Raw genomic sequence first — 55,485 nt, 5'->3', positions numbered from 1 at the left:
GGCCACCTCTGCGTGGTCGTCCTCTTCACGACGCTGCTCGCGGGCCTCCTCCTCTTCCTCCTCCTCTTCACGACGCTGCTCGCGGGCCTCCTCCTCTTCCTCCTCTTCGCGACGCTGCTCGCGGGCCTCCTCCTCTTCCTCCTCTTCGCGACGCTGGTCGCGGGCCTCCTCCTCGTCGTCCTCATCGCGACGCTTGTCGCGAGCCTCCTCCTCGTCCTCCTCATCGCGACGCTGGTCGCGAGCCTCCTCCTCGTCGTCCTCATCGCGACGCTTGTCGCGAGCGTCCTCGTCGTCGTCGTAGCTGCTGGATGCGACGTGCGTCCGGTGCTCAGCCGCGGATATCGCATTCGGGGCGGCTATCGCATTCGCGACGGGTGCAGTAAGGGCGAGGAGCCCCGCGACGGTGGCGGAGGCGAACAGGGTGCGAGCAGCACGCATGAGACGTCTTCCTTTCGACGCAACTGCGCTGGCTGACACGTCGTCGGCTCTTCGGATCGCAGTGGCGTCGTGATCACCGTCCGTCGGATCGCGGCTCCGCACCACTGCGGAGCCTGGCACCCGAGCGACATCCTGGGCTCTTCGAGTGACGGCGAAGGCCGGCCGGAGACACGCTGGGGACGGGCAACCGCAGGAGGTGGGGGCACTGCTCTCGTCCACGAGTCGGGGGTCCGCCGGTCGCCATCGCGACGGCCACAGAGCGGCCGTCACAGCCTCCTGAGCTGCGGGCTCTTGCCCCACGGGTCGTGTTCCGCGGGACTCCGGCGGCCCCCTCGTACCGTGGATGTCGCCACCGCCTGTAGGGCTGCGCCCGGGGTGGGCGGCGCCCGGCGTGCATACGCAAAATGGGTGTCATTGAGCCGGGGAGAGGGGCGACTGCCCGGTCGGGTGAGGCCACGTCCGCTTGGCCGTATGCCAGGCGGCTGCCGAGAGGTGGGCTGGTTGCTCTTTGGCGGCGTGAGCGCCGTTTCGCAAAACCCGGTAGACGACATCGCGCCGGAAAGAGCTGGTGTCTGCCTTCGCTTCTGCCTCGTGGCCACTGAAGCGACACCCTGCTCCTGAAGCAAGGCGTCGACCCTTCGTGATCAAGGAACTCATCGGCCACGCCCGGCCGGGCGGCACATCGCTCGTGTCGGACACCTCGACGCGGAGGGCTTCGTCCCGCAGCTCGCATCGCGTCCAGACGTCACGCCCCGGCGGGACTCGGGCGTGGCGGAAGGCGTTGGCGACGAGTTCGCTGAGGAGATCGAGGACTCGACCGTGCGCCACGTCGACCGCACCGGTATCGGCACCTCCTCCACCTGGGGCCGCAGGGCCGAGCACCCGAACGGCCCCGGCACCAGCTGGGAGGCGATCACCGGGCTGCGCATCCAGTGCAACAAGGTCCACGACGTGGGCGGCGACGGCATCGTCGTCCAGACGGCAAAGGGCGCACTGGTCGAGCACACCCACGTGAACGGCTTCAACCGCACGCACGCGGTGGTGATCGCGTACGAGACGGGCGTGCTGGTACCGGCAGGCGGCACGTTCAGGGACACTCCGCGTCATCCCCAGGGCCCGCTCTGAGACGCAGCAGACGGCCTCGGTGGTCGAAGACCAAGCCGAGCTCCGGGCACGACCGACATCTCGAACCACACCGTCTTGCCGAACCCGCACGCCCGGGGATGCGCACCCCACGCGTCGGCAAGCGCTGCCACGAGCGCGAGACCGCGGCCCGACTCGTCGTCGGGTGCGGCCTCGCGCGGGCGCGGGAGCACATCGCTCGCGTCGGACACCTCGACGCGGAGGGTTCCGTCCCGCAACTCGCACCGTGTCCAGACTTCACGCCCCGGCGGGACCCGGGCGTGGCGGCAGGCGTTGGCGACCAGCTCGCTGACGAGCAGCACGGCCGTGTCGGTCGTGTCGTCCGGGAGCTTCCATTGCTTCGCCTGCTCGGCCAGGAACGCGCGGGCGCGGCCTGCGCTGCGGGGGTGGCGGGGCAGCCGCCACACGATGTGCTGATTCATGGCTCATACGCTGCTGGCGCGGCTATAGCCTCATGAAGTAACGACGTGGGTACGCAGGGTGGTTGTACCTGCGGCGTACCGACCGGGGGAAGGGGCAGACCCGTGACGGAAACCTGGCGCTACTGCGGGAACCAGATCAAGCTCTGGCGCACCGAAGCGGGCATCAGCCGGGAGGACCTCGGCAAAGAGGCCAACTACGAGTACGAGACCGTCAAGTCGATGGAGCAGGGCCGCCGCAAGCCCACCATCCGGCTGCTCCGGGTCGCGGACCAGATGTGCGGGGCGAGTGGGAAACTGCTGGCGGCGCAGGAGTACTTGCGGCCGGAGCCGTTTCCGGCGCGGTCGCAGGAGTACATGGCGATCGAGGCGGAGGCGATCGCGCTCCACTGGTACGAGCCACTGCTGATCCCTGGCCTGCTGCAGACCGAGGAGTACGCCCGGGAACTGATCAGCGAGAGCTGCCCGCCGCTGGACGACGAGACAGTGGACGAGCGCGTACGGGCCCGCATGGAGCGGCAGGAGGCGCTGGCCCGCAGGACCAGCGTTCCATTCTGCTTCGTGCTGTACGAGGCGTCACTCCGGACCTTGGTGGGCGGCGCGTCGGCGATGCGGCGACAGCTCAAACGTCTGCTTTCAGCACGTGAGTTGCGCAACGTGTCGATCCAGGTGCTGCCTATGGGGCGATGCAGCGGCTTGGCGCTGATCGGTCCGATGGTTCTGTTGGAGACCGCTGACCACGAGCACTATGCATACGTCGAAGGTCAGACAACGAGTGCGCTCTACGCCGATCCCGACAAGATCAGTGAACTGACCCAGCGGCATGGCAGGATCCGCATGCACGCCCTCTGCGTCGAGGATTCGTCGGAGTTCATCAGGAAGGTGGCCGGAGAGCTATGAGCGAGCAACTCGTGTGGTTCAAATCCAGCTTTAGCGACGACCAGGGCGGTGCGTGCATCGAAGTCGCCACCTGCCCCCACACCGTCCACGTCCGCGACTCCAAGCTCGGCGACGGAGCCACCAGCCCCCGCTTCGCCGTCGCCGCCCCCGCCTGGACCGCCTTCGTGACCGAGATCCGGGATTCGGGAGCCGAGCGCCTTATGTAAGGAATAGGTGGTGGGTCCTACCCACCCACCCTCCCAAGTGCCGCCCCCACCACGGGAGCGGCTGCAACCGCCGCCACACGTACGTCTGTTGGCGTCGAATGCATTGCTGCCTGGTCGCCGTGTTCACGACCGCAGCACCGCACGCTCGTCGAATGCACGGATGCGGCGGGCCGGGCACCCCACCGGCCCGGGGCCGGACCGGTACCGACCGTCCTACTGAGATCCCGCAGCCGCTCCTGCCGGATCTGGCCGGGCAGGCGCGCGGACGGTGATCGCCGGGCGGAATCGGCATCGACCGATCCACCTCCGTCGCCGAGTCGGGGAGTCATGACAGTCACCGGCACGGAGACACCCGACGACGGAAACCGGGGCAGAGCGGCTCGTCAGGCGGCTTCGTGGTGTGGGGTGAGCTCGATGGTCAGGTCAGCATCGAGGGCGCGGGCCAGGCGGCGCAGGAGGGGGATGGTGGGCATGGTGCCGCCGCCTTCGATCCGGGAGATCTGCGGCTGCTTCATGCCGCAGCGCTCGGCGAGCTCCGCCTGCGACAACCCGAGGGCGGTGCGCCGGTCGTAGACCAACTGACCGAGGTCATGGGCCAGCTCAGCCTCCTCGTACAGGCGGTCGTACTCGGCGTTGTCTTCGACCGCTTCGCCGAGGAGCTTGCGCTGGCGACGGGTCTTCCACTCGGCGTGGTTCATCGCAATTCCTCCTTGATGTGGCGGCTGTAGATCTCGTGTTCGGCGGCAGGCTCATGGCTCTGCTCGCACAGAACCTGGGCGGCTTGGGCACGTTCCACCTCGGCCGTCTCGCGCATATTGGTCTTACGGAAGACCGTCAGCAGCACGACCCGGCAGCCGAGGGCAAGCCATTAGGTGATGCGTTGCGCATTGCCGTCGAGATCGAAACGTAACTCGCGGAGCTTGCCCCCAAGATGGCGGCTGTAGGGCTCGCCGAGGGTGGTGGCGTTCTCGGCGAGACGGTCTACCTTCTGCTCGGCTATGACGTAGTGGTGGGCGGGAAGACTCTCCAGCCAGAGGCGCACCTCGGGCTCGATCTCGATCGTGTACCGCTCACCGCGCATAGCATCGATGCTATATGGCACGGGTGCTATGTGCCAACAGGTGGCCCGATTCGGTCAGCATGCTGCCCGCGCGGGGTGGGGCGGCCTTGAGCCGGGGTCCCGCCCAGGGTAGGCCGGCCTCGTGCCCGGGGGCGTGTGCCGGGTGCCGCTGGAGCCGGAGGAAGTACGGCGCAGGGTGGCGGCGCTCAGGGGTGTGCTCTCGCAGTTCCGGTACCGGACCGGTACCGGGATTTCTCCCGTGCGGATCTGACCGAGCAGGCACGCGGACGGTGATCGCCGGGCAGAATCGGCATCGACCACTGCACGACCTTCGCCGTCTCAGGGGGAGTCATGACAGCCACCGACACGAAGATTCCCGGACCCGCCGGCCTGCCGTTGCTGGGCTCGATGTTCGATCTCAAGCGGGACTCGCTCGGTACGTATCTGAACGCACGGCGCGCCTACGGTGATGTCGTCCGCTTCACGGCCGGCCCGCCCGGGCTGCGCGCGGAGCTGTACGCGGTGTTCTCCGCGGAGGGTGCACAGCAAGTGCTGGCGACCGAGTCGGCCAACTTCCGCAAGGACAACACCTTCTACCAGGAGGTCCGGGAGTCCTTCGGCAACGGACTGCTGACCAGCCAGGACGAGGACTACCTCCGGCAGCGACGGCTCGTACAGCCGCTCTTCACCCGCCGCCGGGTCGACAGGTACGCCGCTGCTGTCACCGACGAGACCACCGCGCTGCTCGCCAACTGGCGCACCGCGCCGGGCGCCACGGTCGACGTCGTCGACGAGATGACCGGACTGACGCTGCGCGCCGTGGCGCGCATCCTGTTCGGAACGGACGTCGAGGCGGCCGTTCCCGTCGTGGAGCGCTGCTTCCCGGTGATCGGGAACTACACACTCCGCCGCGGGTACTCGCCGGCCAATCCGCCCCGCCACTGGCCGACTCCCGCCAACCGCAGAGCCGCCTCCGCGACCGCGGAGCTGTACGCGGTGTGCGACCGGATCATCGAACGGCGGCGCGCCGAGGGCGACGCGGCCCAGAGCGACGACCTGCTGACCCTGCTCGCGCAGGCCGGGAGTGCCGAGGACGGCAGCCTCGACGCGTCCGAGATCCGCGACCAGGTACTGGTCTTCCTGCTCGCCGGGCACGAGACGACGGCCACCTCGCTGGCGTTCGCCCTGCATCTGCTGGCCCGCCATCCCGAGCAGCAGGAGCGGGCGAGGGCGGAGGCCGTGCACGTCCTGTCCGGGCGGGTCCCGGAGGCGTACGACCTCGACGCGCTCCCCTACCTCGCGCGCGTGCTGAAGGAGGCCATGCGGCTGTATCCCGCGGGCCCGGTCATCGGCCGCCAGGCCGTCGCCGCCGCCGAGATCGAGGGGCACACGATCCCGGCCGGCGCGGATGTGATCGTGGCGCCGTGGGTGACGCACCGGCATCCGCGGTACTGGGACGACCCGGAACGCTTCGACCCCGACCGCTTCACCGCCGACCGGGAGAAGGAGCGGCCCCGGTATGCGTGGTTCCCCTTCGGCGGCGGGCCACGGGCGTGCATCGGCCAGCACTTCTCCATGCTGGAGTCCGTGCTCGCGCTCTCGATGGTCCTGCGGGCCTACGAACTGCGGGCCGTGGACGTGGACGTCCCCGTCGACACGGGCATCACCCTGCGGGCGGCCGGCCCGGCGCGCGTCAGGCTGAGGCCGCTGGGCGGGTGAGCCGGGAGGGGGCGCCTGTCGGCGGCCCGCGTGCTCGACAATGCACGGCGGGCCCGGCGTGTCCGTCCTCGAACGCCGGACGGGCGACGTGGCCCCGGTTCACGCCGCGCGGGCGGAACTGGACGCTGATCCGCGCCCCCACCGCACGCGCGGTCCTGGGTACGTCGAAGGCGCCGTGCCTGCCGATCGACCGGATCGCCGCCGACAGACCCGCCTCCTCGGCAGGCCCAAGATGCATGGCATGAACGTGCAGGTCATCAAACAGACCCGACAGGGCGACTCCTCCGGGCCTCCCCGGCCTGCCCGGAGCCGTCCACAACGTCCAGGCCACCCGCGAGCACATCACCGACGTCCTCGCACAGGCCGGCATCGACTGCTGGGCGGGCAAGGGCTACCAGGGCGCCTGAGGCACGATCCGCGCCCCCATCGCGGACGCCGGGAACAGCGCTCCGCCGGCCGGCAGGCCGCCAACAGGCCCCACGCCAAGACCCGGGCTCTCGACGAACAGCCATGTGCCACCCTCAAGGCCTGACGGCTGTTCCGAAAGCTGCGATGCTCCACGACGCGCATCACCAGCCTTGTCCGAGCAGTGCTCACGCTTCATCTGGCCTGCTCGAGCTGAGAATGGAAAATGCTCGGTCGCAGAACTCGATCCGAACTCAGGACAAGACGCCCCACGCCTCGACGGCGGGGACGTATCTACGCGCTCCCTTACTCGACATCGCGAAGCTTGAGGGACGCGCCTGCTGTCCGGAAAACGGAGAACCCCGGCGCGAAACGAACGCACCGGGGTTCACCGACGAGGAGAGTTACGGCACCGGGAACGAACCACGCCACCGCGAGCCCGCCGACGGAGCTCCGGTGTTCGCCTCCGTCACTGAGGCAGAGTGGGCAGCGGCGCGAAGGAGCACGAACCGAGCGGCAGAGCTTCGGGGCATACTCCCCGCCACACCACTCCCGTCTCGGTCAACGCGGTGATGAATACCGGGCCGCCGTCGATATCGCTGCTATTGGATGCCACTGTTGCCTCGACAACGTTGGTGGGGCCCCCCACAAATTGCCAGGTACCAACAGGAGCAGACGGTGCGGTCGCCTCGTTGACCGACAACACGTACACCTTACCGTCACACACCACCGAGAGGTACGTGGCACCCGGTGGGCCATCAAGCTGTTCATTCCCGGCAGAGTCGATGCCGTGACAGTCTCCCTTGTCCTTCTTGTCCCCCTTGTCCTCGTGGCACCTGTCGCCGGGGTCCTCGCTGGACGCGATGCGGACGCCATCTGCGTCGTGCTGGACGGTGACGCAGTCGCCGGCCGCGCTTGCCTGGTGTCCGGGCGCGGCTGCAAGCGCGGGGCCGGCGAGACCCAGCACCAGGCCGAGCGACGCCAGCGCGCTGCCGACGAGCAGCTTGCTCCGCTGCGGTAGCGGGCCGAGACCGGACGGGGTCCTGTTCTCAGGACTCATGTATCGCTCCTTGGTGGAACTGAAGGGGATGATTTCTCCCGGGAAAAACGATTGGCTTCCCCTCGTCATCATTTGTTCACATTCTGGTGAGATATGGGCACCACACGGAACTATCAACACATTGGCCGAGCCCGAGTGGGCCGGCGGGATGACGCGGCGTCAAGTGGCGCCCGGTCGGCGCGCCTTCGCGGCAGCGGACCGGGGCCGTCAGGGGGTGCCGATCAGTTGCGTCGCGCAGGGCGGCGGTGTGAGCGTCCATCCGCTCGGCGGCCGGGATCGGCGGCCGCGGTGGTAGCCGTGCAGAACAACTTCGGCCTTGCCGACGGCGGCGCCGACCGCACCATGCCGGAAGAGTGCGCCCGGCAGGGCGTCGCCTTCGTGCCGTACTTCCCGCTCGGCGGGAACGGGCCCCTGGGCATTGACCGGCTGGAGCGCATCGCCGCCCGCCGCGGCGCCTCCCCCGCCCGGATGTGCCGGCCCGGCTGCTCGCCCTGTCCCCGGTGATGCCGGCGATCCCGCGGCACGTTCTCCCCGGCCCGTCCGGAGGAGAACGTCGCGGCGGCCGGACTCCCGCTGCACACCGACGACTTCGCCGAGGTGGACGCGATCGCCGACGACCCGCGTCAGTTCACGCCGTGCGGGCGGTACTGGACGCTGATCCGCGCCCCCACCGCCCGCGCGGTCTTCGGCACTGCGTGCTCCCACGTCCGCTGGCAGGAGCCGCCCATCACCACCAGGTCGCCGTGGCCGAGCGCCTTGCGGACCGGGGCGCGGCCGCCGCGGCGGGGGCGCAGCATCAGGTCGCGCGGGGAACCGACCGACAGGATCGCCACCATCGTGTCCTCGCGGAAGCCGCGGCCGATGGTGTCACCGTGCCACGCGACGCTGTCGTGGCCGTCACGGTAGTAGCAGAGCCCGGCGGTCGTGAAGGACTCGCCGAGCTCGTCGGCGTAATGGGCGGAGAGCGCGTCCCGGGCCTCGGCGAGCACGGGGTGCGGCAGGGGCTCGCCCTCGCGGTAGTACGCGAGCAGCCGGGGCACGTCGACCTCGCGCTCGTACATCTGCCGCCGCTCCGCGCGCCAGGGGACGGTCTCGGCGAGGGTCTCGAACAGGGCGTCGGCACCCGTGAGCCAGCCGGGCAGTACGTCCAGCCAGGCGCCGTCGCCGAGCACGGTGCGGCGGACGTCCTTCAGCGGACCGAGGTGGATCTCGTCGGTCTGGTCGAAGAGCGAACCCTGCAGATGCACTGCTGCCATGCGCCCAGGGTAACCAATTAACCGAACAGATGAGCTATTCACTCGCCGTCACTGGCTCCGCTTCGTACGGTGGTCGTATGACTTTCGACCTCGACGCCTATCTCGCCCGCATCGGCCGGCCCGGGGAGCGCCGCCCCACGGTGGAGGTGCTGCGGTCCGCGCGGACCGGCGCCCGTGCCCGCGAGCGGAACGGCACTCGCGGACCGACGCCCATCGGAACAGGGGTGCGGGCGCCGCTGACCTGGCTTCCCGCCGACCGCTCACCCGGACGTGGCCGAGAACACGAAGCACGTCGCCTCGCGCGCCCGTAAGCTCGCGTCATGCAGGTGATCCAGTCGACCAAGCTCGCCAACGTCTGTTACGAGATCCGGGGACCGGTGCTCGAGGAGGCGATGCGCCTGGAGGCCGCAGGTCACCGCATCCTCAAGCTGAACACCGGGAACCCCGCCGCCTTCGGGTTCGAGTGCCCGCCGGCGATCCTCGAGGACGTCCTGCGCAACGTCGCGGCCGCGCACGGGTACGGCGACGCGAAGGGCCTGCTCAGCGCGCGGCGCGCGATCATGAGCCATTACGAGACCAAGGGCATCCCGCTGTCGGTCGAGGACATCTACCTCGGCAACGGCGTCTCCGAGCTGATCCAGATGTCGATGCAGGCGCTGCTCGACGACGGCGACGAGGTGCTCGTACCGGCGCCGGACTATCCGCTGTGGACGGCGTCGGTGGCACTGGCGGGCGGCACGGCCGTGCACTACCGGTGCGACGAGCAGGCCGACTGGATGCCGGACCTCGCGGACATCGAGCGGAAGATCACCGATCGGACGAAGGCGATCGTGATCATCAACCCGAACAATCCGACGGGCGCGGTGTACGACGACGAGATGCTGCGCGGCCTGACCGAGATCGCCCGCCGCCACCAGCTGGTCGTCTGCTCCGACGAGATCTACGACAAGATCCTCTACGACGGCGCCACGCACACACCGACCTCCGCGATCGCCCCCGATCTGCTGGTGCTCACCTTCAACGGGATGTCCAAGAACTACCGGGTGGCGGGCTATCGCAGCGGCTGGCTCGCGGTCTGCGGCCCGAAGGCCCACGCGGCCTCGTACATCGAGGGCCTCACGATCCTGGCGAACATGCGCCTGTGCGCGAACATGCCTGCGCAGCACGCGGTCGCCGCGGCCCTCCAGGGGCGCCAGTCGATCGAGGACCTGGTGCTGCCGGGCGGGCGGCTGCTGGAGCAGCGGGACGTGGCGTACGACCTGCTGACGCAGATCCCGGGGGTGACCTGCGTGAAGCCGAAGGGGGCGCTGTATCTCTTCCCGCGCCTGGATCCGGACGTCTACAAGATCAAGGACGACCGGCAGATGGTGCTGGACCTGCTGCGGACCGAGAAGATCATGGTTGTGCACGGGACGGGCTTCAACTGGCACGAGCCCGATCACTTCCGGATCGTCACGCTGCCGAACGCCAAGGATCTCGCGGACGCCGTGACGCGGATCGGGAACTTCCTGGACGGCTACAGCCAGCCGTAGCCCCGGCGACGCCCCCTCGACCCGGCGCGGACCACCTTTTCCCGAGCACGCACAACTTTAGACTCAATCCAAGGTAGGATGGTCTCCTGACAGTGCGAGGGAGGCCATTCACCATGTACGAACCGATCCGCTCGAAGTCCGCCCACTCGGTGACCGGCGCCGCCTCCGACTTCCCGCACCGCAGCCGCGAGGAGGAGCTGGACATCCAGCTCGCCGGTCATCTCGTCGCGCTCCTCGCCGTCACCGACGAGCTCGGGCTCGGTGCCGAGGCCGACCGCATCGCCGAGCAGGTCGCCCGGCTCCGCACCACCCCGCCCGCGCGACACGCCGGACTGACCGGCGCCGACCCCGCCGTCCTGCACCACCGCGCCCTCGCGCTCGCCGGGCGCGCTCTCGTCGTCGCGGCCTCACGCGCCGACACCGCCGCCGCGATCCTCTCCGCCGAGCGCATGGACGCGCACACCGCCGCCCTGCGCGACGCGCAACTGGTCGGCACCCCCTGACGGCCCCGGTCCGCGGCCGCGGAGGCGCGCGGACCGGGCGCCACCTCCATACGGCACCATCTCGCGGTTGACGCCGCATAACCCCGTCGGCCCACTCAGGCTCGGCCAATGTGTTGATAGTTCCCTGCGCCGCTCATAATCCTCCGGAATGTGGACGAATGATGACAAGGGGAGGCCAATCGGTTCTCCCGGGAGAAACCACCCCATTTCAGTTCCACCAAGGAGCGATTCATGAGTCCTGAGAACAGGACCCCGTCTGGTCTCGGCCCGCTTCCGCAGCGGAGCAGACTGCTCGTCGGCGGTGCGGTCGCGTCGTTGCTGGCGCTGGGCTTCGCCGGCCCCGCGCTCGCGGCCGCGCCCGGACAGACCGGCGCAGCCGACGGCTGCGTCACCGTCCAGAGCAGCGCGGAAGGTCCCCGTATCGCGTCGAGCGGCGGCGACGACGACGACGAGTGCCACGGCAACGGCAACGGCAACGGCAACGGCAACGGCAACGGTGACGAGGAGCGGGGCGCGGAGTGCTCCGACATCGACACCGCGGAATACATCGAGCTCGACCCGCCCCTCGTTTTGCCCGTCCGCCGCGAGGAGTTCACCGCAGCGCTCACCGAGAACGGTCAGCTGTGGGTCAGCCAGCGCAACCACGTCCTGCTCACCGGTGATGCGGACCCCGCCGGCTACGGCATCTGGACGGCACTGCACGACAACCCCGGCTACACCGCCATCGAGGAGCCGTGTGCGGTCTCCATCGAAGTCCATGAGGACGAGGCCTACGTCAAGGTGCTCACCCGCGATGGTGCTGCCTGGGAGACGCACGGTGACGTCGACGGCGCCAACTTCATCTGGGACGAGGCATGGACCCCCGTAGTGGCACCGCTGCCGCCCGTGGCGAGCAGCGTCAAGAGCCAGAAGGCCCTCTCCGCCGCTCCGAAGAACTGACTCGGCCGGGGCCTGACGACCCGTCGGGACCCTGATCAGTAATTGTGTGCCGTGCCCGGATCCCTCCGGGCACGGCACACATATGTGGGCCCGCCCCGTACGCCGTTGTACGGGGCGGGCCCACATATGTGTGAGCGCTGCGGATCAGCCGAGGCGGGCGACCAGCGCGCGGTACTCGTCCCACAGCTCCTTCGGGGTGTGGTCACCGAAGGTGTTGAGGTGCTCGGGGATCAGCGCGGCCTCCTCGCGCCAGACCTCCGCGTCGACCTTGAGCAGGAAGTCCAGGTCCGTCTCGGCCAGTTCGAGGCCGTCCGTGTCGAGCGCGTCGCGCGTCGGCAGGATGCCGATGGGGGTCTCGACGCCCTCGGCCTTGCCCTCCAGGCGCTCGACGATCCACTTGAGGACGCGGCCGTTCTCGCCGAAGCCCGGCCAGACGAACTTGCCCGCGTCGTTCTTGCGGAACCAGTTCACGTAGTAGATCTTCGGCAGCTTGGACGCGTCCGCGTTCTTGCCGACCTTGATCCAGTGGGCCATGTAGTCGCCCATGTTGTAGCCGCAGAACGGCAGCATCGCGAACGGGTCGCGGCGCAGCTCGCCGACCTTGCCCTCGGCCGCGGCGGTCTTCTCGGAGGCGACGTTCGCGCCGAGGAAGACGCCGTGCTGCCAGTCGAAGGACTCGGTGACCAGCGGGACGGCGGAGGCGCGGCGGCCACCGAAGAGGATCGCCGAGATCGGCACACCCTTCGGGTCCTCCCACTCCGGCGCGGCGATCGGGCACTGCGCGGCCGGGACGGTGAAGCGGGCGTTCGGGTGGGCCGCCGGGGTCCCGGACTCCGGGGTCCAGTCGTTGCCCTTCCAGTCGGTCAGGTGGGCCGGAGTCTCCTCCGTCATGCCCTCCCACCAGATGTCGTTGTCGTCGGTCAGCGCGACGTTGGTGAAGACCGCGTTGCCCCACAGGGTCTTCATGGCGTTGGCGTTGGTGTGCTCACCGGTGCCCGGCGCGACGCCGAAGAAGCCCGCCTCGGGGTTGATCGCGTACAGCCGGCCGTCCTCGCCGAAGCGCATCCAGGCGATGTCGTCGCCGATGGTCTCCACGGTCCAGCCGGAGATGGTGGGCTCCAGCATGGCGAGGTTGGTCTTGCCGCAGGCGGACGGGAAGGCGGCGGCGACGTACTTGGCCTCGCCCTGCGGCGGGGTCAGCTTGAGGATGAGCATGTGCTCGGCGAGCCAGCCCTCGTCGCGGGCCATGACGGAGGCGATGCGCAGGGCGTAGCACTTCTTGCCGAGGAGCGCGTTGCCGCCGTAGCCGGAGCCGTACGACCAGATCTCACGGGTCTCCGGGAAGTGCGAGATGTACTTCGTGCTGTTGCACGGCCACGGCACGTCCTCCTGGCCGGGCTCCAGCGGCGCGCCCAGGGTGTGGACGGCCTTCACGAAGAAGCCGTCGGAGCCGAGCTCGTCGAGGACGGGCTGTCCCATGCGGGTCATCGTCCGCATGGAGACCGCGACATAGGCGGAGTCGGTGATCTCGACGCCTATCGCGGAGAGCTCCGAGCCCAGCGGGCCCATGCAGAACGGGACGACGTACATCGTCCGGCCGCGCATCGAGCCGCGGAAGATTCCCCCAGAGCCTTCGGCCTGGGAGGTGCCCCCATTCTCGCCGGCGAAGATGGCCTTCATCGCGGCCGGGGCCTTCCAGTGGTTCGTCGGGCCCGCGTCCTCCTCCTTCTCGGAGCAGATGAAGGTGCGGTCCTCGACCCGGGCGACATCGGTCGGGTCGGATGCGGCGTAGTACGAATTCGGGCGCTTGATCGGGTCCAGCTTCTTGAACGTGCCCTTGGAGACGAGCTCCTCGCACAGGCGCTCGTACTCGGCCTCGGAACCGTCACACCAGACCACCCTGTCCGGCTGCGTGAGAGCTGCGATCTCGTCGACCCAGGAGACGAGTTCCTGGTGATTGGTGGGGACGGTGCTGGGAGCCGCGATGTCGCGCGCCACGATCGCTCCTAAATGAGGGGTTTGAAGGTTGTTTGCCCCGTGGGGGCCGCGACCCGGATGCTTCGTAGCCGCTCATCCGGTGCCGACCACACTCATCTGATCATCCGTGCAGTGCGCCCATATGTCCAGAGGACCTCTCACGTGAGCATCGCCACTCAGGCTCAGGACTTACGGGCCCGTAGGTAGCATGCCGCCATGACAGCTGCTTCGCCCGATGAGGCCGAGACTGAAGATCCACTGCCGGTGAAGCCGAGGCTGCGGGGGTGGCTGCACGCAGGGATGTTTCCCGCCGTGCTCGTCGCGGGAATCGTCCTGACGGCGCTCGCGGACTCGACGCGCGGCCGGATCGCGTGCGGGATCTACATACTGACCGCATGCCTGCTCTTCGGCGTAAGCGCTCTCTACCACCGGGGTGACTGGGGGCCGCGCGCGACGGCCGTGCTGCGCCGGCTCGACCACGCGAACATCTTCCTGATCATCGCGGGCACCTACACCCCGCTGACCCTGCTGCTGCTCCCCGACTCCACCGGGCGGGTGCTGCTGTGGGCGGTCTGGGCGGCCGCGGCGGCGGGGATCGCTTTCCGGGTGTTCTGGGTCGGCGCCCCGCGCTGGCTCTACACGCCCTGCTACATCGCGATGGGCTGGGCCGCCGTCTTCTTCCTGCCAGACTTCATGCGCACGGGCGGCATCGCGGTCCTCGTGCTCGTGATCGTCGGCGGGCTGCTCTACAGCGCGGGCGGAGTGGTCTACGGGATCAAGCGCCCGAACCCGTCACCGCGCTGGTTCGGCTTCCACGAGGTCTTCCACTCCTTGACGCTGGCGGCGTTCGTCGTGCACTACGTCGGCATCTCACTGGTGGCCTACCAGCACACCTGACCTCGTCCGGGGACGCGCCTCCCCGGACGCTCACGAACGGCCCGCGGCCCTCGCCGCGGGCCGTTCGGCGTTCCGCGACCCCGCGCTCCCGACCTATTGACGCTCACCGTCTTTTGAGAGTTACCGCCACTTTGGACTTACTTCTACGGAGGTGGCCGCATGGCTGCGGCACAGAGCCCTCGGATCCGGCCGGCATGCGCGTGCCGTGACCGCCGGGGGCGGATGCGGGGCGCGGGGTGCGCCTGCGGCGGGGCGGGGGGCCCGCGGCGGGCCTTCTCCCCGCCCGGCGTGGGGGACCCCCCCTTCCCGAACCGGGGCTTCGCCCCAGACCCCCTGAGTGTGCCCGGCACCGTCCGGTCGGCCCGCATGTCCGTCCTCAGACGCCGGACGGGCTCCCAAGGAGGGCCGATCCCCCGCGCCCGAGCCATGGACGAGAATGAGCCGCATGGCCGCCGAATTTCCCTCCGACGCTCAGCGCCCGCTGGGCCTGCGCGAGCGCAAGAAGCTGAAGACCCGCATCGCGATCCGCAGGACCACCTACCGGCTGATCGCCGAGCATGGCTACGAGGCGACCACCATCGAGCAGATCGCCGCGGCGGCCGAGGTCTCTCCCTCCACCGTCTTCCGCTACTTCCCCACGAAGGAAGACATCGTCCTCACCGACGAGTACGACCCGATCATGGAACAGGTGCTGCGGGCCCGGCCCGCCGACGAGCCGCCGCTGGAGTCGCTGCGGTTCATCCTCACGGGCGCCGTCGCGGAGATCCTCCGGAGCGAACCGGAGGAGATGCGCCAGCGCACGAGGCTCATGGTCGAAGTCCCCGCCCTCCGCGCCCGGATGACCGAGACCATGGCAGCGACCTCGCAGCTGCTGGCCCGTCCGATCGCCGACCGCGCCGGGCGCGACCCCGACGATCTGGAGGTCCGGGTGTTCACCGCTTCGGTGATGGGCGCGCTGCGCGAGGCGATGCTCTACTGGGCCGAGCGCGACCAGAAGGACGATCTGGTCGCGCTCGTCAACCGCACACTGGACACGCTCCAGGGCGGGCTCACCCTCTGAGCTACCTCCTCAGGTCCCCCTTGCCGCAGGTCCGGCCGTCCCGGTCCGGGTCGAGCCGCAGCGGATCGTCCTTGCCGTTGACCTTCAGCCGGCCGTACCCGTGGGCGGTCAGCCAGTCGCAGCGGGACTTCGTCGTCGCCTTCACCGGCTCGGGGAAGGTGAGCGGGACGCACACGTTCGCCGAGCCGTAGTGCCGGTCGCAGCCCGCGATCCGAGGGCTGGCCGGGGCGGAGGACCGCTTCTTGCCGTTCTTCTTCGGGGACTTGGCGAGGTCGCCGGCGAAGTCGTGGACGTGCGCCGAAGGCGCCTCGCCGGCCGACCTGAGCGCCGCGGGTGCGGCCCCCAGGTGCACCCACTCCGCCACCGTCGGAATGCCGTTGGCGTCGACGCCGAACAGCATGTACCAGCCGGGCGGCGCGAGATTCGGGTTGCCGGTGACGTTCAGGTCGATCGTGCGGTCGTCCACCACGCTCATCGGCAGGTCCACGAACCGCTGGTTGGGGTCCGACGAGTGGGTGACGGCCGCCGGACGGATCAGCTCCGCCTTGGCGATCGGACGGTCGACGGTGATCCGCTGCGTGTCGCCGTACTGCCACTCCCGGTCGATCACCGAAGTGATCCGCGGGCGCGGGCCCTTGAGCAGATAGGGCGGAGTGTAGATCGACACGTTGTGGTTGTACGTGCCGTTGCCCGGGTTGTCGCCGACGGCCATCACCCGGCCGTCGGGCAGCAGGAAGGCCGAGGAGTGGTACGTCCGCGGGATCGGGTCGGCCGCCAGGCCCTCCTGGTACGTGTCGGTCGCCGGGTCGAAGAACGACGCCTCGTACACCGGGTCGGCCCGGTCGTGCAGTCCGCCTCCGGTCTCCAGGACCTTGCCGTCCGGCAGCAGCACGGCGGAGACGAACATCTTGCCCTCGTCACCGGTCTGCGGCCGCTTGCCCTGGCCCTGGTCGACGAGGCCCTGCGGCAGCGGCGGGCCCGCCGTGTACCGCGGGTTCGGCTGCTTGAGGTCGATGATGTCGGTGAGACGGTTGGCCGTCGGGTTGGTCTCGTTGTTGCCGCCGCCGATCGTCAGCACCCGCTGGTCCTGCGCAGGAGGCAACAGCACGCTCGCGCTCTCGTCGCGCTGGTCCTTGTTCCTGAGGCCCGGGACGTCGGTGATGGTGTTGGCGTCGTAGTCGTAGATCGAGGCGCCCGTGCCCGCGGTGCCGTTGCCGAAGACATGGCTGCCGGAGTAGAAGAGCCGGCCGTCCTGCATGAGGATCATCGACGGGTACAGGCCCCAGTACGACCAGGTCTGGTTGACCTCGTTCATGGGCAGCCACTTGTTCTGCGCGGCCGAGAACTTCTCCGCCGTCACATTGCCCGTGGAGTCCTCCTTCAGACCGCCGAAGGAAATGACGTCGCCGTTGCCGAGGATCGTCGCCGACGGGTACCAGTGGCCGTCGTGCATGTCGTTGGTGCGTGTGTACGTCTCCGTCACCGGGTCGAAGACGTACGAGTCCTTCAGGCCCTGGTAGCCGATCCTGCCGTCGGCCGACGGATACCCCTTGTTGCCGCTCATCACCAGCACGCGCCCGTCGGAGAGCTGCACATGCCCGGCGCAGAACATGTCCGCCGGGGTGGGGATGTTCTCGTACGTGCCGGCCACCGGGTCGTACACGGCGGAGGTGAACGTGCCCGCCGCGAACATCGACGGGTCGTTTCCGGACCCCGCGATCAGCAGCACCTTGCCGTTGTGCAGCACCACCGAGTGCATGGAGCGCACCGGGTTCTGCGTGGGCATGACGTCCCACCTGCCCTTGACGCACTCCTCCGGCGTGCCCGTGCACACGGGGTCGGGCGCGGGCGGGGCGACCTCCTCCATCACGTAGTCGTCGGTGGTGACGCTGCCGGTGCCGAAGACGGAGACACCCCAGGCGATCCGGTCGGTGCCCGGCGGGACGACGGGCGTACGGACCTCGGTGCGGGTGTAGTCCGCCTCCATCGGCAGGGTGCGCAGGTCGGTCCAGTACTGCCAGCCGGCGGTCGCGTCGTGCCGGAAGAGGGTGAGCGAGGTGTCCGGGGTCGTCGACTTGTACCAGAGGGACAGGTCGTACTGCCGCTCCGGGACGACGGAGGGCGCACACGCGGCGGACTCGGTGATGAGGGCCTTGCGGTCGCCGTCGACGCGGCGGGTCAGCTCGACCTTCATCGCGGCGGAGCCGCTGTGGGCGTCGGTGGTCGTGGTGAACGTGAAGTCGTTGTCGCCCCAGCCGGACTTGGACCAGCAGGACGGCATGTCGCCGGTGCCGGTGGTCTCGAAGCCGGGATTCTTGACGAGGTTGGGGCCCGCGGTCGCGGACTGCTGGGCGGAGAGCAGCAGCCCTCCGGTCATGACGGCGACGGCGAGCAGAGCGGTGCGTCTGCGCGTGGATGGCATCAACTGGTGCTCCTTGCTGTGCGACTCCTACGCCCCTCGCGGGGCAGATAGACCAGCGCCTCGGTCCCGGCGAAGCGCAGGACGAACGTGGTGAGCAGCGCGAGGGCGGTGGCGGGCACCACCGCCAGCTGGAGCTGCCCGACGAACAGGGCGATCAGCGGGATGCGAAGCAGCAGATCGGCGTTGGCGAGCAGCGCGAACCGGCCCACCCGGTCCGCCCAGTGCCGGTGATGGCGCCGGTCGCGGAAGAGCAGCACCTCGATGAGGAGGAAGTTCCACAGCACACCCAGCTGGTTGGCGAGGATCTCGGCGGGCAGGTAGTGCAGCCCGCCGCCGACCAGCATGTGCAGCGCGAGGAGGTTGGGGACGAAGCCGGTGAGCCCGATCAGGCCGAAGGCGATCATCCGGGCGAGCGGCGACGCGGTACGCAGCTCGACCAGGTGCCGCAGGAAGCGCGCGCCTTCCTTCGCCGTCGACTTGGACTCGCCCGCGAAGCGGTCCTGGAAGACGAACGGCACCTCGGCGACCGCGGCCGGCCGGCAGCGTACCGCCAGCTCCAGCAGGATCTTGTAGCCCAGCGGCTTCAGCGCGTCCGCGGTCACCGCGGCGCGGCGGATCGCGAAGAAGCCGCTCATCGGGTCGCTGATCCCGCGCAGGGCCCGCGGGAAGAGCCCCTTGGCCAGCCAGGTCGCGCCGCGTGAGACGGCGACCCGGTAGCCGCCCGCGAGCCCGGCGCGGCTGCCGCCGGGCAGATACCGGCTGGCGACGACGAGGTCGGCGGACTCCTTCTCGCCCGTGGCGACGAGGTCGGGCACGAGGGCCGGCGGATGCTGCAGATCGGCGTCCATCACCACGATCCAGTCGGACCCTGCGGCCCTCAGCCCCTCGACGACCGCCCCGCCGAGCCCACCCTCGGGCACCTCGCGATGGATGACGGACACCGGGAACGGGCACTCGCGCGCGGCCTCGGCGATCACGGCCGGGGTGTCGTCGGTCGAGTCGTCGACGAAGACGACCTCGCAGGGCAGCCGCACGGGCACCGAATCGGCGAGCCTGCGCAGCAACTCGCGGACGTTCCCCGACTCGTTGAAGGTGGGGATGACGATGGTGACTGCACCGGGCTCCGCCACGTCGGCCGGCTCCCGCGCCTCGGCGGCCCGCCGTCCTGCCTCGGTCCCCGCCGCAGCAGCGCCGGCGGCCGGCTCGGGAGGCGTGTCCGTGGCCACGAGCAGGTGAGCCGCCCCGGCGTCGCCGACGACCCGGGCCACGTGCTCCGGGGCGAGCCGGTCACCGACCGTCTGCGCCGCGCCCGCGCCGTGGCGGCGCACCGCCGCCGGGTCGGCCGCCATGCCGTGCGCGGCGGGCCGCGATCCGGCAGCCGGCCCACCGGGCCGGTCCGTCGGTGGGACGGGCGCATCGAGGCGCCGGTCGGGCGACGGAGGGCCGGAGGGATCGTCCATGCCCTCGACTCCTGTGTGGTGAGTCGTCAATTCCCGTCAGCTCCCCCGATTTCGCGGATCTCGATCCGGTCCTCGCCCTCGCCGAAGGTGGCGACGGCCGTCGAATGCTCCAGCGCGGCCTTCACGTTGGGCAGGTCGCGCGCATCGCGCCGTACCGTCGGGGAGGCGACGACATAGTCGAGGTCGCGCCAGCCGCCGGGCATCGTCTTCGTGACCGCAGGGTCGAGGTCGGCCTTGTAGAACCAGATCGCGCCGAGCCCCGGCTCGTACCCCGCGTGCACGAGGTCGAGCCAGAGCGCGTCGTCGACGAGGACCCGGGTGCGGGCCGGGGCCGCGACCTCCGTGGCGAGCCAGTGGGCCGCCGCGCGGTACGGGGCGTTGGCGTCGGCCGTCATGGCGGTGCGGTCGCCGTCGTACCAGCGCGGTACGACGTACACGGCGGCGCTCGCCGCGAGCAGCACCGCGGCCGTCCGCCGCGTGAGCGTCAGCGAGCGGCGCTCGTCCGGCCTCCGCCGTCGGCGCAGCACCGCGTGCGCAACGCTCGCCGCGCCGCCCGCCAGCACCAGGGCCAGGAACGGCAGCGCCTGGATGACGTACATCGCGGGCAGATAGCCGGACGGCCGCATAGCGACCGCCGTCAGGATCGCGACGGCCAGCGCGGGCCCTGCGAGCGCCCGCGCGGTCACCGACCAGCGCAGGGTGACCAGGAGCAGCGCCGCGCCCGCGAGGCCGCCGAGCGGGAGGACGCGGTCGTAGTAGAGCCAGGACTGGAGGACTCCGTACGAGCCGGTGCCCTCGGTGAGGATGAATCCGGAGCCCGGCCGGCTCATCTGGTAGGTGATGCCCTCCCACAGCGACACATGGCCGGCGCCCGGCAGCAACTCGCCCTTGAGCAGGGCGAACAGCGGATACGAGAAGCCGATCAGCGCACACGCCGTGACCGCGCCGGTGACCGCGAACTTTCGGGTGTCGCGGTGGCTGAAGCGCCACATCGTCACCATCAGCGCGGGCAGCACGACCAGCATGGTCTCCTTCGTCAGCACCCCGACCGCCGCCACGAGCCCCGCGGCGAAGTGGTGCCACAGATGCCGGCTCGGCGAGGCCGCGAGGCAGAACGCCAGCAGCATCCACATCACGGCGAGGTTGTCGAGGAAGATCTCCCGCTGGAGGATGACGGACAGCGGTGAGAGGCCGAAGAGGACCATCGCGAGCCCCGCCGCCCAGCGCGGCAGCCACAGCCGCCGCGCCAGCACGTACAGCAGGACCGCACTGGCCGCGCTGACCAGCAGCATCGCGCCGCGCATCGATGCGACCGTCATCGCCTCGGGCACGAGGAGCGCGGGTATCCACGTGAGCACCGCGAGCTGGATCCAGCCGAGCGGCGGATGGTCGTACCAGTACGTGTAGTGGGCGAGGCCTTCGCCCTGCTGGACCGCCCAGGCCTGGGCGAGATACGTGCCCTCGTCGTCGCTGAGGGTCGGGAAGTGCTGGATGTTCCAGCCCTGCACCAGCAGGATCGCCACCAGCAGCGCCCCGCAGAGCAGCAGATCGGGCCGGGAGGAACGGAATCGGACGACGGGCCGGACGGCCGGGAGTCGTACGGGATCGGCGGAGCGGGCGGCCGCCACCGGGGGCGCCGCCGTCAGGGTGGAGGTCACGCGTGGACTTCCTCTCGGGAGTCGCGGGAGCCGCGGGAGCCGGAGCCGGAGTCGGAGCCGCCGGAGAGATGCGCGCCGACATGACTGGTCAGCTCCCACTCGTTACGGCCCCGCTGCTCCCGCCACACGGCCCGCACGGCCGCGCCCGCGAGGAGCACCTGGTAGAAGGGGCCGCCGACGATGAGCTTGAGGTAGTGCGAGAGGCGGACCCTGAGCCCGTACTGCGTACCGAAGTCGTGGAGCCCGACGATCTCGAAGACGAAGGTCACCAGGGCGGTGATGAGCGGCAGGAAGGTGATGAAGGCGATCCCGACGGGCACGTCGAGGAGGAACGCGACGGCCGCGTTGACCGGGATGATCAGGCCCGTGAAGGCCTGCATGAACGGGGTCATCAGCGTGTAGCGGGCGAGCATCCGCTGCCCGAGCGTGGGCAGTTGCTTCCAGTCCTTCTTCCGGTAAACCTGCAGGAAGCCCTGGTTCCAGCGGGTGCGCTGCTTGAGCAGCGACATCAGCGTGCCGGGGGTCTCCTCGCGGGTGACCATGTCCGCGTCGTACGCGACGACGACCTTCTTGCCCTTGCTGGACAGCCGCACGCCCAGGTCGCAGTCCTCGGCGAGGCAGTTCTGGTCCCAGCCGCCGGCCTCGCGCAGCACGTCGGTGCGGACGAACACGGTGTTGCCGCCGAGCGGGATGAAGCCCTTCGCGGCGTGCAGGTGGAGCCGGGAACGGAACCAGAAGAAGTACTCGAGGCAGTTGCGCAGCGCGTACCAGGACGAGTGGAAGTTGATCAGCTGGACGCCGCCCTGGACGACGTCGGCGCCGGTGGCGGTGAAGGCGTGGTCGACATGGGCGAGCAGCTCGGGATGGACCTGGTCCTCGGCGTCGAAGACCCCGACGACGTCGCCGCGGCAGTGCGGCAGGGCCGTGTTGAGCGCCTTCGGCTTGTTCTTGGTGTCGTGGGTGTCGACGACGACCCGCACCCGCTCCGGGTCCCGGGCCGCGGCCTTCGCGGCGACCTCGGTCGTCTCCGGGTCGTCGTGCCCGACGATGACGATGATCTCGAAGTCGCGGTGGCTGGACTCCAGCAGCCGGCTGATGGTGTGCTCCAGCACCAGCTGCTCGTGCCGGGCGGGCAGCAGCAGGGAGAACGACAGTCCCTGCACGCCCGCCGGGCTCTCGAAGCGTGTCGACGCCAGCGTCTCCGGCGTACGCCACGCATGCATCTGCCACCAGAGTGTGAACGCCGCCATCCAGAACAGCGCCATGGAAACGGCAGCGATGAACACAGACGTGAGCAATGTGCCCCCCTCAAGCAGAGGGGAACAGCGCGGCAGACCTCCTCGCCCGCCGCGCACTTCCCCCCTGAACCCCCCTGCGCATGTCCCCCACGCGCAGCTGCTGTGTCAGCAGTGGAGAGAATAGGCAGAAACTGTGACGGCCGTGTGCCCGTTTTGATGAATGGCGCGTTTCGGTCAGGCCACCGGATTCCCGCGGAACCCCTTACGTACCAGGCGTCAACTCCCGCCTCAGGGCCTCCGCTTCGGTGACGGGCGCCGCGCAGACGAAGTGCCGGCAGACGTACGCCGCGGGCCGGCCCTGGACCAGGGGACGGTCCACGAGCAGCGGGAACTCCGAGCTCTCCGGCTCCCCCACGGCGATCACGGACCCCGGCGCGGCGCCGAGCAGCGCGGCCCTGTGCAGCTCCCGGGTGCCCGGATCGGCCTGCGGCCCGACGACCGCGATCTCGCGCGGCCCGTCGAGCGCCGCCTCCGCGACCGCGAGCCCCCAGCCGATGAACCGGGGCGCCCGGGGGCCGAGAGCCTTCACGACACCCGACGCCCGCTCGGCGGCGGTTCGATGGGCCTCGGAGCCGGTGTGCGCGGCGTACGAGAGCAGGGCGCCGGCCGCGGCCGTCCAGCCGGAGGGTGCGGCATTGTCGGTGGGGTCCTGTGGCCGCCGGATGAGCTGCTCTGCGTCATGCGCGGTATCGAACAGAGCGCCGCCGTCCGAGACGAACTGGTCCAGCACGATGTCCAGCAGAAATCCCGCGAACTCCAACCACACGCCCTCGCCCGTCACACCCGCGAGCGCGAGGAAGCCCTCCGCGACGTCCCCGTAGTCCTCCAGCACCCCGGCGTTGACCCCGGCGTGCCCGTCCTTGGAGGTACGGGTCAGGCGCGCGCCCGCGTCCATGTGCAGCCGTACGAGCAGATCGGCGGCCTCCGTCGCCCGCTCGACCAGATCGGGCCGGTCGAAGTACGCGCCGGTCTCCGCGAGCGCGGCGATCGCGAGGCCGTTCCACGCGGCGACGACCTTGTCGTCCCGCCCCGGCCGGGCCCGCTCCTCGCGGGCGGCGAGCAGACGTGCCCGTACGGACTCCACCCGGGCGGCGTCCTCCATGCCCGCGTCCTGAGGGAGTTGGAGCACGGAGGCACCCTCCTCGAAGGTCCCCTCCTCGGTCACCCCGAACGAGCGGGCGGCGAACTCCGCGTCCTCCGCGCCGAGGACCTCGGTCAGCTGCGCGGGCGTCCACACGTAGTACGCGCCCTCCACATGCTTCCCCGTGCCTCCCCCAGAGCCTTCGGCCTCGGGGTGTCCCCATCCGTCTTCGACGGCGCTGTCCGCGTCCAGCGCGGACGCGAAGCCGCCCTCCGGCGTGCGCAGCTCCCGCACCATGAAGTCGGCGGTCTCCAGGGCGACCCTGCGGGCAAGATCGCTGCCGGTCACCCGCCACAGATGCGCGTACACCCGGCACAGCAGCGCGTTGTCGTACAGCATCTTCTCGAAGTGCGGCACGACCCACTCGCGGTCCACCGAGTACCGCGCGAACCCGCCCCCGAGCTGGTCGTAGATCCCGCCCCTGGCCATCGCCTCGCACGTGTCGGCGGCCATCTGCAGCGCCCCTTCGGCGCCGGTCCGCGCATGGTGCCGCAGCAGGAACTCCACAACCATCGACGGCGGGAACTTCGGCGCCCCGCCGAACCCGCCGTGCCTCACGTCGTACTCCCTGGTCAGCGCCAGCAGCGCCTGCGCGAGCTCCTCCTCGCCGGGCTGCCCCTGCCCCCCGTACGCAAGCGACCGCCCCGCCAGATCCCTGGCGATCTTCCCGGCCACCTTCGCGACCTCCTCGCGCCGCCCGCTCCAGGCCGCGAAGACGCCCTCCAGCACCTGGCGGAAGGAGGGCATGCCGTGGCGGGGGACCGGCGGGAAGTACGTACCGAAGTAGAACGGCTCCGCGTCCGGGGTCAGGAAGACGGTCATGGGCCAGCCGCCCTGGCCGGTGGCGGCCTGCAGGGCCTCCATGTAGACGGCGTCGACGTCGGGGCGCTCCTCGCGGTCGACCTTGATGTTGACGAAGTACTCGTTCTGGTACGCGGCGGTGTCGTCGTCCTCGAAGGACTCGTGTGCCATCACATGGCACCAGTGACAGCTCGAGTACCCGACGCTGAGCACCACGGGCACGCCGCGCTTGCGCGCCTCCTCGAAGGCTTCGGGGGACCAGGGCCACCAGTCGACCGGGTTGTCGGCGTGCTGAAGGAGGTAGGGGGAGGTCTCATGGGCCAGACGGTTCGCCATACCCCCATCCTGCCGGATCCTCCGTGCGGCGCCGAGGTGGCACACAGCCCCACAGCCCGCAGGTCACGCCATCTGATCACCCCGACTCCCTCGCTCCGACGTGCGCCACCGGACAGACGGAAGGATGCCCCGGCCTTCAGGCCGGGGAGGAGTCCGGCTTCCCGGATGGCGGGACAGGGACTCCGCCCGCGTGATGCTCGTCCGGGCTGGTCTGAACCCGGCTGGTGCTGATCGCGGAACACCTGGCGGGACGCCGTCCCGTCAGGCAGTGTGAGCCAGGAATTCCCAACCCTCTGAAGGAAGGCATCGCTTCCCTTCAGGCAGGGGAGCAGTCAAGCAGGACACTTGGCGCTGGAACACGAAAGCGGAAGCTGTCGGAGGGGGACCACATGCGGGACAGCCATCGGGTGGAAGCCGAGCGGCTGTTGGTACGCGCCGTCGAGGAGGAGGTGCGCCGCTCCGGCGGACGTACCGACTCCGGGGCGTTGCTCGCGCGCGGGCGGTCGGCGCTGGAGGCGATGGCGGGCACTGCGGGCGAGGAGTACACGGCGTATCTGCGGGCGGTCGAGGAGGCCGAGGCGGGGCAGCTGTCGCTGGCGGAGAGGTTCAGCCGGCAGAACGTGTCGACCGCCGCGGTGGTGACGGCCGTTGCCGCGGCCGCGGCTATCGGGGCGGACGTCGCGCTGGGTACGGCGACGGGGACGGCGCTCGGAGCCGGGGCGGTCGTCGCTGTGGCCGGGGCCGCGGCGACCGTGCTCAAGGTGACCGCGTCGCACTGGCCCGCCGCGCACCGCAGGGCCGGGGCGCTGGGGCAGCCGGGCGGACCCGAGCAGCTGCGGCTCCAGTGGCTGACGGCGCTGGAGGTGCGGGGCATCCGTCCGTTCCTGGACCAGCAGCGGATGCTGGCGGCCTCCACGGCGCGGCCCGCGAAGAAGGCGGCGACAGGGCCGGTGCTGCGGGGCGCGGACCGGAGTCAGGCCGCGCGCAGGCGGAGTGTGCTGGAGCAGTCGTTCGGGCATCTGCCTGCGCCGGACGGGCCGTTCGCGGGCCGGCGTGAGGCCGTGACGCGGATCGCGCAGTGGGTGCACGCGGCCCGGGCGTCCACGGAGACGAAGCCGACGGTGGTCGTCCTGCACGGCGAGCCGGGCTCGGGGCGGACGACGCTGGCGGTGCGGGCCGCGCACGAGCTCAAGGACCAGTTCCGGGGCGCGTGCGTCGTCGATCTGCGTGGCGGTTCGGCGGGCGAGCGGCCGCTGTCGACGCGGGATGCGCTGCTGCATCTGCTGAACCGGCTGGGCGCGCCGCGCGAGCAACTGCTGTTCCGGGAGCGCTCTTCGGCGGATCAGCAGGTGCGGCGGCTGAGCGAGCTGTACCACCAGCATCTGACGGGGCTGCCGGTCACGGTGGTCCTGGATGACGCGAGCGACGCCGGTCAGGTCCGGACGCTGCTCCCGGAGCGTTCCGACTCGCTGGTGCTGGTCACCGCGCGCGGGCCGCTGGAGCTGCCCGAGGACATCCCCGCCTGGGTGCACCATTTGTCGGTGGAGGCGCTGGACGCGGCGGGCGCCGAGGAGCTCCTGAACACGGCGGCGGAGGAGCCGCTCGAGGGGCCGTACGACTCGCAGTCCACCGACACCGTGAGGGAGTTGTGCGGCGGGCTGCCGCTGGCGCTGCGGATCGCGGGCTCGTCGCTGGGGGCGCGTACCGCGCAGGAGCTGGCCGCGGACCTGGCAGGCCTGTCGGCGGACAGTCCGTTGCGGCCGGTCGAGCGGACGCTGTGGCTGCGCTACACCGACCAGTCGGAGCAGGCGCGCCGGCTGCTGCGCAGGCTCGCCCTCGCCGGACGGGCATCGCTGGGCGCGGCGGCGGCGGCCGCGCTGCTGGGCACCGACGAGACGGAGGGGCAGCGGCTGCTGTCCGCGCTGGCCCGGGCCGGGCTGCTCGACCACGTACGGGGCGAGCGCTACCGCCTGCACGATGTGGTGCGCGCCTTCGCGCAGGAGCGGCTCCTGGACGAGGAGCAGCCCGGTGAACGTACGGCCGCGCAGGAGCGGCTGATCATCGGGTACGCGGAGCTCGCGGACTCGGTGATCCGGCTGGTCGACGGGAAGACGTCGACGCGCGCGGACACGTTTGTGAAAAGCACAGCCGGGGGCCACGGTTTCGCCTCGCTGGACGCGGCGCTGCGCTGGCTGGACGACGAGTCGAGCTTCATCACGGCGGCGCTGCGGCATGCCGAGGGTGTCGATCAGCAGGCGGTGCTGAATCTGCTGGGCGCGTTGTGCGACTACTGCCTGCTGCGCGGTGACCTCTACCGCCTGGGAGAGATCAACGAGCTGACGCAGGCCGTCGACCAGGGCCTGCTGGTCCGCTCGGTCCAGTGGCGGACGGGTATCGCTGCCCGCCAGCTGGGCGAGCTGGACAAGGCCCGCACGACGCTGTCGTCGGTGGTGGACCTGTACCGCGAGGCACAGCACGACGCGGGCGCCGCACGTGCCCTGTGTTCGCTGGGCATCACCCTGCATCACCAGGGCAACCTCACCGAGGCCGCGGCGAAGCTGCGGGAGGCGATCGGGCTCCAGTCGTCGGACGCGCTGGCCGCCGACCGCGCCTGGACCCTGCACGCACTGGCCGCGGTGGAGCGGGACCGGGCCAACATCGGCGAGGCCCTGACCCTCCTCACGGACGCGGTTCGGCTGCACCGTGAGAGCGAGTCGCTGCACGGCGAGGCCTGGACGCACTTCCAGTTCGGCCAGGTGTTTCTGCGCATGGGCGATGTACCGCGCGCGGAGTCGGAGCTTCGTGAGGCCCTCGATCTGTACGGGCGTACGCGCGACGACCGCGGCGAGGCGTGGGCGCTGACGCAGCTGGCCCGCGCCCGGCTGGTCGACGGCGACCCGTCCCCGGCCGTGGACCAGCTCCGCCAGGCGCTCTCCCGGCACCGCGAGAGCGAGGACGCCCGCGGCGAGGCGTGGACGCTCTACTACCTGGGTCAGGCCTTGGAGGAGCGGGGCGACCGCGATCAGGCGATACGGGAGCTGGAGCGGGCCCGCACCATGTTCTCCCGGATGCGGGACGTCTACGGCCTGGCCTGCGCCCGCCACCACTCGGGCCGCGCCACCCGCGACCAGCGCGCCGCGCAGACCGGCAATCTGCGCAACTCCGGCTTCGCCCGCCAGCTCCTCGTCGACGCCCGGGCCGATTTCCACCGCATCGGCGTGGCGCACGGCGAGGCCTGGACGTGTCTCGAGCTCGGCGTCATCGACGCGGGCAACAACCGCCCGTCCCAGGCCCTCGCCCTGTGCGACGAGGCGGCCGCGCTCTTCGCCTCGTACCGCGACCGCCGCGGCGCCGACTGGGCCGGCTTCCTCCGCTGCACCCTGCTCCCCTACGCCTCCGCGGGGGGCATCGAGGTCGGCACGGTGGTCGCCCAGGAGGAGCTCGCCCGGCTCCGAGAGGACCGCCACCCGACGCGCGACGGCAGGCTGGAGGACTGCATGGAGGCCTTCGCCCTGGTGCTGGAGCGGGGCGTGCGGCTAGAGGACGGCTGGCAGGCGTGGTCGCTGGGGATGATCCCGAACCGGAACACGCGGGAAGTGATGGGCGTGCCGGTGGAGCAGGCACGGGGGTGAAGCCGCGGGTGGCCCGAGGCGGCCCCGCCCGTACCCCACGGGTGACCCTGTGCTGCCGATCGCCCGAAGGGTGACCCCTGCGGCCGGCCGGCCTCGCGGGGTCACCCTCGGCGCCTACTCCTTGGCCGAGGAGGCGGCCCTGCCGCCGGCAGCGCCCTTGGCGGCGCCCTCCGGGGCCTCCTCGAAGTTCACGCGGCCCATGTGCCGGTTCATGGACTTCATCAGCATCCACACGCCCACGGCGAGCGCCGCGAAGACGATGAAGCCGAGGACACCCGGGGTCACCTTGTTCTCGTCGAGCTCCTTGGCGGCGAGCGGGACGAGGTGGGTCAGGGCGAGGTTTGCGCTTGCGCTCATGTCAGGCATTGTCGCGGATGCCCGCGAAGAGGTCGCTCTCGGGGAGGGAGGTATCGACGAGGGACTTGGCGAGCTCGTACTCCTCGGTCGGCCAGACCTCCTTCTGGATCTCCATCGGCACGCGGAACCAGCCGCCGTCGGGGTCGATCTGCGTGGCGTGGGCGATCAGGGCCTTGTCGCGGATCTCGAAGTAGTCGGAGCACGGCACGTACGTGGTGAGGGTGCGATCGGCGCGCTGGAACTCCTTCCAGCGCTCCAGCCACTCGCCGTACGGCGACTCGAGGCCGCGCGCGAGCAGCGCCTCGTGCAGGGCGACGGTGCGCGGACGGTTGAAGCCCTGGTTGTAGTAGAGCTTCCGGGGCTGCCAGACCGGCCCGTACTCCGACTCCGGGTACTGCTCCGGGTCCGCCGCGCCGTCGAAGGCCACCATCGTGATCTTGTGGGTCATGATGTGGTCCGGGTGCGGGTAGCCACCGTTCTCGTCGTACGTCGTGATGACCTGCGGGCGGAAGGAGCGGATCTTCCGCGCCAGCTCGCCGGCGGCCTTGCCGACGTCCTCGAGGGCGAAGCAGCCGTCCGGCAGCGGGGGCAGCGGGTCGCCCTCCGGGAGGCCGGAGTCGACGAAGCCGAGCCACTCCTGCCTGACGCCCAGGATCTCGCGGGCCTCGTCCATCTCCTTGCGGCGCACCTCGTGGATGTTCTCCTCGATGTAGGCGTCGCCCTGGAGCTTCGGGTTGAGGATGGAGCCGCGCTCACCGCCCGTGCAGGTCACGACCAGCACGTCCACCCCCTCGGACACATACTTGGCCATCGTGGCTGCGCCCTTGCTCGACTCGTCGTCGGGGTGGGCGTGAACGGCCATCAGTCGCAGCTGCTCAGTCAAGACTCGATCCTCGGTGATTCGTCAGTGATTGGTCGCGGCAGGTCGTGGCCGTCCCGTCGGGGCATCGGTGTGGGGCGGCGGTCGCGTGCGGCAGGGCGGCTTCTATAGTGACGGATCCGGGGGGCCGAAAATTCCGGCATCCCCGAGTCTGGGAGGACGATCATGGGCGCCCTGCGCGAAGCAGTTCCCGGGAGCCGCTACGGCCGCTCGGCGGACGAGCGTGCGGACCGTGGTCTCAAGATCGTGGGCGCCGTGCTGGGGGCCGGTCTGCTCGCGATGATCGGCTGGTTCGGTTACGACTACGTCAACGGCCAGCGGATCAGCGCCGAGCTGATCAAGTGGGACGTGACCGCGGACGACCGGGTCCAGGTCCATCTCGAGGTCCGCAAGGACAGGGACGCCACGGGCTACTGCACCCTGCGCTCCCGCGCCCAGGACGGCAGCGAGGTCGGACGCAGGGACGTCCGGTTCGACACCGCCGAGAGCCGTATCGACCAGGTCGTCACCCTGCGTACGACGACGCGTGCGACCAGCGCCGAGCTGGCGGGCTGTACCGCGGACAGCGGTCCGAAAGGCTGAGCCTCAGCCTGCGTCTCTTAGGGTCTGACCTGCATTGACGCATTCTTGAGAGCTTTTGGTCCTCCCTCTTTTCTCCACTCATTGTTAGGCTCGTGGTTTCGCCCACTCCTGGAGGCACATGCTTCTGGGTAGGGCGATGCTTTGTATTCCCAGTACCTACGAGGAGCACCTGTGACCCAGACCAGCGACAACGTCACCTGGCTCACCCAGGAGGCGTACAACCAGCTGAAGGCCGAGCTGGAGTACCTGTCTGGTCCCGCGCGCACGGAGATCTCTGCCAAGATCGCGGCAGCGCGTGAGGAGGGGGACCTGCGGGAGAACGGCGGGTACCACGCGGCCAAGGAGGAGCAGGGCAAGCAGGAGCTCCGTGTGCGCCAGCTGACCCAGCTCCTGGAGAACGCCAAGGTCGGCGAGGCCCCGGCGGCCGACGGCGTGGTGGCCCCCGGCATGGTCGTCACCGTCGCCTTCGACGGCGACGAGAGCGACACGGAGACCTTCCTGCTCGCCTCCCGCGAGTACGCGTCGAGCGACATCTCGACGTACTCGCCGCAGTCCCCGCTGGGCTCCGGCGTCAACGGCAAGAAGATCGGCGACGACGCGGAGTACGAGCTGCCGAACGGCAAGATCGCCATGGTCAGGATCCTCGAGGCGAAGCCGTACCAGGGCTGAGCAGCTCCTCCCACCAGGCCGTATGCACAAGGCCCCCGGCACCAGATGGTGCCGGGGGCCTTCGGTCGTGCGCGCGGCGGAGTGGTGATCCCGGTGCGGTTCAGCTCGCCGAGCGGTACTTGCGGACCGCCAGCGTGCGGAAGACCACCAGGATCAGCACCGACCAGAGCACCGAGGCCAGGATCGGGTGCTGCATGGGCCAGGCGTCGGCGGCCTCGAAGCCGGGCGGCAGATTGCCGAACAGCTCACGGCAGGCCTGCACCGTGGCGCTGAACGGGTTCCACTCGGCGATGGTCTGCAGGAACCCGGGCATGTTGTTGGCGTCGACGAAGGCGTTCGAGATGAACGTCAGCGGGAACAGCCAGATCAGTCCGCCGGAGGTGGCGGCCTCGGGGGTGCGGACCGAAAGGCCGATCAGCGCGCCGATCCAGGAGAACGCGTAGCCGAGCAGGAGCAGCAGCAGGAAGCCGAGCAGCACCTTGCCGATGTTCTCGTGGACCCGCCAGCCGACGATCAGCGCGACGACCGCGAGCACGACGAGCGTGAGCGCCGTCTGCACCAGGTCGGCGAGCGTACGGCCGGTGAGGACCGCGCCGCGTGCCATGGGCAGCGACCGGAAGCGGTCGATGAGGCCCTTGTGCATGTCGTCGGCGATGCCCGCGCCGGCACCCGCCGTGGCGAAGGTGACGGTCTGGGCGAAGATGCCCGCCATCAGGAACTCGCGGTAGTCCTGGGTCGAGATGGACGAGCCGACCTGGATCGATCCGCCGAAGACGTAGGTGAACAGCACCACGAACATGATCGGCTGGATCATCCCGAAGATGATCATCTCCGGGATCCGTGTCATGCGGATGAGGTTGCGCTTGGCGACGACGAGCGAGTCGCTGACCGACTGCGCGATTCCGCCGCGCGGGACCGGGGCCGCGAGGGGCCGGTCCGCCGCTTCCTGGACGGTCGTCACTTCACGGGCTCCTTCCGGGCCTGCTTGCCCTTGCTCCTGCGGTCGGTGTCGGTGACCTCGCCGTTGCCCTCCGCCGCGTCCTCGGCGTGATGGCCGGTCAGCGAGATGAAGACGTCGTCGAGGGTGGGACGGCGCAGACCGATGTCGTCGATCTCGACGCCGCGGGTGTCGAGATCCCGGATGACCTCGGCGAGCAGCTTGGCGCCACCGGTGACCGGGACGGTCAGCTTGCGGGTGTGGTCCTCGACGGCGACCTCGCCCTTGCCGAAGCCGGCGAGCACCTCGCGCGCCGGGGCGATCTCGTCGGGACGGTGGACGACGACCTCGACGCGCTCCCCGCCGGTGCGGGCCTTGAGCTCGTCCGACGTACCGCGGGCGATGACCTTGCCGTGGTCGATGACGCAGATGTCGTCGGCGAGGTGGTCGGCCTCTTCGAGGTACTGGGTGGTGAGGAGCAGGGTCGTACCGCCGCCGACGAGCTCCTTGATGACCTCCCACAGCGCCTGGCGGTTGCGTGGGTCCAGGCCGGTCGTCGGCTCGTCCATGAACATCACGGGCGGCGAGACGACCAGGGCCGCGGCGAGGTCGAGGCGGCGGCGCATGCCGCCGGAGTAGGTCTTGGCGGGGCGGTCGGCGGCGTCGGCGAGATTGAACCGTTCCAGCAGCTCACCGGCCCTGGTCTTCGCCGTCTTCGCGCTCATCTGGTAGAGCCGGCCGACCATCTGGAGGTTCTCGCGGCCGGTGAGGTACTCGTCGACGGCGGCGAACTGGCCGGAAAGGCCTATCGACCGGCGGACTTCGTTGGGGTTCTTGAGGACATCGATGCCCGCGACGACCGCCGAGCCGCTGTCGGGCTGGAGGAGGGTCGTCAGGACGCGCACGGCGGTGGTCTTGCCGGCGCCGTTCGGGCCGAGCAGTCCGAGGACCGTGCCCTCGGGGACATCGAGGTCAACGCCGTCCAGAGCCCTTACGTCGCCGAAGGTCTTGACCAGACCTTCGGCGTAGATGGCGCCTGGCATGTGGGTTCTCCCAGGGGAAGCTAGGGGGTTACTCCGGGTTCGCTTGCTCTTACGCGGTGCTTACTTGCCGCTTTTCGCGCGCCAGCTTAGATTTGGCCGGCCTTTCCGCGCAGGCAGTTTATGAGCCGCGGCACAAGGTATCGCGATACATCGCGATAGACAAGCCCCGGACCGTGTCGCATGGCCTCGGCGCCGGTGACCCTCCCCAGGTGTGGGGACACCGCTCAGCGGATGACGCGATACCCCGTCTCGCGCAGCGCCTGCTCGACCTCCGTGCAGTGCTCGGGCCCCTTCGTCTCCAGATGGAGCTCGACCTCGACCTCCGTGAGCCCGAGGCGCGGGTCGGTACGGACGTGGCCCACGTCCAGGACGTTCGCGTCCGCCTCGGAGAGGACGCCCAGCAGCGTCGCCAGCGCCCCGGGGCGGTCGGCGAGACGCAGCCGCAGCGACAGATAGCGGCCGGCCGCCGCCATGCCGTGCCGCAGGATGCGCTGCAGCAGCAGCGGGTCGACATTGCCGCCCGACAGGACCGCGACCACCGGACCCTGGAACGCGCGCGGGTCGCTCAGCAGTGCCGCCACCGTGCTCGCCCCGGCCGGCTCGACCACCAGCTTCGCCCGCTCCAGGCAGAGCAGCAGGGCCGAGGAGAGCGCGTCCTCGGAGACCGTCCGCACCTCGTCGACCAGCTCCTCGACGATCCCGTACGGAATGTCGCCCGGGCGCCCCACCTGGATGCCGTCCGCCATCGTCGACGGCGCCTCGATCGACACCGGGCGGCCCACCGCCAGCGAGGGCGGATACGCCGCCGCGCCCTCCGCCTGCACGCCGATGACCTTCACATCGGGGCGCAGCGCCTTCACCGCGACCGCGATGCCCGCGACGAGCCCGCCGCCGCCGATGCCGACGACGATCGTCCGCACCTCGGGGCACTGCTCCAGGATCTCCAGGCCGACCGTCCCCTGACCGGCGATGATGTCCGGGTGGTCGAAGGGGTGGATGAACACCGCTCCCGTGTCGTGCGCGTACTCCTGCGCGGCGGCCAGGGTCTCGTCGACGAAATGGCCGTGCAGACGCACCTCGGCACCGTAGTCACGGGTCGCGGCGACCTTCGGCAGCGGGGCACCGACCGGCATGAAGACGGTCGAGCGCACCCCGAGCAGCGAGGAGGCGAGGGCGACGCCCTGCGCATGGTTGCCGGCCGAGGCCGCGACGACACCCGCCGCGCGCTCCTCGGGGCGCAGCCCGGAGATCCGTACGTACGCGCCGCGCAGCTTGAACGAACCCGTCCGCTGGAGGTTCTCGCACTTGAGGTGGACAGGGGCGCCCACCAGCTGCGACAGATGACGGCTGCCCTCCATCGGCGTCAGCCGGGCCACACCGGAGAGCATCTTCCGGGCCCCTCGTACGTCGTCGAGGATGAGGGGGTGAAAGGGGCCGGCCGTACGGAAGCTCATGACATCAAGTCTCGCAGCTCAGCGGCCTGACGGCGGCCTCGGTCGGACGGTTGTCCACGGGTTTCCGCAGGGCCGGTACGCACCCGCTGTCGTCCGCGTACTCTGTCCCCCACCAACCGACCACCGCACGAGAGAGCCCCCGCAGCCATGCCCACATCTCAGGACATGACGACTGATCTAGACCCCGGTCTCCTCGATGCCCTCCAGCACCAGGTGGCCGTCTTCGCCCGCCGGGCCGAGCAGACCCGGCTCGGTGGGGTCGGTCAGGTCCGCAACTCGATGGACCGCGCCGCGTATCTGCTGCTCAACCGGCTGGACCAGGAAGGCCCGATGGGCGTCAAGGCGCTCGCCGCCGGGATGGGCATCGACTCGTCGACCGTCACCCGCCAGGTCGCGCCGCTCGTCGACACCGGTCTGGTCAAGCGCACCTCGCACCCCGAGGACGGGCGCGCGGTCGTGCTCCAGCTGTCACCCCGCGGGCAGGCCCGCCTGGAGGAGGTCCGCTCCTCGCGGCGCGAGCTGATGAGGCAGGTGACGGACGGCTGGACCGAGGAGGAACGGGAGTCGTTCTGCACCCTGCTCACCCGCTTCAACACCGCACTGTCGGCACGTCAGGCCGGACTGCCGGCCACCGAGACGGAGACACCGACCGTGTCCTGAGCGGCCGGCCCTGCGGTCGGCCGTGCCTCCGCCCCGTGACCGGGGCCCGACCGCGGCCTGACCGCGGTCTCACCATGGGCGTCCGACCTCTTGACCGGGGGTGTCGCCCTGGCCTGATATGAACACGTGCGGCAGCGGCGGCAGTCACCGGTCCCGAGCCGCCGTGCCCGTGATTTCGACGCGTTCGTCGCGGGTGCGGCAGGCAGACTGCTGCACGCCGCGACGCTGCTGACGGGCGAGCAGCCCCGCCGCAATCCACGGGCGCAGCGCCTGCTGGTCGCCGCGCTGGCGCGCACGTACGCGGAGTGGGACCGGCTGCGCGGCGAGGATCCGTACGACCGCACCCGCGCGGAACTCGCCACCCGCTTCGCCCGCTCCGCTTGGCGCCTGCCCCGCACCTCCGGCGGTCCCCTTTCCCGGCTCACCGCGCAGGAGCGGCTGATCGTGGTGCTGCGGCTGTACGAGGGCGTGGCCGAGGAGCAGACAGCGGCACTGCTGGGCCTGCCGGTGGAGCGGGTGCGGGCGATCTGCAGCCGCGCGATCACCATCCTGCGCGCCCCGGGCACGGCCTCGCCGGGTGCCCGCCCCTGGTACCGGCCGGCAGGCGCGTCATGAACGGCCTCAGCAGTCCCGGGCGCCGGGAGGAGGAGGTCCGGCGGATGCTGGACGTCCCGCCCGCGCCGGTCCCCGCCGACCTGGTCGCCCGCGCGACCGACCGCGGCCTCCGGCTGCTGCGCCGCCGACGCGCCCTGCACCGCGCGGGCTGGCTGCTGCTGCTGGCGGCGGCCGTCGCGTTCGCCGTCTGGGCGGCGGTCGTCGAGCCGTGGACCGTGCCGCCGGCCGAGACGACACCGGAGATCGAGGGCTGGTGACGCCCGACGGCGCCCGGCCCGGTGCCTGAGCCCGGCCCCAGGCACCGGCCCAGGCTGGAACGAGCGGCGCAACGCACCAGCACGGGAGGTCTGCCATGACCAGAAAAGTTGCCGACTGCCGCAGGTTCCCGAGCGAGACGAACTGCACGCTCACCATCGCGGGCGAGGAGGAGGAAGTCCTCAAGGCCGCCGCCGAGCACGCGGTGTCCGTCCACGGGCACACGGACACCCCGGAACTGCGTGAGCAGCTGCGCGGCATGCTCGAGGACGACAAGGTCAGCGCCTGACGCGTCGTGCGGGCTCCGGCGACTGCGGCGGGCTCTGCCCTGCCCCGCCTCTTCCCGGACCGGGGCAGGCCCCCGGGCTGCGCCCGGCACCGGCCCGCGAACCCGGGTGTCCGTCCTCGATCGCCGGACGGGCTCCTCCGGAGCCCGTCCGGCGTGAACCGCGGGGTTCGGGGCGGAGCCCCGGAGAGCGCAGGCGTCAGCCCAGCGCCCGCTGCAGGTCCGCCAGCAGGTCGTCCACCGACTCGATGCCCACCGACAGCCGCACCAGGTCCGCCGGGACCTCCAGTGCGGAGCCCGCGACCGACGCGTGGGTCATGCGGCCCGGGTGCTCGATCAGGGACTCGACACCGCCGAGGGACTCGCCGAGCGTGAAGACCTCCGCCCGGTCGCAGACCTCGACCGCCGCCTCCTCGCCGCCCGCCACCTGGAAGGACACCATGCCGCCGAAGTCCTTCATCTGCTTCGCCGCGATCTCGTGGCCGGGGTGCTCGGGCAGCCCGGGGTAGAGGACGCGGGTGACCTTCGGGTGCTTGGTCAGCATCTCGACGACCCGCGCCGCGTTCGCGCTGTGCCGGTCCATCCGCACCGCCAGCGTCTTGATGCCGCGGAGCACGATCCAGGAGTCGAACGGCCCGGCGACCGCGCCCATCGCGTTCTGGTGGTACGCCAGCTCCTCGCCGAGCGCGGCGTCGGCCGTGATCAGCGCGCCGCCGACGACGTCCGAGTGCCCGCCCATGTACTTCGTCAGCGAGTGCACCACCACGTCCGCGCCCAGCGCGAGCGGCTGCTGCAGGTAGGGGCTGGCGAAGGTGTTGTCGACGACGAGCTTCACCCCGGCCGCCCGGGCGATGCCCGCGACCTGCGCGATGTCGGTGATGCCGAGCAGCGGATTCGACGGCGTCTCGACCCAGATGACCTTCGTGCGGTCGGTCAGTGCGGCCCGTACCGACGCCGGGTCGGAGGTGTCGGCGACGGAGTACTCGACTCCCCATCGCTGGACGACCTTGGCGAAGAGGCGGAAGGTGCCGCCGTAGGCGTCGTTCGGGATGACCACGTGGTCGCCGGGCGCCAGCAGGGTGCGCAGGAGGCAGTCCTCGGCGGCGAGACCTGACGCGAAGGCGAGGCCGCGCCGGCCGCCCTCCAGCGCAGCGAGGTTCTCCTCCAGCGCGGTCCGGGTCGGGTTGGCGCTGCGGCTGTACTCGTAGCCGCCGCGCAGGCCTCCCACACCGTCCTGCTTGTAGGTGGACACCTGGTAGATGGGCGGGACGACCGCGCCGGTCAGCGGGTCCGCGGTGTTGCCCGCGTGGATGGCGATGGTCTCGAAGCCGTGCTCGTGGCCGTGCTGGTGGGTGTGCTGGTCGCTCATGAGGCCCGAGCGTAGTCCCGGTAGGTCACCGACCCCGCGTCGTCCGGGACAATGGGGGCATGGAGATTCTCTGGTTCCTGATCGCGTTGGTCATGCTCACCGCGGTCATAGGCCCGCTCGTACGGCGAAACCGGAACGCGATCCGGCAGGTCGCACCCGGCTCGCCGGACGCCGCGGACCCGGCTGCGTACGGCTTCGTACGGCAGGAGCTGCTCGATCTGCGGCTGCCCGGACCCGACCAGGACCTCCTGGACGTGCTCGAGGTCGTGCAGCGCACGCAGGACTGGCGGGCCGCCTCGCAGCTGCTCGCCGGCACGCCGAAGGAGGACGAGCAGCGCTGGCAGCGGGTGCAGGCCTTCGCCGGCGCGGCCTCGCTGGAGCTCCGGCAGCAGCCGGGCACGGGCGGCTCGTGGCTGCGTGCGTGGCGCGCGGAGTCCCCGAAGGACGCGGGCGGCGCCGCCGTGCACGCGGAGTTCCTGGTGCAGCAGGCATGGCGGTCCTCGTCGGCCGGGGCGGACGACTTCCGGATCATCCTGGAGGAGGCCCGCGCGGTCTGCGCCGAGGCGGCCCTGCTGGCCCCGGGCGACCCCGTCCCGTATCTCGTCGAGCTGGCCGCGGCCCGTGGACTCGCCTACTCCCACGAGGAGTTCGACCAGGTGTGGGCGAAGGTCATCGACCGCGCCCCGACACACATGGGAGCGCATCTCGCGGCCCTCCACTACTGGTGCGAGAAGTGGCACGGCTCCCGCGAGGAGGCCGACCACTTCGCGACGGCGGCCGCGGCGCGCGCGCCGGAGGGCTCGCTGCTCGCCGCGCTTCCGCTGTTCGCGGTGTACGAGCACCTGCCCGAGGTCAATCTGGTGGCCGGCTTCTACGAGAGCGCGGTCGTCACCCGGGCCGTCGAGGGCGCGCTGTACGCGACGCGGACGGCCCGCGCGGACGATCCGGTGCTTCCGCACGTGCGGCACCTGCTGGTCTTCTTCCTGGTGCGCATGGAGCGCTGGGGCGAGGCGATGGAGCAGCTGGTGCGGGTCGACGGGCATGTCGGTGCACTGCCGTGGACGCAGGGCGGCGACCCGGCCGCGGAGTACGCGGTGTACCGGGCGCTCGCGGTCGCGGGGTACGAGGCGAACGGCGGCAGCCCTGCGACGCTGCTGCACTGAGTCGACGTGAGAGGGCGGCCCGCATCGTGCCGATGCGGGCCGCCCTTCGACGACCGGTGCGTCAGAACGCGGTCTCGCGCGCTTCCCGGTCGTAGTCGTGCCCCTCGTTGCCGAGCTTTCCGGTCCCGTCGTTCGCATAGAGCGTCCGCAGCGGCCCGCCCAGCGCGTGGAGGTCGTTCGGTCCGTCGGCGTTCACATCGGAGGGCCGGCTCCACTCCATGTACTCCGCTCCGCTGGTGCATTCGTGGGAGGTGCGGGTCGGGCGGAAGGAGCTGACTCTGTCGGAGAGCCCGACGTGGCTGAGGTCCCCGGCATGCCGGGTGTCGTGATCGCCCGCGAGGAGGACCTCATGGCGCTCCGCGTCCGTGCAGACGTGGTTGCGCTCGCTGTGGACACGGGCGTGGAGACCCGTCATGTTGCGGATCGAGGACGCCTTGTTGTCCCACGACCCCAGCGTGGGCATGGACGCGCCGTACGTCGCCATGGCGCCGGAGCCGTCCGCGCCGTCGAGGAGACGGAACCGCCCCTGCGGACACCGGTCGTAGCCGGACGCGGCGTGCGCGGACGTGGCTGCTACACGAATGTGCGCGACTTCACGGCGGCGCAGGTGCTGAAGAACCGCACGCACCGAGGGTGAGCGTCGGGGGCGGGGCGGGGCTCCGGCCGTGGGGGCTCGAGTCCGGGGAATCCCACTCGCCGCCCCCGTGTTGACGCTGGAGCACGTCGACCCGTGAGGAGTACCGCATGTTCCTGTCCCGCCGCGTCCCCGAGCTGCCCACTCCGGAGCAGGCCCTCCGCGGCCGCGAAACCCCCGCCTTCGACGTCCCCGCCCGCCACACGGTCCTCGGCAACGCCCTCCTCGGCCCCTACCCCGAGGGCCTCGAGGTGGCGGACTTCGGCCTGGGCTGTTTCTGGGGCGCCGAGCGCAAGTTCTGGGAGACCCCGGGCGTCTGGACCACCCTGGTCGGTTACCAGGGCGGCTTCACCTCGAACCCGACGTACGAAGAGGTCTGCTCCGGCCGGACGGGCCACACCGAGGCGGTCCGCGTCGTCTTCGACCCCTCGGTCGTCACGTACGAGAAGCTGCTCAAGGTCTTCTGGGAGTCCCACGACCCCACCCAGGGCTTCCGCCAGGGCAATGACGTGGGCACCCAGTACCGCTCGGCGGTCTACACCCACTCGGAGGACCAGGCGAAGACCGCCGAGGCCTCCCGCGGGGCCTACCAGGGGGTCCTCACCGGCTCCGGCCACGGCACGATCACCACGGAGATCCTCCCGTCGGAGAGCCGCACCTTCTACGCGGCCGAGGCCTACCACCAGCAGTACCTGGACAAGAACCCCGGTGGGTACTGCGGAATCGGCGGCACGGGCGTGAGCTGCCCCATCGGCGTGGCCCCGGCCGAGTGACGGACGAGGCAGCGGAGCACGCCGGGCTCGCCCGGTCGTGGCGTGAGCGGCGGTCCCCTGGACCGCCGCTCACGTACGAGGCCGGAGTCGGCGGTCCGTGCCCATCTCGGCATCGCACCGGTCGCAGAGCGTCCTCTCGACCGGACGCCGCTCCCGGAGAGTGCCCGCTGCTCCGCAACGTTCGCAGACCCTGGCGCTGAGCCGGCGGAACCGCTCCACCAGCTCACCCAGCCTGGTGGATTCGGCCGGTGTCCAGTCGCCGCCGGACGTCCGCCGGCGAGGGCGTGCCTGGAAGGCCAGGGTCGCCCACTTCTGCTTCACCGCCAGGAGTTCGTAGTCCGGGAACTCCGCCACGACCGCTTCAGGGCACCGCAGCACGAGCGGCAGCCATCCAGGTCCTACGGCGAAGCGGTACGAGGGGTCGCGGAAGTGGCGCCGGACCCGTTCCAGGGCCGCCAGGGCTGCCTCCGGTGCGGGGAGAGCGGGGCGTGGGTCAGGGCCGGTGCTCATCCGGCAGCCGCCCCGCTGGTCGAATCCGCCGCCGCTCCCCCGCTCCTGCGGGTGCGGCCGAAGGCGGTGAACAGGTTGCGCACCGCGACGAGGAGCAGGAGCAGACCCGTGCCGGCCGGGAGCAGTGAGGCGCTCAGCCGGTCCTCGACCGCTGCGGTCGCCGACGGGCCCTCCACCCTCGTGGCCACCGGCTCGACAGGCCTTTCGTCGAAGGTGGTGTCGACCTCCACCCCCGCGATGCGGAAAGAGCCGTCCGAGGCCTCGAAGGATCCGGAGCAGAACAGGCCCTCGTCGCGCTCACCCGGCTCCGACAACTGGCAATGATCGGCCCGGAACCGGCCGGGGACACCCAGCAGTTGCGCCTCCAGCCGTATCAGGCCGGCGCCGAGCAGGAAGACTCCGGCGCCCAGGGCCACCATCGTCGTCAGCGCCCGTCTCGGACCCGGCCTTCCCGGTCCCCGTCTCATTCCCCGCCCCGTTCCCCTCGTCTCCCGTCCCGTGTACCGGGTGGCGCGCAGCGTACATTTGTCGCCCGGGCGCCCCGGTCCCCGGGCGGGAATTGGGTTGATCCGCGTGGAGCCGGGCCGCTTGCATGGGCGGCCGAGTCGTGGTGGTTTCCGTCCGGTTCGGGGGTGCGCATGGGCGCCGGCAAGATGCACGCCCTTCGGGTGTGTGGGCGTCGGCGAGCCCGCCGTCGATCTGATCGCCGCGTGGAGCCTGCTGAACGCCGAGGCGAGGGGCGTCTTCCGGGACGCGGTGGAGGTGGATGACGCGGCCTGGGCACGAGGACGCGGCTGGGCGCTGTCGGTCGCGCTCATCGAGCTCGCGTACTACCGGATCACGAATCCGGTGATGGCGGCCACCGCGCGCCACGTGATCCATGAGGTCATCACCGACCGCCGGAGCGCTCGCTGACGCACGCCGGTCAATCCTCGGACGCCCGCCCGCGGCCGCACGTCGACAGGCTGCACCACCGGCGGCGGCCGCCCTCGTCGAGGAAGAGCCAGCCGCAGTCCGAGCTCGGACAGGTGCGGATCGTGAAGCGGCGCGGGTCCGCGAGGAGTTCGGCGGCGGTACGGGCCGTCGCGAGGGCAGGGAGGCGGAGGCCGGCCGACGGGGGCAGGCGCCAGTGGCCGAGACCGTCGTCGCCGCGGGTGAACACCGAGAGCCGGGCCGCGTCCTGGGCGACGGCCGCCACGGCCTTGAAGGCGCGGGCGTCCTCCGGGTCGGTCAGGCAGGCGTACAGCTGTGCACGGAAGTCGCGGGCCTCGTCCAGCGCCTCGGCTGCCTCGTCGGGGTGCTGCAGTGCCTGTCGACGCAGACGGGTGACGTCGTGGTCGTCCGCCAGGTTCATATGGCCGGCCCACACGGCGAGGGTCGTGTAACGGCGCAGCCAGTCCGAGCCGGGTATGCGCCCGCCCCGCTCACCCCATCCCGCGTACGTGTTGCAGAACTCCAGCGCCGGATGGCCGCTCGTGCCCCACGGCAGCCACTCGTCGCCGACCCGCACCGCGTACAGGGGCGCCGGTGGGCGGTCCAGCCGGGGGTCACCGCGCAGGATGCGGTCGTGGAGCGTGGTGAGCTCGGTGCCCGGCTCGATGCCCAGCCCGTCGACCAGGGCCTGTCGGGTGTGCCGGTAGAGCTGGAGGGCGTCGGCCTGGCGGCCGCCGCGGTACAGGGCGGTCATCTGCGTGGCGACGAGCCGCTCGCGCTCCGGACGCTCCTGGGCCAGCGACGTCAGATCCGCCACGACCCGTTCGTGCAGGCCCATGGTGAGCTGGGTCTCGGCGCGCTGCTCCATGGCCGACAGGCGCAGTTCGGAAAGTGCGCCGCCGCCGAGCCGTTCCCGCAGCCGGTCGTCGGCCACGTCGGCGAGCAGGGGTCCGCGCCACAGCGCCAGGGCCTCGTCGTAACAGCGCAGCCGCTCCCCGGGATCACCGTCCACGGCCGCCCGCTGGACGAGGGCGCGGAACTCCTGAATGTCCGTCACATGCCCGTCGCGTTCGATCGAGTAGCCGTCGTGCCGGGTCTCGATGTGCAGCCCGTGCGGTGTGAGGCGGGCGCGCAGTCTTCCGATGTACGTGTGGACGGTGCCGCGGGCCGAGTCGGGTGCCGCTCCGTTCCACAGCAGGTCCACGAGGCGGGCGGTCGTCACGACGTTGCCCGCGTCCAGCAGGAGGATCGACAGCAGGCACCGCTCCTGTCGGCGGCTGCCCGACAGGATCCGCTGTCCTTGGTGACGGGCCTCGAACGGGCCGAGCAGCTTGAACTCCATGGCGGGTGTCAGCCTAACCATGGCCGGCGCGTGCGGCCGTGGTGAGAGTGTGGTCAGCGGCCGGCGTGAGGCTGTGGACCTTGTCGTCCTCCGAGCCCACTCGACCAGGGAGCAGCCATGCGACGCACCACCGTTGCGCTGTCGGCACTCGCCGCCGTCCTCCTCGCCTCGGCGCCCGCCGCGGCCACCACCCTCACGCCTCCCGGCTGGGAGCCGGCGCCCTCGGCTCCCTGGAACGTGCCCGCCGGCGCGCGCTGCGACTTCCCCGTCCACGGCGAGCCCGTCGTCGACGAGGTCGTACGCCGGGTGCTGGAGCGGAGGCCGGACGGCTCCGCGAAGCGCGTCGCGTACAAGGGAGATCTGGTCGTACGGGTCACGAACACGGACACCGGCGCCTCCTACGACGCGGACGCGAGCGGTACGGCCGTGGTCGAGTACCGGGTCGACGGCTCGCAGCACTGGGCGGTGCTGGGGCCCGTGCTCGTCGGGTTCGCGGAGGGCGGGGGCACGCTGGCGCGCGGGCTGTACGTCATCGACGGGGCGTACACCATGGAGATCAGCGCCGCCGGGTACAAGAGCGTGACGATGGCGCACGGCACCACCGACGATCTCTGCGCCCGGATCGACTGACGCCCGTATCTGCACGCGCATCGACCGACGCCCGTATCTGCACGCGCATATCCGCCCACCCCCACCTCCACGCACGATTCCGCACACCCGTGGCCCCGCACACCCTGGCCCGCCCACCCTCCCGCGTGCACCTCGCACGGCGCTCCCCGGTGCGGGGTGCGGGGCCATGGGCAGGGGCACACGATGGACGTATGCGCGTTCACAAGGTCCGCCCTGACATCGGTGTCCTCAGCGACAGCCTGCCGGTGCCGGGGATCGGGTATCTGTCCGTCAACGCCTTCGTGCTGCTCGCGGCGCAGCCCGTGGTCGTCGACACCGGGCTCGGGCTGCCCGGCAGGGACTTTCTGGCAGCGCTCGGGTCCGTGATGGACCCCGCCGATGTGCGGTGGATCTGGCTGACGCACGCGGACCGCGACCACACCGGCGGGATCTTCGATCTGCTCGCCGCGGCGCCCGAGGCCCGTGTCGTCTGTACGTTCGGGACGGCCGGGGACATGTCGGCCGAGCGGCCCCTCCCGGTCGAGCGGCTGCACCTGCTGAACCCGGGCCAGTCCCTGGATGTCGGCGACCGGACGCTCACGGGTTTCCGGCCGCCGCTGTACGACAACCCCACGACCGTCGCCTTCTTCGACGACCGGTCCGGGGTGTGCTTCAGCTCCGACTGCTTCGGCGGGCCCATGCCCAGCGTGGACCTCGCGGAGGCCGACGACGTGGGCGAGGTCGACGCCGAGGATCTGCAGGCCGCACAGATGCTGTGGGCCACCGTGTACAGCCCGTGGGTGGAGAACGTCGATCCCGCCAAGTTCCTCGGCACCTTCCAGCCGATACGGGACCGGAACCCCGGCCTCATCCTCTCCGCCCATCTGCCGCCGGCGCAGGGCGTCACGGCCGACATGCTCGACACCCTGGGCGCGGCGGCGGGGACGTCGCCGTGGGTCGGTCCGGACCAGCCGGCACTGGAGCTGATGCTCTCCGGGTTCGAGTCGGACGGAGACGACGAGGACGAGGACGAGGAGGAGGACGAAACAGACCACGAGCGCCACACGGACCACGCGCATGACGCGGACCACGAGCGTCACGCGGACGACGAGCGCGACGAGGACCACGCCGACCACGCGCGCTGAGAACGCGGGCGCGGGCTACGGCGCGAAGCCGATGACCCGCTCCGGGGTGATCCGCACGATGACCCGGACCTCCTCCGGCTTCTCCGCGGGCGGGTCGATCCCGAGGTACTTGTGCGAGAGCTCGTACGGGAGGGTCTTGTCCGGGTCGTCGACGAGTTCGGCGGTGCCTCGGATCTCCACCGACCGGTACGGGTTCTGCAGATCGAAGACGGAGAGGCTGATCCGGGGGTCGCGGGCCATGTTGCGCGCCTTCTGCCGGTGTGCACGAAGCCGGTGCGGCACCCTCCGACGGGCGAACCGACCCTGTCGGACGAGTCGTTGCGGCTGCGCGACCACGTTGTCCCGACCCTGGCGCAGCGGGGAGACCGTGTCGACACGTGCGGCGCACAGACGACGGCGGCGGCTCCCGGAATCCCCCGGGAGCCGCCGCCGTCGTGCGTCGTGTCGTCGTGCTCGGTCGTACGAACGGGCGTCAGGCCTCCGAGCCGGCCTTCCATGCCGCCCAGTTCATGTTCCAGCCGTTGAGGCCGTTGTCGGGAGCGATCGTCTTGTCCTTGGAGTTCTTGACGATCACGACGTCACCGACCATCGAGTTGTCGTAGAGCCAGGCCGCCGGCTGGTTCGGGTCGCCCGCACCCTTGGCGTCGTTCAGGCCGACACAGCCGTGGCTGGTGTTGGCGCTGCCGAAGATCGAGTCGGCGCCCCAGTAGTTGCCGTGGATGAAGGTGCCCGACGTGGACAGCCGCATGGCGTGCGGGACGTCCTTGATGTCGTACTCGCCCTTGCCGTCGTCGTCCGTGAAGCCGACGGTGGCACCGTTCATCCGGGTCTCCTTGAACTTCTCGGAGATCACCATCTGACCGTTGTAGGTCGGGTTCTCGGGGGAGCCGGCGGAGATCGGGATGGTCTTGATCGTCTTGCCGTCCTGGGTGACCGTCATGGTCTTGGTGGCGACGTCGACGGTGGAGACCTGGTTGCGGCCGATGGTGAAGGTCACCGTCTTCTGCTGGACGCCGTAGACGCCGTCGGCGCCCTCGACGCCGTCGAGGTTCAGCTTCAGCGTGACGGTGGAGCCCTCCTGCCAGTACTGGTCGGGGCGGAAGTCGAGGCGCTGGGAGTTGAACCAGTGGCCGACGACCTCCTGGCCGCTGCTGCTGGAGACGCTGATGCCCCCCTGGACCGCGGCCTTGTCCGTGATCGCCTTGTTGAAGTTGATCGAGACCGGCATGCCGACGCCGACCGTGGAACCGTCCTCGGGCGTGAAGTTGCCGATGAAGCTGCTTGCGGACGAGACGGTCGTGAACGACGAGTTCTCGTGCGCCTCGCGGCCCTCGGAGTCCTTCGCGGTGGCGGTGATCTTGTAGACGGTCCCGCGCTCCAACTGGCCGTCGGGCTGCCAGCTCTTGCCGTCGGCGGACAGCGTGCCCTTGACGGCCTCACCGCCTGCCGCGGTCATGGTGACCTCGGTGAGCGTGCCGGCACTGACGGTGACCTTGGCGTCCTTGTTGATGGAGGCGTTGGTGGCACCGTTCTTGGGCGCGATGACTATTCGGGCGTCCGACGCGTCCTTCGCGGCCGCCTCGTCCACCTCGGCCTGTGACTTCTTCGAGCTCTCGGCGGAGGCGCCCGAGTCGGCGCTGCTGCTGCTGCAACCGGTGAGCACCAGCACGCCGCCGAGCATTGCGGACGCGGCCATGAGCCTCTTGCGCCGCTTGCTGTCCGTCATCACACGCTTCTCCATCGTTGCCGATTCCCTGCCAACACATTCAAGAAGACCCAGAAAGGTCCGTCCGGTTCCACATCTCAGGAAAGATGTGGGCAACACCACTGATCGACGCACGGCGGGCCGCGCCGGTTCCCGCACCGGGGACCTGGTTGTACGACCCGGTCCCCCCAAGGGGTGCACGGATGTGAACGGGCCCCGGTTCGCGGTAGCGGCGACCCCGGGCCCGTTCCGCTGCTGCCACGGTGCGTTACGGCCGCGCGCCGCCTTCCTCGTACTCGCCTTCGTCCTCGACCTCTTCGTCGAGGTCCTCATCCTCCTCGTCGAGGTCCCACTCCTCGGCATCGGGGTCGTAGTCGATCTGCTCACAGCTCCAGGAGGCCTGGGCGAGTTCGACCCCGGGCACCTCGCTGACCAGATCGAACGGATCGATGAGGTAGGCGAGGGCCTCGGCGGAGTCCTCGCGCACGGCGGAGCGGGCGTGGGAGCGCTCGTCGCCGGGCATGTACTCGTCCCCGTCGACGCGCTCCAAAGCGGCACCGGTCAGCTCTTCCGGTTCAGCGACCTCAAGCACCAATTCGACGTGTAGGCGCACATAGCGTGATGTCTCAGAAGTGGTCATACGACGGAGCGTAGGCCCCCCGCCATCCCGACTTTCCTGCGACCCGCTGCTTTCACTAGCATCGCGTCAGCATCACCGCACACGGCCAATTCGCCGTTGTCACAAGGGGGATCGTCCCGTGCCCGTCGCTCGCCGCCCGCTGCTGACCGCCACCGCCGCAGGCACCCTGCTCTGCGCGCTGTGGTTCGTCCCCTCGGCGAACGCGACGGCCGACGCCGAGACGGCCGGGAAGGCATCCGGACCTTCCGCTTCCACTTCCGCTTCCGCGTCTCGGCAAGGCGACTCCGGTTCCGAGGAGCTGCGCCTCGCCGAGACGGGCAGTGTGGACACGACGCCGTATGTGCTCGGCGGCGTGACGTTCCTGGGGATCGGCGCGGGGTTCGTGACCTTCGCCGGGCGCCAGGGCGCGCGTAGCTACTGACCGTACGTACGTACGGGTACGTCCTGCGTGCCCGTTGCGCCTACGCCAGCGGTCCGGTCACCGGCTCCACGGCCGCGACGAGCTCTCCGTCCCGTACGAACGCCTCGGCGGCGGCCAGGTCGGGCGCGAGGAAACGGTCGGGGCCGGGACCCTCGACGCCCGCCGCGCGCAGCGCCGCGATGGCCGCTTGCGATGCGGGGGCAGGCGTCAGGCCGCGGCGCAGCTCGATCGCGCGGGTGGAGGCGTACAGCTCCACGGCGATGATCCGGGTGAGGTTGCCGACGGCCGTACGCAGCTTGCGGGCGGCCGACCAGCCCATGGAGACATGGTCCTCCTGCATGGCGGAGGACGGGATGGAGTCGGCGGAGGCCGGGACGGCCAGCCGCTTCATCTCGCTCACCAGCGCGGCCTGCGTGTACTGGGCGATCATCAGGCCCGAGTCGACGCCGGCGTCGTCGGCGAGGAAGGGCGGCAGGCCGTGGGAGCGGTTCTTGTCGAGGAGCCGGTCGGTGCGGCGCTCGGCGATGGAGCCGAGGTCGGCGGCGGCGATGGCGAGGAAGTCGAGGACGTACGCCACCGGGGCGCCGTGGAAGTTGCCGTTGGACTCGACACGGCCTCCCCCAGCGCCTTCGGCCTGGGTGGTGCCCCCAAACAGCACCACGGGGTTGTCGACGGCGGAGGCGAGCTCGCGCTCGGCGACGAGCAGGGCGTGTGCGAGGGTGTCGCGCCCTGCGCCGGCGACCTGGGGTGCGCAGCGCACCGAGTACGCGTCCTGGACGCGGGGCGCCTCCTCCTCCTGGAAGTGGCCGGTGAGCTCGGAGCCCTTGAGTACGGCGCTCATGTTCGCGGCGGAGGCGGCCTGGCCGGGGTGCGGGCGGATGGCGTGCAGCTCGGGCGCGAGGACCTTGTCCGTGCCGAGCAGTGCCTCCAGGCTGAGGGCGGCGGTGATGTCGGCGGAGGTGTAGAGCCGCTTCAGGTCGGCGATGGCCATGATCAGCATGCCGAGCATGCCGTCGGTGCCGTTGAGGAGGGCGAGGCCCTCCTTCTCACGGAGCTCGACGGGGGCGATGCCGTGGGCGGCGAGGAGCTCACCGGCGGGGCGGACGGTGCCGTCGGGACCCTCCGCGTCGCCCTCCCCCATGAGCGTCAGCGCGCAGTGGGACAGCGGGGCGAGGTCGCCGGAGCAGCCGAGCGAGCCGTACTCGTGGACGACGGGGGTGATCCCGGCGTTGAGCACGTCCGCCATGGTCTGCGCGACCTCGGGGCGGACGCCGGTGTGCCCGGAGGCGACGGTCTTCAGCCGCAGGAACATCAGCGCACGGACGACCTCGCGCTCGACGTGCGGGCCCATGCCGGCGGCGTGCGACCGCACGATGTTGCGCTGGAGCTGCGTGCGCAGGTCATGACCGATGTGCCGGGTCGCGAGCGCGCCGAACCCGGTCGACACTCCGTACACCGGCTCGGGCTTCGCGGCCAGGGCGTCCACGATCCCGCGCGCGGCGGCGAGCGCGGTGCGGGCGTCCTCGGAGAGCTCGATGCGGGCGTTGCCGCGGGCGACGGCGATGACATCCTCGACGGTGGTCCCGGACGTCCCCACCACGACAGTGTGCATATCCATATTCAGCACCCTACGGATTGAATCCCTCTCTGTCACCACCCCTCCGGGGAGGGACTCCTTACATCCGCCGGGGGGCGACGGGGCGCCTGCAACGGGCCGTTCCGGGCCCCTGCGGCGCTTGAGGGCGGACACCCGGGCGGGCGGGCCCATGCCACCGCCACGACCGCACACAGGGCGCTCCGGGCCGAGGGCGGGGCCCCCGGGACTACGGGCGGGCGTCGCGGAAGCGGCGGCGGTCCTGGCGGGCCGGCGCAGGCGCGTCCGCGAGGGGCAGCACCGTGTCGTCGCGCCCCGCCACCACCGCTGCCCGTGCCCGCGCCGCCTTCGCCCGGTACTGCGCCGCGTCCGCGAGACGGAAGAGCCGCCGGGCCGACCGCACGGGCCCGATGGGGTCACCCGTCGACGCGACACCGCAGGCCACGCCCTCACCGAGCTTCAACTCACCTGCCCGCTCGCAGAGTTCGTCCGCGACCTTCACCACCTCGTCCGCCGTCGGCCCCACCGTCAGCAGACAGAACTCGTCGCCGCCCAGCCGCGCCGCCAGCGCCCCCGGCAGCATCGCGCCGCACAGCGACAGCACCGAACCGAAGCGTTCCAGCAGGCGGTCGCCCGTCGCATGGCCGAGGGTGTCGTTGACCCGCTTGAGGCCGTTCAGGTCGCAGACCACCAGCGACACCACCGCCCCGTCCCTCCGGTGCCGCTCGATCGCCTCGTCGAGCCGTACGTCGACGGCGCGCCGGTTCGCGAGCCCGGTCAGCGGGTCCGTGAAGGCGAGCCGCCGCACCTCCTCCAGCCGCTCCTGCTGCGCGATCCCCGCCGCCACGACCGACGCCAGCACCGTCGCGAAGTCCGCGTCGTCCCGGTCGAACACCGGCTCCCCCGCCGCCCTGGCCACGTACAGCTCGCCCCACGCCCGCCCGTGCAGCACGATCGGCGCGACGACACAGCAGCCCCGCCCGCGCCGCCGCAGTGCGTCGACCCGCTGATGGCTGTACCCGTGTTCACCGCTCGCGGGGCCGTCCGCCGTCTCGACCCACGCGCGCGGCGCACCGCCCCCGGCCCACTGCTCGTGCAGAAACTCCGTGATCTCCGGGAAGCGGTGGACGGGATACGTCTCCCCGTCCGGGAACTCCTCCTCGTCCGCGGCCCTGTCCCCCGCGTTGACGAGCACCTTCAGCCGGCCCTGGCCCCGCTCCCAGACCGACAACGCGGCAAAGCTCCCGGTCAGCGCGGAGCACGCGCCCACCGCGGCCGCCCGCCACGACTCCCACGGAGTCTGCGCGGCGGCCATCGACTGTGCGAGCGCCACGACGGCTCGCAGTCGCACATCCTCACCCATCACCCCAGCTTAGGGACAATATGGGCAATCTCACTCTCCGGGCCACTCCGGCTTCCGCTTCTCGTTGAACGCCGCGACCCCCTCGGCCCGGTCGCCCGAGAACGCCACCGACCGCCACGCCGCGTCCTCGACCTCCAGACCGGCCCGCAGGTCGAGACCGTGCCCGAGGCGCAGCGCCCGCTTGGCGGCCCGAAGCCCCACCGGGGAGTTGGCGGCGATCGTCTCCGCCAGGGCCAGGGCGCGCTCGCGGTCACTGCCGGTCGCGACCAGTTCGTCCACCAGGCCGAGGTCCTTCGCCTCGGGGCCCTCCACCCGGCGCGCCGAGAAGATCAGCTCCGCCGCCCGCGCCGCGCCGACCCGGCGCGGCAGCAGCTGCGTGCCGCCGCCGCCCGGGATGACACCCACGGAGACCTCCGGCAGCCCGACCACGGCCGTGTCGTCGGCCACGATCAGATCGCAGGAGAGCGCCAGCTCGAACCCGCCGCCGAGCGCGAAGCCGTGCACCGCCGCGATCGTCGGCATCGGCAGCTCCAGCACCCCGGTGTACGCCGCGCGGGCGGTCGGCCGCTGCCGCACCAACTCCGCGTCCGTGAAGGAGTTCCGCTCCTTCAGGTCGGCGCCGACGCAGAAGGCCCGCTCGTGGGAGGACGTCAGCACGGTCACCCGTACCGTCGAGTCGGCCCCGAGCGCCTCGCATGCCGCGCCGATCGACCGTGCCATGTCCGTGGAGACCGCGTTCATCGCCTTGGGCCGGTCGAGGAGGAGCTCCGCGACGTGACCGTCCCCATGGCGGCGTACGACGACGAACTCCCCGAAGCGCTGCTCCGACAGGATCTCGGACATGATCAAAACCTCCCGGTGTGTTAACGATGGTTCACCGGGAGGATCCTAGGTGGGCCGCCTCGTCAGCAGCCAGGGCTCCACCACACCCAGTCCGCGCACGGGCCGCTGCCACATCGGCTGCAGCGCGAAGCGGTACTTCGGCAGGAAGGCGGGCTCCTCGCCGTTCTTCTCGGCCTCCGCGGCCTCCTCCGCCGCCTGTGCCTCCGACACCGGCGCGTCGCCCGTGCGCGACAGCTCCTCCGCGAAGGCACCGTCCACCAGGACCGCGTCCTTCGGCGCTATCGAGGTGAGCCGGCTCGCCAGGTTCACCGTTGTGCCGAACACATCGCCCATCCGGGTCGTGACCGTCCCGAACGCGATCCCGACCCGCAGCGCCGGCATCGACTCGTCGTGCGCCATCGTCTCGATCAGCCGCAGCGCGATCTCCGCCGCCGTGCCCGCGTCGTCCGCCGCGTACAGCACCTCGTCGCCGAGCGTCTTGATCAGCCGGCCGCCGTGTGCCGCGACCAGGTCCGCGCAGGTCGTCTCGAACGACTCGACGAGCTCGCCGAGCTCCTCCTCCTCCAGCCGGCGGGTCAGCCGGGTGAAGCCGACGAGGTCCGCGAAGCCGACCGCGAGCCGCCGGTCGACCATCTCCTCGTCGTCCCCCGCCTGGACGACCCGGCCGGTCGCGGCGGCGAGCTGGCGCCGCCAGACATAGACGAGGAACTCCTCCAGCTCCGGCAGCAGCAGCTCGACCAGGGGATACGTGACCTCGGTCCGGGTCATCCCGGGCTCCGGCGGCTCGGTCAGGCCCTCCAGGAAGGAGTCGATCTGCCACTCCGCGAGCCGCGCCGTGGTCTGCCCCGTCGACCGCGCCACCTGCACGGCCATGGGCTCGCTCAGCAGCCCCGCCTCGACGAGACCGGCGAGCCGGCGCAGGGCGAGGACGTCGGCCTCGGTGAGCGCCTTGGCCTGGCCGATGTCGGCGAAGCCCATGGCCCGCCAGAAGCGGGAGGCGAGGTCCATGGAGACCCCGGCCGTGCGGGCCGCCTGGAAAGGGGTGTAGCGGCGGTCGGCGCCGAGGATCAGCTGCTCCAGCCGGATGGCCAGCGGGTCCTTGGTCGGCTCGGCCGTGTGGTCGACCTCGTGGTGCGGGGTGGGGTACGAGTCGGACGACTGCTGCCTGCGCCCGCCGGAGCCGCGGGAGCCCCCGGCGCCACCCGAGCCCTCGGGACCGCCGCTGCCCGTGGAACCACCGGCCCCCCCGGACCCACCGGACCCCCCGGAGCCACCGCCGCCGGGACCGCCCGAGCCCGCGGAGCCTCCCGAGGACGCGCCAGAACCACCGGAAGACCCGGAAGCGCCCGCGCCGGAACCGGAAGTCGTGTCGTCGACGGTCACCGGCCGCCTCCTGCCCGTTCCCTGCGCACTGCCCTGCCGATCTGTCATGCCGTGCCGGTCCGCGGCGCATACCGCGAACCCCCGGCGCGGCCTCAACGATACGACAGGTGTGCCCTAGCTCACGTCCCCGTGCCCCGCCACGTTCAGCCGCCCGGCCGCAGGTGGACGATGTCGCCCGCGCCGATGGGGTGGTCCTTGCCGTCCGGGGTGGTCACCACGAGCCTTCCGTCGCCGTCTATGGCGACCGCCTCGCCGGTGAGGGCTTGACCGCCGGGCAGCTCGGCACGGACCGTGAGGCCGAGGGTCGAGCAGCCCGCCGCGTACGTCTCCTGGAGCCGGGAGGCGTGCGGGTCGCCGTTCGCGGCGCGCCACTCCCCGTACCAGTGCTCCAACGAGCGCAGCAGCGCCCTCAGCAGCGGGTCGCGGTCGGTGGAGATGGCGTCCGCCAGGGCGAGGGAGCCCGCCTGGGGAACCGGCAGCTCGTCCTCGCGCAGCGTGACGTTGATGCCGATCCCGACGACGACCCCGTCGTTCCCGATGCGCTCGGCGAGGATGCCGCCGGTCTTGCGATGCTCGCCGCCGACCTTGACCAGCAGGTCGTTCGGCCACTTCAGGGCGAAGTCGGCGCCCGCGGCGCGGGCGAGTCCGGTCGCGGCCGCGACACCGGTGAGCAGCGGCAGCCAGCCCCAGCGCTCGACCGGCACGTCGGGCTTGAGCAGTACGGAGAGGAAGAGCCCGGAGCGCGGGGGCGCCGTCCAGCTGCGGTCGAGGCGGCCGCGGCCCGACGTCTGCTCCTCGGCGACGAGCACGGCGCCCTCGGGGAGCCCGGGGGCCGCCGCGGCGCGCGCCGCGAGGTCGGAGTTGGTGGAGCCCGTCGACTCGACGACGTCGAGCGAGGTCCACAGGCCGCCCGGACGCAGCAGGGCGCGGCGCAGCGCGGGTTCGTTCAGCGGGGGCCGGTCGAGGTCGGACCAGCGGCCTTCGGCAGCGGCGGGAGGCGTCATGCGGCCCAGCTTGGCCTCTCCGACCCCGATGACGCGAACCCGGGCGCTCGAACCGGTACGGCGTCCGACGACGGAGACGTCCGGCTCCCGGCTTCCGGCTGCCGGCTGCCGACGACGGAGACGCGGGTCACACGGGTGCTACCGGGCCGCTGTACGGCCGCGCCGCAAGGCGTACGGGGTGTGGCCAACGCCGCACTGCCGAACCGTATCCGCGCCGATACGCTACGAGTCAGTAGCCACATCCCATCACCCCCGTGACCAGGCAGGGAGCCGCATCGCGATGTCCGAGCCGGCAGAGCCCCAAGAGATCGACATCCACACCACCGCTGGCAAGCTCGCGGATTTCCAGCGCCGCGTCCATGAGGCGACACATGCGGGCTCCGAGCGCGCGGTCGAGAAGCAGCACGCCAAGGGCAAGCTGACGGCCCGTGAGCGGATCGAACTGCTCCTGGACGAGGGGTCGTTCGTCGAGCTGGACGAACTCGCCCGGCACCGCTCGACCAACTTCGGCCTGGAGAAGACCCGTCCGTACGGAGACGGCGTCGTCACCGGCTACGGCACTGTGGACGGACGCCCGGTGGCCGTGTTCTCACAGGACTTCACGGTCTTCGGCGGGGCGCTGGGCGAGGTGTTCGGCCAGAAGATCGTCAAGGTGATGGACTTCGCACTGAAGACCGGCTGTCCGATGGTCGGGATCAACGACTCCGGCGGAGCCCGCATCCAGGAGGGCGTCATGGCCCTCGGCATGTACGGCGAGATCTTCCGCCGCAACACCCACGCCTCCGGCGTGATCCCGCAGATCTCGTTGGTCGTCGGCCCGTGCGCGGGCGGCGCGGTCTACTCCCCCGCGATCACCGACTTCACGGTGATGGTCGACCAGACCTCGCACATGTTCATCACCGGGCCCGACGTCATCAAGACCGTCACCGGTGAGGACGTGGGCTTCGAGGAGCTGGGGGGAGCCCGTACGCACAACACCACCTCCGGTGTCGCGCACCACATGGCGGGCGACGAGAAGGACGCGATCGACTACGTCAAGTCCCTCCTCTCGTACCTGCCGTCGAACAACCTGTCCGAGCCGCCGGCCTTCCCCGAGGAGGCCGTTCTCGACCTCACCGACGAGGACCGCGAGCTCGACACGCTGATCCCGGACAGTGCCAACCAGCCGTACGACATGCACACCGTCATCGAGCACGTGCTGGACGACGGTGAGTTCCTCGAGACGCAGGCCATGTTCGCGCCGAACATCCTGACGGGCTTCGGGCGCGTCGAGGGCTTCCCGGTCGGCATCGTCGCCAACCAGCCGATGCAGTTCGCGGGCTGTCTCGACATCAACGCGAGCGAGAAGGCCGCGCGTTTCGTGCGCACCTGCGACGCGTTCAACATCCCGGTGCTCACCTTCGTCGACGTACCCGGCTTCCTGCCGGGCGTGGACCAGGAGTACAGCGGCATCATCCGGCGCGGCGCCAAGCTGATCTACGCCTACGCGGAGGCGACGGTTCCGCTGATCACCGTGATCACGCGGAAGGCCTTCGGCGGCGCGTACGACGTCATGGGCTCCAAGCACCTCGGCGCCGACCTCAACCTGGCCTGGCCGACCGCGCAGATCGCGGTCATGGGTGCGCAGGGCGCGGTGAACATCCTGCACCGCCGCACGATCGCGGCCGCCGGTGACGCGGAGGCGCAGGAGACGGCCCGCGCCGAGCTGATCGCGGACTACGAGGACACGCTCCTCAACCCGTACATCGCGGCCGAGCGCGGTTACATCGACGCCGTGGTCATGCCGTCCGAGACTCGCGCGCAGATCGTGAAGGGCCTGCGTCAGCTGCGCACGAAGCGGGAAAACCTCCCTCCGAAGAAGCACGGAAACATTCCCCTGTAACCCTCCGGACCGAGAGGAGCCGCTGTGATCAAGGTCGTGAGGGGCAACCCCACCCCGGAGGAGCTGGCCGCCGCACTGGCGGTGGTCCAGGCGCGCGCCGCGGCGTCGGCCTCCGCCGCGCCCGGCGCGCCCGCCGCCCCCGGCGCGCCCCCGGTGCCGGAGGAGTGGGCGG

54 protein-coding genes and 4 pseudogenes (1 of these 58 only partly in view) are annotated in these 55,485 nt (G+C 70.9%); 28 read left to right on the top strand and 30 right to left on the bottom strand.

Features of this window, described 5'->3' with window-relative positions; all coding sequences use genetic code 11:
- Positions 1-438, bottom strand: the 5' portion of a protein-coding gene (locus ABT078_RS32260) for a hypothetical protein (protein ID WP_351234033.1). 126 nt of this gene lie to the left of the window's left edge; 438 of the gene's 564 nt are visible here — the first part of the coding sequence; it begins with the start codon at positions 436-438; the stop codon falls past the left edge of the window.
- Positions 439-1,206: 768 nt separating this feature from the next.
- On the opposite strand from ABT078_RS32260, the gene ABT078_RS32255 reads away from it, so the two are divergent.
- A complete protein-coding gene (locus ABT078_RS32255; RefSeq protein ID WP_351234031.1) occupies positions 1,207-1,563 on the top strand; it encodes a hypothetical protein in 357 nt (118 codons plus the stop codon).
- On the opposite strand, the gene ABT078_RS32250 is transcribed toward ABT078_RS32255, so the two are convergent.
- Complete coding sequence (locus ABT078_RS32250) at positions 1,542-2,003, bottom strand: ATP-binding protein (RefSeq protein WP_351234029.1); 462 nt, start codon at positions 2,001-2,003, stop codon at positions 1,542-1,544. The two genes, ABT078_RS32255 and ABT078_RS32250, sit on opposite strands and share 22 nt — an antisense overlap.
- Before the next feature lie 102 nt (positions 2,004-2,105).
- Here ABT078_RS32250 and ABT078_RS32245 point away from each other — a divergent pair, with 102 nt between their 5' ends.
- Together ABT078_RS32245 and ABT078_RS32240 are read left to right on the top strand one after the other, a co-directional pair.
- Complete coding sequence (locus ABT078_RS32245; RefSeq protein ID WP_351234027.1) at positions 2,106-2,900, top strand: helix-turn-helix domain-containing protein; 795 nt, start codon at positions 2,106-2,108, stop codon at positions 2,898-2,900.
- The gene (locus ABT078_RS32240) at positions 2,897-3,106 is read left to right on the top strand and encodes a DUF397 domain-containing protein (protein ID WP_351234025.1); all 210 of its coding nucleotides are present in this window, start codon (positions 2,897-2,899) and stop codon (positions 3,104-3,106) included. Before ABT078_RS32245 ends, ABT078_RS32240 begins: the two co-directional genes overlap by 4 nt.
- Before the next feature lie 383 nt (positions 3,107-3,489).
- Here the strand turns inward: ABT078_RS32240 and ABT078_RS32235 are convergent, their stop codons facing one another.
- Both ABT078_RS32235 and ABT078_RS32230 read right to left on the bottom strand, forming a co-directional pair.
- Positions 3,490-3,804, bottom strand: coding sequence for a helix-turn-helix domain-containing protein (locus tag ABT078_RS32235; protein WP_351234023.1), 315 nt, complete (start codon positions 3,802-3,804; stop codon positions 3,490-3,492).
- Positions 3,801-4,187: pseudogene (locus ABT078_RS32230) on the bottom strand (type II toxin-antitoxin system RelE/ParE family toxin). The gene ABT078_RS32235 and the pseudogene ABT078_RS32230 overlap by 4 nt, the downstream one beginning before the upstream one ends.
- Before the next feature lie 330 nt (positions 4,188-4,517).
- Between ABT078_RS32230 and ABT078_RS32225 the strand changes: the two are divergent.
- Together ABT078_RS32225 and ABT078_RS32220 are read left to right on the top strand one after the other, a co-directional pair.
- A complete protein-coding gene (locus tag ABT078_RS32225; protein WP_351234021.1) occupies positions 4,518-5,885 on the top strand; it encodes a cytochrome P450 in 1,368 nt (455 codons plus the stop codon).
- Positions 5,886-6,061: 176 nt separating this feature from the next.
- A pseudogene (locus ABT078_RS32220) lies at positions 6,062-6,507 on the top strand (transposase family protein); the annotation flags it as partial.
- Positions 6,508-6,759: 252 nt separating this feature from the next.
- On the opposite strand, the gene ABT078_RS32215 reads toward ABT078_RS32220, so the two are convergent.
- A complete protein-coding gene (locus tag ABT078_RS32215) occupies positions 6,760-7,350 on the bottom strand; it encodes a hypothetical protein (protein ID WP_351234019.1) in 591 nt (196 codons plus the stop codon).
- Between the two features lie 297 nt (positions 7,351-7,647).
- On the opposite strand from ABT078_RS32215, the gene ABT078_RS32210 reads away from it, so the two are divergent.
- Complete coding sequence (locus ABT078_RS32210) at positions 7,648-7,854, top strand: hypothetical protein (RefSeq protein WP_351234017.1); 207 nt, start codon at positions 7,648-7,650, stop codon at positions 7,852-7,854.
- A 119-nt stretch (positions 7,855-7,973) separates the two neighbouring features.
- On the opposite strand, the gene ABT078_RS32205 is transcribed toward ABT078_RS32210, so the two are convergent.
- Complete coding sequence (locus ABT078_RS32205; RefSeq protein ID WP_351234015.1) at positions 7,974-8,606, bottom strand: alpha-ketoglutarate-dependent dioxygenase AlkB; 633 nt, start codon at positions 8,604-8,606, stop codon at positions 7,974-7,976.
- A 77-nt stretch (positions 8,607-8,683) separates the two neighbouring features.
- On the opposite strand from ABT078_RS32205, the pseudogene ABT078_RS32200 reads away from it, so the two are divergent.
- From ABT078_RS32200 to ABT078_RS32185, 4 genes and pseudogenes are all read left to right on the top strand, one after another.
- A pseudogene (locus ABT078_RS32200) lies at positions 8,684-8,764 on the top strand (arylamine N-acetyltransferase); the annotation flags it as partial.
- A gap of 162 nt (positions 8,765-8,926) precedes the next feature.
- Positions 8,927-10,138 carry a pyridoxal phosphate-dependent aminotransferase gene (locus ABT078_RS32195; protein ID WP_351234013.1) on the top strand — a complete coding sequence of 404 codons (1,212 nt, stop codon included), beginning with the start codon at positions 8,927-8,929 and terminating at the stop codon, positions 10,136-10,138.
- Positions 10,139-10,251: 113 nt separating this feature from the next.
- Positions 10,252-10,641 carry an SCO4983 family protein gene (locus ABT078_RS32190; protein ID WP_351234011.1) on the top strand — a complete coding sequence of 130 codons (390 nt, stop codon included), beginning with the start codon at positions 10,252-10,254 and terminating at the stop codon, positions 10,639-10,641.
- A gap of 231 nt (positions 10,642-10,872) precedes the next feature.
- Complete coding sequence (locus ABT078_RS32185) at positions 10,873-11,580, top strand: hypothetical protein (RefSeq protein ID WP_351234009.1); 708 nt, start codon at positions 10,873-10,875, stop codon at positions 11,578-11,580.
- A 144-nt stretch (positions 11,581-11,724) separates the two neighbouring features.
- On the opposite strand, the gene ABT078_RS32180 is transcribed toward ABT078_RS32185, so the two are convergent.
- Entirely contained in the window at positions 11,725-13,578 is a 1,854-nt protein-coding gene (locus tag ABT078_RS32180) for a phosphoenolpyruvate carboxykinase (GTP) (protein ID WP_351234007.1), read from the bottom strand.
- A gap of 195 nt (positions 13,579-13,773) precedes the next feature.
- Between ABT078_RS32180 and trhA the strand changes: the two genes are divergently transcribed.
- The gene (gene trhA, locus ABT078_RS32175) at positions 13,774-14,454 is read left to right on the top strand and encodes a PAQR family membrane homeostasis protein TrhA (RefSeq protein WP_351234005.1); all 681 of its coding nucleotides are present in this window, start codon (positions 13,774-13,776) and stop codon (positions 14,452-14,454) included.
- 436 nt (positions 14,455-14,890) lie between these two features.
- The gene (locus ABT078_RS32170) at positions 14,891-15,514 is read left to right on the top strand and encodes a TetR/AcrR family transcriptional regulator (RefSeq protein ID WP_502981410.1); all 624 of its coding nucleotides are present in this window, start codon (positions 14,891-14,893) and stop codon (positions 15,512-15,514) included.
- Between the two features lies 1 nt (position 15,515).
- Here the strand turns inward: ABT078_RS32170 and ABT078_RS32165 are convergent, their stop codons facing one another.
- The 5 genes from ABT078_RS32165 to ABT078_RS32145 form a co-directional block, all read right to left on the bottom strand.
- Positions 15,516-17,936 carry a galactose oxidase early set domain-containing protein gene (locus ABT078_RS32165; RefSeq protein WP_351234001.1) on the bottom strand — a complete coding sequence of 807 codons (2,421 nt, stop codon included), beginning with the start codon at positions 17,934-17,936 and terminating at the stop codon, positions 15,516-15,518.
- Entirely contained in the window at positions 17,936-19,396 is a 1,461-nt protein-coding gene (locus ABT078_RS32160; RefSeq protein ID WP_351233999.1) for a glycosyltransferase, read from the bottom strand. Before ABT078_RS32160 ends, ABT078_RS32165 begins: the two co-directional genes overlap by 1 nt.
- Positions 19,397-19,422: 26 nt before the next feature.
- Positions 19,423-21,054 (bottom strand): ArnT family glycosyltransferase, encoded by a 1,632-nt coding sequence (locus ABT078_RS32155; RefSeq protein ID WP_351233997.1) that lies wholly within the window; start codon positions 21,052-21,054, stop codon positions 19,423-19,425.
- Complete coding sequence (locus ABT078_RS32150; protein ID WP_351233995.1) at positions 21,051-22,352, bottom strand: glycosyltransferase; 1,302 nt, start codon at positions 22,350-22,352, stop codon at positions 21,051-21,053. The genes ABT078_RS32155 and ABT078_RS32150 overlap by 4 nt, the downstream gene beginning before the upstream one ends.
- 202 nt (positions 22,353-22,554) lie before the next feature.
- Positions 22,555-24,630, bottom strand: a complete 2,076-nt coding sequence (locus ABT078_RS32145; protein ID WP_351233993.1) for a thioredoxin domain-containing protein — start codon at positions 24,628-24,630, stop codon at positions 22,555-22,557.
- Between the two features lie 169 nt (positions 24,631-24,799).
- On the opposite strand from ABT078_RS32145, the pseudogene ABT078_RS32140 reads away from it, so the two are divergent.
- Together ABT078_RS32140 and ABT078_RS32135 are read left to right on the top strand one after the other, a co-directional pair.
- Positions 24,800-24,904: pseudogene (locus ABT078_RS32140) on the top strand (RNA-guided endonuclease TnpB family protein); the annotation flags it as partial.
- Positions 24,905-25,019: 115 nt separating this feature from the next.
- Positions 25,020-28,262: a tetratricopeptide repeat protein gene (locus tag ABT078_RS32135; protein ID WP_351233991.1), complete on the top strand. Its 3,243-nt coding sequence runs from the start codon at positions 25,020-25,022 to the stop codon at positions 28,260-28,262.
- Between the two features lie 114 nt (positions 28,263-28,376).
- Here the strand turns inward: ABT078_RS32135 and ABT078_RS32130 are convergent, their stop codons facing one another.
- Together ABT078_RS32130 and mca are read right to left on the bottom strand one after the other, a co-directional pair.
- Positions 28,377-28,628 carry a hypothetical protein gene (locus tag ABT078_RS32130; protein ID WP_351233989.1) on the bottom strand — a complete coding sequence of 84 codons (252 nt, stop codon included), beginning with the start codon at positions 28,626-28,628 and terminating at the stop codon, positions 28,377-28,379.
- The gene (gene mca, locus ABT078_RS32125) at positions 28,621-29,502 is read right to left on the bottom strand and encodes a mycothiol conjugate amidase Mca (protein WP_351233987.1); all 882 of its coding nucleotides are present in this window, start codon (positions 29,500-29,502) and stop codon (positions 28,621-28,623) included. The genes ABT078_RS32130 and mca overlap by 8 nt, the downstream gene beginning before the upstream one ends.
- A 162-nt stretch (positions 29,503-29,664) precedes the next feature.
- Between mca and ABT078_RS32120 the strand changes: the two genes are divergently transcribed.
- The gene (locus tag ABT078_RS32120) at positions 29,665-30,081 is read left to right on the top strand and encodes a DUF4307 domain-containing protein (RefSeq protein ID WP_351233985.1); all 417 of its coding nucleotides are present in this window, start codon (positions 29,665-29,667) and stop codon (positions 30,079-30,081) included.
- Positions 30,082-30,252: 171 nt separating this feature from the next.
- A complete protein-coding gene (greA, locus tag ABT078_RS32115; RefSeq protein WP_351233983.1) occupies positions 30,253-30,750 on the top strand; it encodes a transcription elongation factor GreA in 498 nt (165 codons plus the stop codon).
- Positions 30,751-30,850: 100 nt separating this feature from the next.
- Here the strand turns inward: greA and ABT078_RS32110 are convergent, their stop codons facing one another.
- From ABT078_RS32110 to ilvA, 3 genes are all read right to left on the bottom strand, one after another.
- A complete protein-coding gene (locus tag ABT078_RS32110) occupies positions 30,851-31,711 on the bottom strand; it encodes an ABC transporter permease (RefSeq protein ID WP_351233981.1) in 861 nt (286 codons plus the stop codon).
- On the bottom strand, positions 31,708-32,730 hold the full coding sequence (locus ABT078_RS32105) for an ATP-binding cassette domain-containing protein (RefSeq protein ID WP_351233979.1): 1,023 nt from the start codon (positions 32,728-32,730) through the stop codon (positions 31,708-31,710). The genes ABT078_RS32110 and ABT078_RS32105 overlap by 4 nt, the downstream gene beginning before the upstream one ends.
- 224 nt (positions 32,731-32,954) lie before the next feature.
- On the bottom strand, positions 32,955-34,184 hold the full coding sequence (gene ilvA, locus ABT078_RS32100) for a threonine ammonia-lyase (protein ID WP_351233977.1): 1,230 nt from the start codon (positions 34,182-34,184) through the stop codon (positions 32,955-32,957).
- 147 nt (positions 34,185-34,331) lie between these two features.
- On the opposite strand from ilvA, the gene ABT078_RS32095 reads away from it, so the two are divergent.
- From ABT078_RS32095 to ABT078_RS32080, 4 genes are all read left to right on the top strand, one after another.
- Positions 34,332-34,844 carry a MarR family winged helix-turn-helix transcriptional regulator gene (locus ABT078_RS32095; RefSeq protein ID WP_351233975.1) on the top strand — a complete coding sequence of 171 codons (513 nt, stop codon included), beginning with the start codon at positions 34,332-34,334 and terminating at the stop codon, positions 34,842-34,844.
- A gap of 126 nt (positions 34,845-34,970) precedes the next feature.
- Entirely contained in the window at positions 34,971-35,459 is a 489-nt protein-coding gene (locus ABT078_RS32090) for a sigma factor-like helix-turn-helix DNA-binding protein (RefSeq protein WP_351233973.1), read from the top strand.
- A 44-nt stretch (positions 35,460-35,503) separates the two neighbouring features.
- On the top strand, positions 35,504-35,716 hold the full coding sequence (locus ABT078_RS32085; RefSeq protein ID WP_351233971.1) for a hypothetical protein: 213 nt from the start codon (positions 35,504-35,506) through the stop codon (positions 35,714-35,716).
- Between the two features lie 95 nt (positions 35,717-35,811).
- Positions 35,812-36,003, top strand: coding sequence for a DUF1059 domain-containing protein (locus tag ABT078_RS32080; RefSeq protein WP_351233969.1), 192 nt, complete (start codon positions 35,812-35,814; stop codon positions 36,001-36,003).
- A 196-nt stretch (positions 36,004-36,199) separates the two neighbouring features.
- Here the strand turns inward: ABT078_RS32080 and ABT078_RS32075 are convergent, their stop codons facing one another.
- A complete protein-coding gene (locus ABT078_RS32075) occupies positions 36,200-37,369 on the bottom strand; it encodes a cystathionine gamma-synthase (protein ID WP_351233967.1) in 1,170 nt (389 codons plus the stop codon).
- A 59-nt stretch (positions 37,370-37,428) separates the two neighbouring features.
- Here ABT078_RS32075 and ABT078_RS32070 point away from each other — a divergent pair, with 59 nt between their 5' ends.
- Complete coding sequence (locus tag ABT078_RS32070; protein ID WP_351233965.1) at positions 37,429-38,532, top strand: hypothetical protein; 1,104 nt, start codon at positions 37,429-37,431, stop codon at positions 38,530-38,532.
- A gap of 61 nt (positions 38,533-38,593) precedes the next feature.
- Here the strand turns inward: ABT078_RS32070 and ABT078_RS32065 are convergent, their stop codons facing one another.
- The gene (locus tag ABT078_RS32065; RefSeq protein ID WP_351233963.1) at positions 38,594-39,160 is read right to left on the bottom strand and encodes a peptidase inhibitor family I36 protein; all 567 of its coding nucleotides are present in this window, start codon (positions 39,158-39,160) and stop codon (positions 38,594-38,596) included.
- Positions 39,161-39,276: 116 nt separating this feature from the next.
- On the opposite strand from ABT078_RS32065, the gene msrA reads away from it, so the two are divergent.
- Positions 39,277-39,939 (top strand): peptide-methionine (S)-S-oxide reductase MsrA, encoded by a 663-nt coding sequence (msrA, locus tag ABT078_RS32060; protein WP_351233961.1) that lies wholly within the window; start codon positions 39,277-39,279, stop codon positions 39,937-39,939.
- Positions 39,940-40,008: 69 nt separating this feature from the next.
- Here msrA and ABT078_RS32055 read toward each other — a convergent pair whose 3' ends face one another.
- Positions 40,009-40,449, bottom strand: a complete 441-nt coding sequence (locus tag ABT078_RS32055) for a hypothetical protein (RefSeq protein WP_351233959.1) — start codon at positions 40,447-40,449, stop codon at positions 40,009-40,011.
- Positions 40,446-40,868: a hypothetical protein gene (locus ABT078_RS32050; protein WP_351233957.1), complete on the bottom strand. Its 423-nt coding sequence runs from the start codon at positions 40,866-40,868 to the stop codon at positions 40,446-40,448. The genes ABT078_RS32055 and ABT078_RS32050 overlap by 4 nt, the downstream gene beginning before the upstream one ends.
- A 253-nt stretch (positions 40,869-41,121) precedes the next feature.
- Here ABT078_RS32050 and ABT078_RS32045 point away from each other — a divergent pair, with 253 nt between their 5' ends.
- Positions 41,122-41,364 (top strand): hypothetical protein, encoded by a 243-nt coding sequence (locus tag ABT078_RS32045; RefSeq protein ID WP_351233955.1) that lies wholly within the window; start codon positions 41,122-41,124, stop codon positions 41,362-41,364.
- Between the two features lie 10 nt (positions 41,365-41,374).
- Here ABT078_RS32045 and ABT078_RS32040 read toward each other — a convergent pair whose 3' ends face one another.
- Positions 41,375-42,724, bottom strand: coding sequence for an AfsR/SARP family transcriptional regulator (locus ABT078_RS32040; RefSeq protein WP_351233953.1), 1,350 nt, complete (start codon positions 42,722-42,724; stop codon positions 41,375-41,377).
- 117 nt (positions 42,725-42,841) lie between these two features.
- On the opposite strand from ABT078_RS32040, the gene ABT078_RS32035 reads away from it, so the two are divergent.
- Both ABT078_RS32035 and ABT078_RS32030 read left to right on the top strand, forming a co-directional pair.
- Positions 42,842-43,354 carry a hypothetical protein gene (locus tag ABT078_RS32035; RefSeq protein ID WP_351233951.1) on the top strand — a complete coding sequence of 171 codons (513 nt, stop codon included), beginning with the start codon at positions 42,842-42,844 and terminating at the stop codon, positions 43,352-43,354.
- A 191-nt stretch (positions 43,355-43,545) separates the two neighbouring features.
- The gene (locus ABT078_RS32030) at positions 43,546-44,478 is read left to right on the top strand and encodes an MBL fold metallo-hydrolase (RefSeq protein WP_351233949.1); all 933 of its coding nucleotides are present in this window, start codon (positions 43,546-43,548) and stop codon (positions 44,476-44,478) included.
- Positions 44,479-44,493: 15 nt separating this feature from the next.
- On the opposite strand, the gene ABT078_RS32025 is transcribed toward ABT078_RS32030, so the two are convergent.
- The 3 genes from ABT078_RS32025 to ABT078_RS32015 all read right to left on the bottom strand — a co-directional run bounded on the left by ABT078_RS32025 (position 44,494) and on the right by ABT078_RS32015 (position 46,823).
- Positions 44,494-44,760: a TIGR03618 family F420-dependent PPOX class oxidoreductase gene (locus tag ABT078_RS32025; RefSeq protein ID WP_351233946.1), complete on the bottom strand. Its 267-nt coding sequence runs from the start codon at positions 44,758-44,760 to the stop codon at positions 44,494-44,496.
- A gap of 190 nt (positions 44,761-44,950) precedes the next feature.
- On the bottom strand, positions 44,951-46,219 hold the full coding sequence (locus ABT078_RS32020) for a L,D-transpeptidase (protein WP_351233944.1): 1,269 nt from the start codon (positions 46,217-46,219) through the stop codon (positions 44,951-44,953).
- 232 nt (positions 46,220-46,451) lie between these two features.
- The gene (locus tag ABT078_RS32015; RefSeq protein WP_351233942.1) at positions 46,452-46,823 is read right to left on the bottom strand and encodes a hypothetical protein; all 372 of its coding nucleotides are present in this window, start codon (positions 46,821-46,823) and stop codon (positions 46,452-46,454) included.
- 118 nt (positions 46,824-46,941) lie between these two features.
- On the opposite strand from ABT078_RS32015, the gene ABT078_RS32010 reads away from it, so the two are divergent.
- Positions 46,942-47,244: a hypothetical protein gene (locus ABT078_RS32010; RefSeq protein ID WP_351233940.1), complete on the top strand. Its 303-nt coding sequence runs from the start codon at positions 46,942-46,944 to the stop codon at positions 47,242-47,244.
- A gap of 40 nt (positions 47,245-47,284) precedes the next feature.
- Here ABT078_RS32010 and hutH read toward each other — a convergent pair whose 3' ends face one another.
- The 5 genes from hutH to ABT078_RS31985 all read right to left on the bottom strand — a co-directional run bounded on the left by hutH (position 47,285) and on the right by ABT078_RS31985 (position 53,431).
- A complete protein-coding gene (gene hutH / locus ABT078_RS32005) occupies positions 47,285-48,856 on the bottom strand; it encodes a histidine ammonia-lyase (protein ID WP_351234047.1) in 1,572 nt (523 codons plus the stop codon).
- 211 nt (positions 48,857-49,067) lie between these two features.
- The gene (locus tag ABT078_RS32000; protein ID WP_351233938.1) at positions 49,068-50,201 is read right to left on the bottom strand and encodes a GGDEF domain-containing protein; all 1,134 of its coding nucleotides are present in this window, start codon (positions 50,199-50,201) and stop codon (positions 49,068-49,070) included.
- Between the two features lie 30 nt (positions 50,202-50,231).
- Positions 50,232-51,044, bottom strand: coding sequence for an enoyl-CoA hydratase/isomerase family protein (locus ABT078_RS31995; RefSeq protein ID WP_351233936.1), 813 nt, complete (start codon positions 51,042-51,044; stop codon positions 50,232-50,234).
- 45 nt (positions 51,045-51,089) lie between these two features.
- Entirely contained in the window at positions 51,090-52,427 is a 1,338-nt protein-coding gene (locus ABT078_RS31990; protein WP_351233934.1) for an adenylate/guanylate cyclase domain-containing protein, read from the bottom strand.
- Positions 52,428-52,570: 143 nt separating this feature from the next.
- A complete protein-coding gene (locus tag ABT078_RS31985; RefSeq protein WP_351233932.1) occupies positions 52,571-53,431 on the bottom strand; it encodes a biotin--[acetyl-CoA-carboxylase] ligase in 861 nt (286 codons plus the stop codon).
- Positions 53,432-53,711: 280 nt separating this feature from the next.
- Here ABT078_RS31985 and ABT078_RS31980 point away from each other — a divergent pair, with 280 nt between their 5' ends.
- Positions 53,712-55,313 carry an acyl-CoA carboxylase subunit beta gene (locus tag ABT078_RS31980; protein ID WP_351233930.1) on the top strand — a complete coding sequence of 534 codons (1,602 nt, stop codon included), beginning with the start codon at positions 53,712-53,714 and terminating at the stop codon, positions 55,311-55,313.
- A 24-nt stretch (positions 55,314-55,337) separates the two neighbouring features.
- Positions 55,338-55,485: acyl-CoA carboxylase epsilon subunit (locus tag ABT078_RS31975; RefSeq protein ID WP_351234045.1), on the top strand; the 148-nt coding region annotated here is incomplete at its 3' end.

The sequence above is a fragment of the Streptomyces sp. NPDC002133 genome (assembly GCF_040296405.1).
Lineage (GTDB): Bacteria > Actinomycetota > Actinomycetes > Streptomycetales > Streptomycetaceae > Streptomyces.
The sequence above is the reverse complement of the archived record's forward strand: the minus strand, read 5'-3'. Positions and strand labels throughout refer to the sequence as shown.

Bases quoted from the DNA above. Each gene is read 5' to 3' on its own strand.
- ABT078_RS32250 (WP_351234029.1), bottom strand. From the start codon at position 2,003: ATGAATCAGCACATCGTGTGGCGGCTGCCCCGCCACCCCCGCAGCGCA.
- ABT078_RS32240 (WP_351234025.1), top strand. From the start codon at position 2,897: ATGAGCGAGCAACTCGTGTGGTTCAAATCCAGCTTTAGCGACGACCAG.
- ABT078_RS32235 (WP_351234023.1), bottom strand. From the start codon at position 3,804: ATGAACCACGCCGAGTGGAAGACCCGTCGCCAGCGCAAGCTCCTCGGC.
- ABT078_RS32225 (WP_351234021.1), top strand. From the start codon at position 4,518: ATGACAGCCACCGACACGAAGATTCCCGGACCCGCCGGCCTGCCGTTG.
- ABT078_RS32215 (WP_351234019.1), bottom strand. From the start codon at position 7,350: ATGAGTCCTGAGAACAGGACCCCGTCCGGTCTCGGCCCGCTACCGCAG.
- ABT078_RS32205 (WP_351234015.1), bottom strand. From the start codon at position 8,606: ATGGCAGCAGTGCATCTGCAGGGTTCGCTCTTCGACCAGACCGACGAG.
- ABT078_RS32195 (WP_351234013.1), top strand. From the start codon at position 8,927: ATGCAGGTGATCCAGTCGACCAAGCTCGCCAACGTCTGTTACGAGATC.
- ABT078_RS32190 (WP_351234011.1), top strand. From the start codon at position 10,252: ATGTACGAACCGATCCGCTCGAAGTCCGCCCACTCGGTGACCGGCGCC.
- ABT078_RS32185 (WP_351234009.1), top strand. From the start codon at position 10,873: ATGAGTCCTGAGAACAGGACCCCGTCTGGTCTCGGCCCGCTTCCGCAG.
- trhA (WP_351234005.1), top strand. From the start codon at position 13,774: ATGACAGCTGCTTCGCCCGATGAGGCCGAGACTGAAGATCCACTGCCG.
- ABT078_RS32170 (WP_502981410.1), top strand. From the start codon at position 14,891: ATGAGCCGCATGGCCGCCGAATTTCCCTCCGACGCTCAGCGCCCGCTG.
- ABT078_RS32165 (WP_351234001.1), bottom strand. From the start codon at position 17,936: ATGCCATCCACGCGCAGACGCACCGCTCTGCTCGCCGTCGCCGTCATG.
- ABT078_RS32160 (WP_351233999.1), bottom strand. From the start codon at position 19,396: ATGGACGATCCCTCCGGCCCTCCGTCGCCCGACCGGCGCCTCGATGCG.
- ABT078_RS32145 (WP_351233993.1), bottom strand. From the start codon at position 24,630: ATGGCGAACCGTCTGGCCCATGAGACCTCCCCCTACCTCCTTCAGCAC.
- ABT078_RS32135 (WP_351233991.1), top strand. From the start codon at position 25,020: ATGCGGGACAGCCATCGGGTGGAAGCCGAGCGGCTGTTGGTACGCGCC.
- ABT078_RS32130 (WP_351233989.1), bottom strand. From the start codon at position 28,628: ATGCCTGACATGAGCGCAAGCGCAAACCTCGCCCTGACCCACCTCGTC.
- ABT078_RS32120 (WP_351233985.1), top strand. From the start codon at position 29,665: ATGGGCGCCCTGCGCGAAGCAGTTCCCGGGAGCCGCTACGGCCGCTCG.
- ABT078_RS32105 (WP_351233979.1), bottom strand. From the start codon at position 32,730: ATGCCAGGCGCCATCTACGCCGAAGGTCTGGTCAAGACCTTCGGCGAC.
- ilvA (WP_351233977.1), bottom strand. From the start codon at position 34,184: ATGAGCTTCCGTACGGCCGGCCCCTTTCACCCCCTCATCCTCGACGAC.
- ABT078_RS32095 (WP_351233975.1), top strand. From the start codon at position 34,332: ATGCCCACATCTCAGGACATGACGACTGATCTAGACCCCGGTCTCCTC.
- ABT078_RS32085 (WP_351233971.1), top strand. From the start codon at position 35,504: ATGCTGGACGTCCCGCCCGCGCCGGTCCCCGCCGACCTGGTCGCCCGC.
- ABT078_RS32080 (WP_351233969.1), top strand. From the start codon at position 35,812: ATGACCAGAAAAGTTGCCGACTGCCGCAGGTTCCCGAGCGAGACGAAC.
- ABT078_RS32075 (WP_351233967.1), bottom strand. From the start codon at position 37,369: ATGAGCGACCAGCACACCCACCAGCACGGCCACGAGCACGGCTTCGAG.
- ABT078_RS32070 (WP_351233965.1), top strand. From the start codon at position 37,429: ATGGAGATTCTCTGGTTCCTGATCGCGTTGGTCATGCTCACCGCGGTC.
- msrA (WP_351233961.1), top strand. From the start codon at position 39,277: ATGTTCCTGTCCCGCCGCGTCCCCGAGCTGCCCACTCCGGAGCAGGCC.
- ABT078_RS32055 (WP_351233959.1), bottom strand. From the start codon at position 40,449: ATGAGCACCGGCCCTGACCCACGCCCCGCTCTCCCCGCACCGGAGGCA.
- ABT078_RS32050 (WP_351233957.1), bottom strand. From the start codon at position 40,868: ATGGTGGCCCTGGGCGCCGGAGTCTTCCTGCTCGGCGCCGGCCTGATA.
- ABT078_RS32040 (WP_351233953.1), bottom strand. From the start codon at position 42,724: ATGGAGTTCAAGCTGCTCGGCCCGTTCGAGGCCCGTCACCAAGGACAG.
- ABT078_RS32035 (WP_351233951.1), top strand. From the start codon at position 42,842: ATGCGACGCACCACCGTTGCGCTGTCGGCACTCGCCGCCGTCCTCCTC.
- ABT078_RS32030 (WP_351233949.1), top strand. From the start codon at position 43,546: ATGCGCGTTCACAAGGTCCGCCCTGACATCGGTGTCCTCAGCGACAGC.
- ABT078_RS32020 (WP_351233944.1), bottom strand. From the start codon at position 46,219: ATGGAGAAGCGTGTGATGACGGACAGCAAGCGGCGCAAGAGGCTCATG.
- ABT078_RS32015 (WP_351233942.1), bottom strand. From the start codon at position 46,823: ATGACCACTTCTGAGACATCACGCTATGTGCGCCTACACGTCGAATTG.
- hutH (WP_351234047.1), bottom strand. From the start codon at position 48,856: ATGCACACTGTCGTGGTGGGGACGTCCGGGACCACCGTCGAGGATGTC.
- ABT078_RS32000 (WP_351233938.1), bottom strand. From the start codon at position 50,201: ATGGGTGAGGATGTGCGACTGCGAGCCGTCGTGGCGCTCGCACAGTCG.
- ABT078_RS31995 (WP_351233936.1), bottom strand. From the start codon at position 51,044: ATGTCCGAGATCCTGTCGGAGCAGCGCTTCGGGGAGTTCGTCGTCGTA.
- ABT078_RS31985 (WP_351233932.1), bottom strand. From the start codon at position 53,431: ATGACGCCTCCCGCCGCTGCCGAAGGCCGCTGGTCCGACCTCGACCGG.
- ABT078_RS31980 (WP_351233930.1), top strand. From the start codon at position 53,712: ATGTCCGAGCCGGCAGAGCCCCAAGAGATCGACATCCACACCACCGCT.